Origin of the sequence: Pantoea sp. JZ29, assembly GCF_035190385.1 — a bacterium.
In the GTDB taxonomy this organism is placed as follows: Bacteria; Pseudomonadota; Gammaproteobacteria; order Enterobacterales; family Enterobacteriaceae; genus Pantoea; species Pantoea stewartii.
This window is the reverse complement of sequence record NZ_CP045241.1, coordinates 3743666-3801336: the sequence shown is the minus strand read 5'-3', so window position 1 is coordinate 3801336 and position 57671 is coordinate 3743666. Positions and strand designations below refer to the sequence as shown.

General features: G+C 54.7%; 51 protein-coding genes, 3 tRNA genes and 2 pseudogenes (2 of these 56 running past the window's edge). 32 read left to right on the top strand and 24 right to left on the bottom strand.

The window, feature by feature from the left end; genetic code table 11:
- The 11 genes in view from GC090_RS17635 to acpT are tightly spaced (at most 44 nt apart) and all read left to right on the top strand, a layout consistent with a single transcriptional unit that may run on beyond the window.
- On the top strand, window positions 1-239 hold the 3' portion of the coding sequence (locus GC090_RS17635; RefSeq protein WP_058708670.1) for an ApeI family dehydratase. Its footprint begins 115 nt before the window's first position; 239 of the gene's 354 nt are visible here — the last part of the coding sequence; the start codon falls outside the window, past its left edge; it ends in the stop codon at window positions 237-239.
- On the top strand, window positions 230-1921 hold the full coding sequence (locus GC090_RS17630; RefSeq protein ID WP_324020571.1) for a glycosyltransferase family 2 protein: 1692 nt from the start codon (window positions 230-232) through the stop codon (window positions 1919-1921). Before GC090_RS17635 ends, GC090_RS17630 begins: the two co-directional genes overlap by 10 nt.
- Window positions 1922-1924: 3 nt before the next feature.
- A complete protein-coding gene (locus GC090_RS17625) occupies window positions 1925-2347 on the top strand; it encodes an acyl-CoA thioesterase (protein WP_039338828.1) in 423 nt (140 codons plus the stop codon).
- Window positions 2344-2949 (top strand): LolA family protein, encoded by a 606-nt coding sequence (locus GC090_RS17620; RefSeq protein ID WP_058708672.1) that lies wholly within the window; start codon window positions 2344-2346, stop codon window positions 2947-2949. The genes GC090_RS17625 and GC090_RS17620 overlap by 4 nt, the downstream gene beginning before the upstream one ends.
- Complete coding sequence (locus tag GC090_RS17615; RefSeq protein WP_324020570.1) at window positions 2918-5236, top strand: ApeM family transporter; 2319 nt, start codon at window positions 2918-2920, stop codon at window positions 5234-5236. The genes GC090_RS17620 and GC090_RS17615 overlap by 32 nt, the downstream gene beginning before the upstream one ends.
- A 44-nt stretch (window positions 5237-5280) precedes the next feature.
- On the top strand, window positions 5281-5886 hold the full coding sequence (locus tag GC090_RS17610; protein ID WP_324021619.1) for an ApeN family LolB-like membrane protein: 606 nt from the start codon (window positions 5281-5283) through the stop codon (window positions 5884-5886).
- 1 nt (window position 5887) lies between these two features.
- Window positions 5888-7057, top strand: coding sequence for a beta-ketoacyl-[acyl-carrier-protein] synthase family protein (locus tag GC090_RS17605; protein ID WP_324020569.1), 1170 nt, complete (start codon window positions 5888-5890; stop codon window positions 7055-7057).
- Window positions 7054-7530 carry a hotdog family protein gene (locus GC090_RS17600; protein WP_324020568.1) on the top strand — a complete coding sequence of 159 codons (477 nt, stop codon included), beginning with the start codon at window positions 7054-7056 and terminating at the stop codon, window positions 7528-7530. The genes GC090_RS17605 and GC090_RS17600 overlap by 4 nt, the downstream gene beginning before the upstream one ends.
- Window positions 7527-8258: a 3-ketoacyl-ACP reductase FabG2 gene (locus GC090_RS17595; protein ID WP_058702122.1), complete on the top strand. Its 732-nt coding sequence runs from the start codon at window positions 7527-7529 to the stop codon at window positions 8256-8258. The genes GC090_RS17600 and GC090_RS17595 overlap by 4 nt, the downstream gene beginning before the upstream one ends.
- The gene (locus GC090_RS17590) at window positions 8255-9484 is read left to right on the top strand and encodes a beta-ketoacyl-ACP synthase (RefSeq protein ID WP_205957240.1); all 1230 of its coding nucleotides are present in this window, start codon (window positions 8255-8257) and stop codon (window positions 9482-9484) included. The genes GC090_RS17595 and GC090_RS17590 overlap by 4 nt, the downstream gene beginning before the upstream one ends.
- Before the next feature lies 1 nt (window position 9485).
- Window positions 9486-10070, top strand: a complete 585-nt coding sequence (gene acpT / locus GC090_RS17585; protein WP_039338821.1) for a 4'-phosphopantetheinyl transferase AcpT — start codon at window positions 9486-9488, stop codon at window positions 10068-10070.
- A gap of 151 nt (window positions 10071-10221) precedes the next feature.
- Here the strand turns inward: acpT and GC090_RS17580 are convergent, their stop codons facing one another.
- Window positions 10222-10434, bottom strand: a complete 213-nt coding sequence (locus GC090_RS17580; RefSeq protein WP_033740144.1) for a hypothetical protein — start codon at window positions 10432-10434, stop codon at window positions 10222-10224.
- Window positions 10435-10619: 185 nt separating this feature from the next.
- The gene (locus GC090_RS17575) at window positions 10620-11048 is read right to left on the bottom strand and encodes a GNAT family N-acetyltransferase (RefSeq protein ID WP_054634563.1); all 429 of its coding nucleotides are present in this window, start codon (window positions 11046-11048) and stop codon (window positions 10620-10622) included.
- 276 nt (window positions 11049-11324) lie between these two features.
- Here GC090_RS17575 and GC090_RS17570 point away from each other — a divergent pair, with 276 nt between their 5' ends.
- Together GC090_RS17570 and GC090_RS17565 are read left to right on the top strand one after the other, a co-directional pair.
- The gene (locus GC090_RS17570) at window positions 11325-12467 is read left to right on the top strand and encodes an alpha/beta hydrolase-fold protein (RefSeq protein ID WP_054634693.1); all 1143 of its coding nucleotides are present in this window, start codon (window positions 11325-11327) and stop codon (window positions 12465-12467) included.
- Window positions 12468-13083: 616 nt separating this feature from the next.
- Window positions 13084-13764: an EAL domain-containing protein gene (locus GC090_RS17565; protein ID WP_033740146.1), complete on the top strand. Its 681-nt coding sequence runs from the start codon at window positions 13084-13086 to the stop codon at window positions 13762-13764.
- 83 nt (window positions 13765-13847) lie between these two features.
- On the opposite strand, the gene GC090_RS17560 is transcribed toward GC090_RS17565, so the two are convergent.
- Window positions 13848-14915, bottom strand: coding sequence for an AraC-like transcriptional regulator QhpR (locus GC090_RS17560; RefSeq protein WP_033740338.1), 1068 nt, complete (start codon window positions 14913-14915; stop codon window positions 13848-13850).
- 138 nt (window positions 14916-15053) lie between these two features.
- Window positions 15054-16058: a phosphotransferase enzyme family protein gene (locus GC090_RS17555; RefSeq protein WP_058708680.1), complete on the bottom strand. Its 1005-nt coding sequence runs from the start codon at window positions 16056-16058 to the stop codon at window positions 15054-15056.
- Window positions 16059-16302: 244 nt separating this feature from the next.
- Here GC090_RS17555 and eat point away from each other — a divergent pair, with 244 nt between their 5' ends.
- Window positions 16303-17667 carry an ethanolamine permease gene (gene eat, locus GC090_RS17550; protein ID WP_033740149.1) on the top strand — a complete coding sequence of 455 codons (1365 nt, stop codon included), beginning with the start codon at window positions 16303-16305 and terminating at the stop codon, window positions 17665-17667.
- Between the two features lie 63 nt (window positions 17668-17730).
- A complete protein-coding gene (locus tag GC090_RS17545) occupies window positions 17731-19071 on the top strand; it encodes an aspartate aminotransferase family protein (RefSeq protein ID WP_039338818.1) in 1341 nt (446 codons plus the stop codon).
- A gap of 163 nt (window positions 19072-19234) precedes the next feature.
- Here the strand turns inward: GC090_RS17545 and GC090_RS17540 are convergent, their stop codons facing one another.
- From GC090_RS17540 to GC090_RS17505, 8 genes and pseudogenes are all read right to left on the bottom strand, one after another.
- Window positions 19235-21742 carry a hypothetical protein gene (locus GC090_RS17540; protein WP_324020567.1) on the bottom strand — a complete coding sequence of 836 codons (2508 nt, stop codon included), beginning with the start codon at window positions 21740-21742 and terminating at the stop codon, window positions 19235-19237.
- A gap of 30 nt (window positions 21743-21772) precedes the next feature.
- A complete protein-coding gene (locus GC090_RS17535; RefSeq protein WP_324020566.1) occupies window positions 21773-22852 on the bottom strand; it encodes a beta-galactosidase BglB in 1080 nt (359 codons plus the stop codon).
- Between the two features lie 343 nt (window positions 22853-23195).
- Window positions 23196-23957: a 2-dehydro-3-deoxy-D-gluconate 5-dehydrogenase KduD gene (gene kduD / locus GC090_RS17530; protein WP_039338815.1), complete on the bottom strand. Its 762-nt coding sequence runs from the start codon at window positions 23955-23957 to the stop codon at window positions 23196-23198.
- A gap of 54 nt (window positions 23958-24011) precedes the next feature.
- Window positions 24012-24848, bottom strand: a complete 837-nt coding sequence (gene kduI / locus GC090_RS17525) for a 5-dehydro-4-deoxy-D-glucuronate isomerase (RefSeq protein WP_324020565.1) — start codon at window positions 24846-24848, stop codon at window positions 24012-24014.
- Window positions 24849-25328: 480 nt separating this feature from the next.
- Entirely contained in the window at window positions 25329-25871 is a 543-nt protein-coding gene (locus GC090_RS17520; protein ID WP_058708695.1) for a hypothetical protein, read from the bottom strand.
- A gap of 69 nt (window positions 25872-25940) precedes the next feature.
- Window positions 25941-26321 (bottom strand): annotated as a pseudogene (locus GC090_RS17515) (hypothetical protein); the annotation flags it as partial.
- A 67-nt stretch (window positions 26322-26388) separates the two neighbouring features.
- The gene (locus tag GC090_RS17510) at window positions 26389-26985 is read right to left on the bottom strand and encodes a hypothetical protein (protein ID WP_110267892.1); all 597 of its coding nucleotides are present in this window, start codon (window positions 26983-26985) and stop codon (window positions 26389-26391) included.
- Between the two features lie 9 nt (window positions 26986-26994).
- A pseudogene (locus tag GC090_RS17505) lies at window positions 26995-27953 on the bottom strand (hypothetical protein).
- 501 nt (window positions 27954-28454) lie between these two features.
- On the opposite strand from GC090_RS17505, the gene GC090_RS17500 reads away from it, so the two are divergent.
- Both GC090_RS17500 and GC090_RS17495 read left to right on the top strand, forming a co-directional pair.
- Window positions 28455-30191 (top strand): ABC transporter permease, encoded by a 1737-nt coding sequence (locus GC090_RS17500; RefSeq protein ID WP_324020564.1) that lies wholly within the window; start codon window positions 28455-28457, stop codon window positions 30189-30191.
- 10 nt (window positions 30192-30201) lie between these two features.
- Window positions 30202-31539: an ABC transporter ATP-binding protein gene (locus GC090_RS17495; protein ID WP_033740160.1), complete on the top strand. Its 1338-nt coding sequence runs from the start codon at window positions 30202-30204 to the stop codon at window positions 31537-31539.
- A 135-nt stretch (window positions 31540-31674) separates the two neighbouring features.
- Here GC090_RS17495 and GC090_RS17490 read toward each other — a convergent pair whose 3' ends face one another.
- Window positions 31675-32928: an enolase C-terminal domain-like protein gene (locus GC090_RS17490; RefSeq protein WP_033740161.1), complete on the bottom strand. Its 1254-nt coding sequence runs from the start codon at window positions 32926-32928 to the stop codon at window positions 31675-31677.
- Window positions 32929-33253: 325 nt separating this feature from the next.
- On the opposite strand from GC090_RS17490, the gene GC090_RS17485 reads away from it, so the two are divergent.
- The 4 genes from GC090_RS17485 (at window position 33254) to GC090_RS17470 (ending at window position 37474) form a co-directional block, all read left to right on the top strand.
- Window positions 33254-34021 (top strand): SDR family oxidoreductase, encoded by a 768-nt coding sequence (locus tag GC090_RS17485; protein ID WP_039338810.1) that lies wholly within the window; start codon window positions 33254-33256, stop codon window positions 34019-34021.
- Between the two features lie 42 nt (window positions 34022-34063).
- The gene (idnD, locus tag GC090_RS17480; protein ID WP_205957259.1) at window positions 34064-35092 is read left to right on the top strand and encodes an L-idonate 5-dehydrogenase; all 1029 of its coding nucleotides are present in this window, start codon (window positions 34064-34066) and stop codon (window positions 35090-35092) included.
- A 141-nt stretch (window positions 35093-35233) separates the two neighbouring features.
- Window positions 35234-36631: an MFS transporter gene (locus tag GC090_RS17475; protein WP_033740166.1), complete on the top strand. Its 1398-nt coding sequence runs from the start codon at window positions 35234-35236 to the stop codon at window positions 36629-36631.
- Between the two features lie 102 nt (window positions 36632-36733).
- Window positions 36734-37474: a FadR/GntR family transcriptional regulator gene (locus GC090_RS17470; protein WP_033740167.1), complete on the top strand. Its 741-nt coding sequence runs from the start codon at window positions 36734-36736 to the stop codon at window positions 37472-37474.
- Window positions 37475-37524: 50 nt separating this feature from the next.
- On the opposite strand, the gene GC090_RS17465 is transcribed toward GC090_RS17470, so the two are convergent.
- Entirely contained in the window at window positions 37525-38193 is a 669-nt protein-coding gene (locus tag GC090_RS17465) for a YecA/YgfB family protein (RefSeq protein ID WP_039338808.1), read from the bottom strand.
- 382 nt (window positions 38194-38575) lie between these two features.
- Between GC090_RS17465 and GC090_RS17460 the strand changes: the two genes are divergently transcribed.
- The 3 genes from GC090_RS17460 to GC090_RS17450 all read left to right on the top strand — a co-directional run bounded on the left by GC090_RS17460 (window position 38576) and on the right by GC090_RS17450 (window position 41258).
- Window positions 38576-39742: a serine hydrolase domain-containing protein gene (locus GC090_RS17460; RefSeq protein WP_054688186.1), complete on the top strand. Its 1167-nt coding sequence runs from the start codon at window positions 38576-38578 to the stop codon at window positions 39740-39742.
- 131 nt (window positions 39743-39873) lie between these two features.
- Window positions 39874-40398 carry an RcnB family protein gene (locus GC090_RS17455; RefSeq protein ID WP_033740172.1) on the top strand — a complete coding sequence of 175 codons (525 nt, stop codon included), beginning with the start codon at window positions 39874-39876 and terminating at the stop codon, window positions 40396-40398.
- 152 nt (window positions 40399-40550) lie between these two features.
- Window positions 40551-41258 (top strand): GNAT family N-acetyltransferase, encoded by a 708-nt coding sequence (locus GC090_RS17450; RefSeq protein ID WP_039338805.1) that lies wholly within the window; start codon window positions 40551-40553, stop codon window positions 41256-41258.
- Window positions 41259-41279: 21 nt separating this feature from the next.
- Here the strand turns inward: GC090_RS17450 and GC090_RS17445 are convergent, their stop codons facing one another.
- The 3 genes from GC090_RS17445 to GC090_RS17435 all read right to left on the bottom strand — a co-directional run bounded on the left by GC090_RS17445 (window position 41280) and on the right by GC090_RS17435 (window position 45863).
- Window positions 41280-42143, bottom strand: coding sequence for a CCDC90 family protein (locus tag GC090_RS17445; protein WP_324020562.1), 864 nt, complete (start codon window positions 42141-42143; stop codon window positions 41280-41282).
- Between the two features lie 234 nt (window positions 42144-42377).
- Window positions 42378-44669 (bottom strand): phosphatidylglycerol--membrane-oligosaccharide glycerophosphotransferase, encoded by a 2292-nt coding sequence (gene opgB, locus GC090_RS17440; protein ID WP_324020560.1) that lies wholly within the window; start codon window positions 44667-44669, stop codon window positions 42378-42380.
- A gap of 180 nt (window positions 44670-44849) precedes the next feature.
- Window positions 44850-45863 carry a glycosyltransferase family 32 protein gene (locus GC090_RS17435; protein ID WP_058709271.1) on the bottom strand — a complete coding sequence of 338 codons (1014 nt, stop codon included), beginning with the start codon at window positions 45861-45863 and terminating at the stop codon, window positions 44850-44852.
- Between the two features lie 502 nt (window positions 45864-46365).
- Between GC090_RS17435 and GC090_RS17430 the strand changes: the two genes are divergently transcribed.
- Window positions 46366-47316, top strand: coding sequence for a YncE family protein (locus GC090_RS17430; RefSeq protein ID WP_033740176.1), 951 nt, complete (start codon window positions 46366-46368; stop codon window positions 47314-47316).
- Here GC090_RS17430 and GC090_RS17425 read toward each other — a convergent pair.
- Entirely contained in the window at window positions 47313-47867 is a 555-nt protein-coding gene (locus GC090_RS17425; protein WP_033740177.1) for a histidine phosphatase family protein, read from the bottom strand. The two genes, GC090_RS17430 and GC090_RS17425, sit on opposite strands and share 4 nt — an antisense overlap.
- Window positions 47868-48452: 585 nt before the next feature.
- Between GC090_RS17425 and GC090_RS17420 the strand changes: the two genes are divergently transcribed.
- The 4 genes from GC090_RS17420 (at window position 48453) to GC090_RS17405 (ending at window position 53335) form a co-directional block, all read left to right on the top strand.
- A complete protein-coding gene (locus GC090_RS17420; RefSeq protein WP_006121824.1) occupies window positions 48453-49847 on the top strand; it encodes an MFS transporter in 1395 nt (464 codons plus the stop codon).
- 45 nt (window positions 49848-49892) lie between these two features.
- Window positions 49893-50918 (top strand): LacI family DNA-binding transcriptional regulator, encoded by a 1026-nt coding sequence (locus GC090_RS17415; protein WP_033740178.1) that lies wholly within the window; start codon window positions 49893-49895, stop codon window positions 50916-50918.
- Window positions 50919-50927: 9 nt separating this feature from the next.
- Entirely contained in the window at window positions 50928-51914 is a 987-nt protein-coding gene (locus GC090_RS17410; RefSeq protein ID WP_110267883.1) for a nucleoside hydrolase, read from the top strand.
- Between the two features lie 200 nt (window positions 51915-52114).
- Window positions 52115-53335: an MFS transporter gene (locus GC090_RS17405; RefSeq protein WP_033740181.1), complete on the top strand. Its 1221-nt coding sequence runs from the start codon at window positions 52115-52117 to the stop codon at window positions 53333-53335.
- On the opposite strand, the gene GC090_RS17400 is transcribed toward GC090_RS17405, so the two are convergent.
- A complete protein-coding gene (locus GC090_RS17400; RefSeq protein ID WP_324020556.1) occupies window positions 53332-53796 on the bottom strand; it encodes a YbaK/EbsC family protein in 465 nt (154 codons plus the stop codon). The genes GC090_RS17405 and GC090_RS17400 overlap by 4 nt on opposite strands.
- A gap of 192 nt (window positions 53797-53988) precedes the next feature.
- A complete protein-coding gene (locus tag GC090_RS17395; protein ID WP_039338799.1) occupies window positions 53989-55083 on the bottom strand; it encodes a GGDEF domain-containing protein in 1095 nt (364 codons plus the stop codon).
- Between the two features lie 257 nt (window positions 55084-55340).
- Between GC090_RS17395 and GC090_RS17390 the strand changes: the two genes are divergently transcribed.
- The gene (locus GC090_RS17390; RefSeq protein ID WP_006121831.1) at window positions 55341-55574 is read left to right on the top strand and encodes a DUF1435 family protein; all 234 of its coding nucleotides are present in this window, start codon (window positions 55341-55343) and stop codon (window positions 55572-55574) included.
- 45 nt (window positions 55575-55619) lie between these two features.
- Here GC090_RS17390 and GC090_RS17385 read toward each other — a convergent pair.
- From GC090_RS17385 to rsmC, 4 genes are all read right to left on the bottom strand, one after another.
- A tRNA-Leu gene (locus GC090_RS17385) sits at window positions 55620-55706 on the bottom strand.
- 28 nt (window positions 55707-55734) lie between these two features.
- Window positions 55735-55821 (bottom strand) — tRNA-Leu (locus tag GC090_RS17380).
- Window positions 55822-55851: 30 nt separating this feature from the next.
- Window positions 55852-55938, bottom strand: a tRNA-Leu gene (locus tag GC090_RS17375).
- Between the two features lie 159 nt (window positions 55939-56097).
- Complete coding sequence (gene rsmC, locus GC090_RS17370) at window positions 56098-57129, bottom strand: 16S rRNA (guanine(1207)-N(2))-methyltransferase RsmC (RefSeq protein WP_054634539.1); 1032 nt, start codon at window positions 57127-57129, stop codon at window positions 56098-56100.
- A 105-nt stretch (window positions 57130-57234) separates the two neighbouring features.
- Here rsmC and GC090_RS17365 point away from each other — a divergent pair, with 105 nt between their 5' ends.
- Entirely contained in the window at window positions 57235-57645 is a 411-nt protein-coding gene (locus GC090_RS17365) for a DNA polymerase III subunit psi (RefSeq protein ID WP_006121833.1), read from the top strand.
- Window positions 57617-57671 carry the start of a ribosomal protein S18-alanine N-acetyltransferase gene (rimI, locus tag GC090_RS17360; protein WP_006121834.1) on the top strand. The gene runs 386 nt beyond the window's last position, so only the first 55 of its 441 coding nucleotides appear in the window; it begins with the start codon at window positions 57617-57619; its stop codon lies off the right edge, out of view. Before GC090_RS17365 ends, rimI begins: the two co-directional genes overlap by 29 nt.

The following is a 57671-nucleotide window of genomic DNA, read 5'->3' as shown; positions in this document are numbered from 1 at the left end:
TGCCCGGCGTGGCACAGATGGACTGGGTCATGCATTACGCCACCACGCTGCTGGTGCCCGGCTGGCGTTTTCACAGCATTCAGAACGTGAAGTTTCAGTCGCCGCTGCTGCCGGACAGCACCGTGACGCTCGCGCTTAGCTGGCAGGACGCGCGCCAGATGCTGAGTTTCAGCTATCAGCGTCACGCCGGTGACGCGCGCCATACCGCCAGCAGCGGTAAGATCCGGTTATGTCGCTGACCTTTTCCCCCTGCATCCTGATTCCCTGCTATAACCACGGTGCGATGATCGCCACGGTGCTGACGCGCCTGGCACCGTTCGGCCTGCCGTGCATCCTGGTCGACGACGGCAGCGATGCCGCAACCCAGACGGTGCTGGATCGGCTGGCGGCTGAAAACAGCACGCTGACGCTGGTGCGCCTGGCGGAAAACGCCGGTAAAGGGGCAGCGGTTATGCACGGGATGCAGGTCGCGGCGCAGGCCGGTTTTACCCATGCCGTGCAGGTGGATGCGGACGGGCAGCATGCGATTGAGGATATTCCTGCGCTGCTGGCGCTGGCGCAACAGCATCCCGAGGCGCTGATTTCCGGGCAGCCCGTCTATGATGCGTCAATTCCGCGCTCGCGCCTGTATGGTCGCTGGATTACCCACGTCTGGGTATGGATCGAAACGCTGTCCCTGCAGTTAAAAGACAGTATGTGCGGCTTTCGCGTGTATCCCATCGCGCCCACCTTACAGTTGGCACAGCATGCCACCCTCGGCAGGCGCATGGATTTCGATACCGAAGTGATGGTGCGGCTCTACTGGCAGGGCCATCCCAGCTACTTTGTGCCCACCCGCGTGACTTATCCTCAGGACGGCCTGTCGCATTTCGATGCCTTCAAAGATAACGTGCGCATTTCCCTGATGCACACGCGGCTGTTTTTCGGCATGTTGCCGCGGATTCCTTCCCTGTTGGGCCGCCGTTCTCCGCAGCACTGGGCGCGGCAGAAAGAGGTCAAAGGGCTGTGGGGGATGCGACTGATGCTGCTGGTCTGGCGCGTACTGGGCCGCAGGGCGTTTACGCTGTTGCTGTATCCGGTCGTCGGTGTGTACTGGCTGACAGCCACCACCGCGCGTCACGCCTCACAGCACTGGCTCGCGCGTGTGCGTGAGCAACTGCGCGTGCGGCAGAAACCGGTGCCCGCCAACCTGACCAGCTACCAACACTTCCTGCGTTTTGGTCAGGTGATGCTGGATAAGATTGCCAGCTGGCGCGGCGAGCTGCACGTTGGGCGCGATATTACCTTTGCCCCCGGCGCTGAAGCGTTGCTCGATCTGCGTAATCCGCAGGGCAAACTTCTGCTGGCCTCGCATCTGGGCGATGTGGAAGCCTGTCGGGCGCTGGCGCAACTGAACAGCAGTAAAGTCATTAATGCGCTGGTGTTCAGCGACAACGCAAAGCGTTTTAAGCAAATCATGGAAGAGATGGCCCCGCAGGCAGGCCTGAACCTGATGCCGGTGACCGATATCGGCCCGGATACCGCGATATTGCTGAAAGAAAAGCTGGATCGCGGCGAGTGGATCGCGATTGTGGGCGACCGCATTGCGGTCAACCCGCAGCGCGGCGGGGAATGGCGCATTTGCTGGAGCCGGTTTATGGGCCAACCCGCACCGTTCCCGCAGGGGCCATTTATTCTGGCGTCGATTCTGCGCTGTCCGGTCGATCTGATTTTCGCGCTGCGTCAGCAGGGCAAACTGCATATTCACTGCGAGCCGTTCGCCGATCCGCTGTTGCTGCCGCGCGACGACCGGCAAAATGCGCTGCAGCAGACTATCGATCGCTATGCTGAACGTCTTGAGCATTACGCACTCCAGTCGCCGCTCGACTGGTTTAACTTTTTCGATTTCTGGCAACTGCCGGATAGCAAAGACAAGGAGTGAAGGGTGCTTAACGATCCCCGTTTTACTGTCGATGTTGAGCTGACCATTCCCTTTCATGATGTCGATGTGATGGGCGTGGTCTGGCATGGCAACTATTTTCGCTATTTCGAGATTGCCCGTGAGGCGCTGCTAAATCAGTTTGACTATGGCTATCGCCAGATGAAAGCGTCCGGCTACGTCTGGCCGGTGGTGGATACGCGAGTGAAATACCGCCATGCCGTCACCTTTGAACAGCGTATTCGCGTGCGGGCGCGCATAGAGGAATTCGAAAACCGTCTGCGCATTGGTTATGAAATTTTCGATGCCGACAGCGGCAAACGCACCACGACGGGCTACACCATTCAGGTCGCGGTACACGAGCAAAGTCGTGAGATGTGCTTTGTCTGCCCGGCTATTCTGTTTGAACGTATGGGAGTTACGCCATGAGAGGGCTGTTGTTACTGGCGCTGTTGATCAGTCCGTTTGTCAGCGCCCTGACGCTTGATGATCTGCAGCAGCGCTTTACCGCGCAGCCGGTGATCCGCGCCCACTTTGATCAGGTGCGCACGATCAAAGATATGCCGCAGCCGCTGCGATCCGAGGGGACGATGTTGATCGCCCGCGACAAGGGCTTGCTGTGGGATCAAACCCGCCCGTTCCCGATGCAACTGTTGCTGGATGATAAACGTATGGTGCAGGTGATTAATGGTCAGCCGCCGCAGACTATCACCGCCGAGAACAATCCGCAGATGTTCCAGTTTAATCACCTGCTGCGCGCGCTGTTCCAGGCGGATCGTAAGGTGCTGGAGCAGAACTTCCGCGTCGCGTTTGCCGACAAAGGCGAGGGCCGCTGGACGCTGCGCCTGACGCCGATCACGACGCCGCTGGACAAGATTTTCACCCGCATCGATCTGGCCGGAAAAACCTTTCTGGAGCAGATCCAACTGAATGATAAGCAGGGCGATCGCACCGACATCACGCTTTCGCACCACCAACTGACACCCGCACAACTGACCGATGATGAACGCCAACGCTTTGCCGCCCAGTAAACGGCCCGCGCTGTTATGGGGCTTCGTCTGTCTGGTGATGGTGACGCTGCTCCTGACGCTACTGCCCAAAGCGCAACTGAACAGCAGTGTGCTGGCGATGCTGCCAAAGCAGGCGCTGGGCACGATTCCGCCTGCGTTGAACGACGGCTTTATGCAGCGTCTCGACAGGCAACTGGTCTGGCTGGTCAGCCCCGGTAAGCAGGCCGATCCCCAGGTTGCCCGCGACTGGCTGACGCTGTTGCAGCAATCCGGCATGCTGGCCGGGGTGAAAGGTCCGATGGATGCCGACAGTCAGCAGGCCTGGGGATCGTTTTTCTGGCAGCACCGTAACGGCATGATCGACAGCGAAACCCGTCAGCGGCTGCAAAACGGCGGCGAGGCACAGGCGCAGTGGATCCTCTCTCAGCTTTACTCCGCTTTTTCCGGCGTCAGCGGCAAAGAGTTACAAAACGATCCGCTGATGCTGATGCGCGGATCGCAGCTGGCGATGGCGAAAAATGGCCAACGGCTGCGCCTGATGGATGGCTGGCTGGTGACGCAGGACAGCCAGGGTAATTACTGGTATTTGCTGCATGGTGAGCTGGCTGGCTCATCATTTGATATGCAGCGCACGCATCAGCTGGTGCGTACGCTCGGCGCGCTGGAAAAAACGCTCAAGGCCGGGCATCCACAGGCTCAACTGTTATCGCGCGGCACGGTGTTTTACAGCGATTATGCCAGTCAGCAGGCGAAGCACGATGTCTCGACGCTGGGGCTGGCTACCGTGCTTGGCGTGCTGCTGCTCATCATGGCTGTGTTTCGCTCGCTACGGCCGATTCTGTTGTGCCTGCTCTCGATTGGTGTGGGCGCGCTGGCAGGCACCGTTGTCACGCTGCTGGTGTTTGGCGAACTGCATCTGATGACGCTGGTGATGAGCATGAGCATTATTGGTATCTCTGCCGATTACACGCTCTATTATCTCACCGAGCGCATGGTGCACGGAGCCGATGCCTCGCCCTGGCAGAGCCTGGCGAAAGTACGTAACGCACTGTTGCTGGCTCTGCTGACGACAGTAGCCGCCTATCTGATTATGATGCTCGCGCCGTTCCCGGGCATCCGCCAGATGGCGCTTTTTGCCGCAGCGGGCCTGAGTGCCGCCTGCCTGACGGTAGTGTTCTGGCATCCGTGGCTGTGCCGCGGGCTGCCTGTACGTCCGGTGCCCGCCATGGTGCTGATGCTGCGCTGGCTGGCGGCCTGGCGGCGCAACAAAAAGCTGTCGCTCGGCCTGCCGCTGGCGCTGGCACTCTTTTCGTTGGTGGGCGCTGCCCGGCTGCACGTAGATGATGATATTGCGCAGTTGCAGGCATTACCGGCTACGGTGCTGGCGCAGGAAAAAGCGATTACCGCGCTGACGGGCCAGAGCGTGGATCAAAAATGGTTTGTGATTTACGGCCAGAACGCCCAGCAAACGCTGACGCGGCTGGAAGCCTTTACGCCGGTGCTGGAGAAGGCGAAAGCGCAGGGGCTGCTGAAGGGTTACCGCACCGTGCCGCTGAATTCTCTGGCCCGTCAGGCACAGGACAGGGTGCTGTTAACCGAAGCTGCGCCGACGGTGCTCCGCGCGCTGAAGGCGGCCGGGATAACCACGGTCAATCCGGACCTGAATGCGATGCCGGTGACCGTCGCGGACTGGCTGGCCAGCCCGGCCAGCGAAGGCTGGCGGTTGCTGTGGCTGACGCTGCAGAACGGCGAGAGCGGCGTGCTGGTGCCGGTTGACGGCGTGAAAGACAGCGCGGCGCTGAATGCGCTCAGCCAGGGGACGCCCGGCGTGGCCTGGGTGGACCGCAAAAGCACCTTTGATGCGATGTTTGCTCTGTATCGCCATATCCTGACGGGATTACTGTTGGTGGCGCTGGCGGTCATCGCCTGCGGAGCCATCGCGCGCCTGGGTTGGCGCAAAGGGGCGATAAGCCTGGTGCCGTCCGTATTATCGTTGAGCTGTGGCCTGGCCGTGCTGGCGTTGAGCGGCCACGCGGTGAACCTGTTTTCGCTGCTGGCACTGGTGCTGGTGCTGGGTATTGGCATCAATTACACGCTGTTTTTCAGTAATCCACGCGGCACGCCACTGACCTCTATGCTGGCCATCACGCTGGCGATGATGACGACGTTGCTGACGCTTGGCATGCTGGTTTTCAGCGCCACCCAGGCCATCAGCAGTTTCGGGATCGTACTGGTCAGCGGGATTTTCACCGCCTGGCTGCTTGCGCCCCTGGCGATGCCGACAAAAAAAGAGAAGAAAAGACGATGAGAAACCTGACTGTGCGTTTACTGAAAACATGCGGGTCGCGTCTGATGCACACGACGCGGCCAGCACGGCCGCGCGGGGCGATCAGAAGCGGCCTGTTAGTGGCGGCCGCCCTGATTCTGGCCGGCTGCAGCCATGTCCACAAGCCGCAGGCATCGCGCCCGCAGGCCTGGCTGGCACCGGGCGCGCGCGTTACGCTGCCTGCGCCGGGGATTTCGCCGTCGGTCAGTTCGCAGCAGCTTCTCACCGGCAGTTTCAACGGTAAAACCCAGTCGCTGCTTGTAATGCTCAACGCAGATGATAAAAAGCTGACGCTGGCGGGGCTGTCATCAGTCGGCATTCGCCTGTTCCTGGTGACCTATGACCAGCAGGGCGTGCACACTGAGCAGTCGATCGTGGTGCCGCAGTTGCCGCCCGCCAGTCAGGTGCTGGCCGACGTCATGCTCAGCCACTGGCCTGTGAGCGCCTGGCTGCCGCAGTTACCTGAAGGCTGGACGCTGGTGGATAAGGGCGATAAGCGCGAACTGCGCGATGCCAGCGGCAAGTTGGTGACGGAGATTACCTATCTGAACCGGCACGGCAGGCGCGAGCCGATCAGCATCCAGCAGCATGTTTTTCACTACCACATCACCATTCAATACCTGGATGACTGACATGATCTTCATTTCGGCCGTCGGCATGATTAACGCGCTGGGCAACGATAACGACACGATCGCGGCGAACCTGACACGCGGCGTGGCGCCCGGTATGCGGGCGCGTACCGGCTGGCTGCATGACCATCCGCAGGCAGTGCTGGCGGGAGTGGAGGGCGAACTGCCCGCCATCCCGGCGGCCTTCAGCGCACACCGATCGCGCAATAATCAGCTGCTGCTGGCTGCACTGGCGCAGATTCAGCCGCAGGTGGATGACGCGATAGCCCGCTATGGCCGCGACCGGGTGGCGGTGGTGCTGGGTACCAGCACCTCCGGCCTGGATGAAGGGGACACGCACGTCAGCCGGCGGCTTAACCAGCAGCCGAGCACGGCCTGGCACTATCCACAGCAGGAACTGGGCGATCCATCGCGCTTTCTCAGCCACTGGCTGGCGCTGGATGGTCCGGCCTTTACGCTCTCGACCGCCTGCTCCTCCAGCGCCCGGGCAATGATTAGCGGGCGTCGCCTGATTGACGCGGGGCTGGCCGATGTGGCCATTGTCGGCGGCGCGGACACGCTCAGCCGGATGCCGGTTAACGGCTTTCATAGCCTGGAATCGCTGTCGCCTACGCTGTGTCAGCCCTTTGGCCGTGATCGCAGTGGCATCACGATTGGCGAAGGCGCGGCGCTGATGCTGTTAACCCGTGAACCTCAGCCGATTGCGCTGCTGGGCGTGGGCGAATCCAGCGATGCCTACCATATTTCTGCGCCGCATCCGCAGGGCGAAGGCGCTATTCGCGCCATCATGCAGGCGCTGAACGAAGCCGGTCTCACGCCAGAGCAGGTGGGCTATATCAACCTGCACGGTACCGCCACGACGCTTAACGATCAGATTGAGTCCGGCGTTGTGAATGCCTTGTTCGGCACGGCGGTACCGTGCAGTTCAACCAAACATCTGACCGGGCACACCTTAGGCGCGGCGGGCATTACGGAAGCGGCGCTCAGCATGCTGATTCTGCAGCGCGATCTGCCGCTGCCGGCCCAGGATTTCAGCCAGTCGCCGCACGATCCTGATCTGCCACTGTGCGGCATTCTCTCCCGGCCTCAGCCGCTGGAACGCCCGGTAATCCTGTCTAATTCGTTTGCTTTCGGCGGTAATAACGCCAGTATCCTGCTTGGGAAGATTTCATGAGCCATTACTTATCCCCCGCTGAGTATTTGCCACACGATGCGCCGATGCTGTTACTTGAAACGGTCAGCAGCGTGACGGCTGACAGCGCGACCTGTTGCGTCACGGTGTCGCCCCGGAGCGTACTGGCACCGTTTCTGGATGCGAACGGCCATCTGCCCGGCTGGTATGCGCTGGAGTTAATGGCCCAGACGGTGGGCGTCTGGTCGGGCTGGCATCGCCATCAGCAGGGGCAGAGCAGCATCGCCCTGGGAATGGTGCTGGGCGCACGGGAGTTAGTCTGCGCTACAGGCCGGTTGCCCGCCGATGCAGCACTGCACGTGCAGGTCAGACTGTTAATGCAGGATGCGCGCTTTGGCAGTTTCGAATGCACGATTACGGCGGATGAAGTGGTCCTGGCCACGGGCCGCGTGAACACCTTTCAACCCACCGCCGACGAACTTCATTCTTTATTTCAACAAGGAGCGTCCACATGAGTCGTTCAGTATTGGTTACCGGTGCCAGCAAAGGTATTGGTCGTGCCATCGCCTGCCAGCTGGCGGCGGACGGCTTTGTGATTGGCGTCCACTATCATCATGATGCCAGCGGCGCGCAGCAGACACTGGATGCCATTCTCGCGGCCGGTGGCGCAGGCCGTCTGCTGCAGTTTGATGTCGCGCAGCGTCAACAGTGCCGCGACGTGCTGGAGCAGGATATTGAGGCACATGGCGCCTGGTATGGCGTGGTCAGCAATGCCGGTATTGCCCGCGATGCCGCCTTCCCGGCCTTAAGCGACGATGACTGGGACAGCGTGATTCACACCAACCTGGACAGTTTTTACAACGTGATCCAGCCATGCATCATGCCGATGATCAGCGCCCGGCAGGGCGGACGCATTATTACGCTCTCCTCGGTGTCGGGCCTGATGGGCAACCGCGGTCAGGTGAACTACAGCGCCGCGAAAGCGGGCATAATTGGGGCCACTAAAGCCCTGGCGATTGAGCTGGCAAAACGCAAAATCACCGTTAACTGCATCGCGCCGGGGCTGATCGATACCGGCATGCTCGACATGGAAGAGACCGCACTGAAAGAAGCCATGTCCCTGATCCCAATGAAACGCATGGGGCAGGCGGAGGAAGTGGCCGGTCTTGCCCGCTACCTGATGTCCGATATTGCGGGCTATGTAACGCGGCAGGTGATTTCCATCAACGGAGGGATGTTATGACACGGCGTGTCGTGATTACAGGTATGGGCGGGGTCACCGCCTTTGGTGAAAACTGGCAGGACGTGTCCGCCAGGCTGCTGGCATACGAAAACGCCGTGCGCAGGATGCCGGAATGGCAGGTCTATGACGGGCTGCATACGTTGCTGGGCGCGCCCATCGACGACTTCCGGTTGCCCGAGCACTACACGCGCAAACGCATCCGCTCCATGGGCCGCGTGTCTCTGATGTCCACCCGCGCCAGCGAGCTGGCGCTGGAAGATGCAGGCCTGATCGGCGATCCCGTGCTGACCAACGGTGAAACCGGCATTGCTTATGGCTCCTCAACCGGCAGCACCGGCCCGGTGAGTGAATTCGCCACCATGCTGACGGAAAAGCACACCAACAACATTACCGGTACCACCTACGTCCAGATGATGCCGCATACCACCGCCGTGAATACCGGGCTGTTTTTCGGTTTGCGCGGTCGCGTTATCCCGACATCCAGCGCCTGTACTTCCGGCAGCCAGGCCATCGGCTATGCCTGGGAAGCGATTCGTCATGGTTACCAGACGGTGATGGTGGCCGGTGGCGCAGAAGAGCTGTGCCCTTCGGAAGCGGCGGTGTTTGATACGCTTTTTGCCACCAGTCAGCGCAACGATGCGCCGACCACCACGCCATCGCCTTTCGATGAAAAACGTGACGGCCTGGTGATTGGCGAGGGTGCGGGTACGCTGATTCTGGAAGAGCTGGAACATGCGAAAGCGCGCGGCGCGACAATCTATGGCGAGATTGTCAGCTTCACCACTAACTGTGATGCAGCCCATATAACCCAGCCGCAGCGCGAGACGATGCAAATCTGCATGGAAAAAGCGCTCGCCATGGCAGGCTTAAGTCCGCAGAACATCGGCTATATTTCCGCACACGGCACCGCCACCGATCGCGGCGATCTGGCTGAAAGTCAGGCCACCGCCGCGATTTATGGCAATCAGGTCCCGATCTCATCACTGAAAAGCTATTTCGGTCACACGCTGGGTGCCTGTGGCGCGCTGGAAGCCTGGATGAGCCTGCAAATGATGCGCGAGGGCTGGTTTGCGCCTACGCTGAATCTGACCAAACCGGACGCGAACTGCGGCGAACTGGATTATATCATGGGGCAATCCCGCAAAATTGACTGCGAGTTTTTCCAGAGCAATAACTTTGCGTTTGGTGGGATCAATACGTCCCTCATCATCAAGCGCGTTGCCTGATATGTACCAAATCTTTCTGGGCAAGATTTCTCAACTCAGTGTGGCACCGCTTGCACCCGAGCTGACCGATCAGGCACCCACAGGCGCGCGCCGTGCCAGCTGGCTTGCCGGGCGCGCGCTGCTCTCTGCGGCAATAACGCCGGTTCCCGCGATGCGGTATGGGGTGAATGGCAAACCCGCATTTGCCCCAGAGGTACAACGGGGATTCAGCCTGAGTCACAGCGGGGATGCGATTGCTCTGCTGTTCAGTGATGAAGGGGAGGTGGGCTGTGATATTGAAGTCATACGACCGCGACCTCACTGGCCGCGCCTGGCTGAAAATCTCTTCAGTCCGGGTGAGCGGGCGCAGATTGCGGCCAAACCGGTATCCCAGCAGTTAGCGGCCTTCTGGCGCATCTGGACGATCAAAGAGGCTATCATCAAGCAGCGCGGCGGGAGTGCCTGGCAGATGGCCAGCATCGACAGCACCGCACCGTCAGCGCTGTCGGTCAGCGCGCTGCAGACAGGCGAGCTGAGTCTGGCGGTCTGCACGCCAACGCCGTTTGAGTTGACGCCTGAGACAATTAAGGTGACAGGAACATTGTGACGCCTGCGTGATGCACATCGAAAAGGTCAACAGGCTTTATGCAGTTCTTTTCCCTGACAGGGAAAACGGTGCCCCGGCGCGATAAGCATGGCTGTAAGAGGGAGATACTGTTGTGAATCACAGGGCTGCTCCGTCAGCCCTGTCGCCGCTTTTAATGGCTCTGCTTACTCTCTTCGTCTTTATGCTTCTTCGCCAGGTAATGTCCTGCCGCGCAGCCCGCCACGGCACCGGCAACCGCATGGTGTTTAAGGTGCCCGGCTACGCCGCCGACCAGCGCGCCTTTCAGGCAGCCTTCTGCCTGTGCCTGAGAGGCAACCGACATTAACAGGCCAAGCGTGACCACAAAAAGGGGAAGTTTACGCATCGTTTCTTAATCCTTATCGGGAGTGCTGTGTTTACGCTGCGACAATAACCGTAATGAAGCATGAGTGGGCAAAAAAGTGCAGGGCTGTTGTACGACGGTTGTAAAAAAAGTGGATAGACCCGATGGCAAAGGTCTGGCACAACGTGTGCCTGCGATAACTGGGGTTTGCGCAGGCAACACCGGGTTCAGGGCTTGCGCATAATCCGTTGGCCATATTCATCAGTCCCCGCCGCGCGCCAGCCGTGTTTTTCATAAAAACGTTCAGCAGGGGAACCTGTGTCGGTGGTCAACATCATCGACCGGGCCTGTTGTTGTCTGAACCAGTCGGTGATGTTTTCAAGCAGTTGGCTACCTATCCCGAGCCGCTGAAACGCGGGCTTGATAAACAGGCCACCGATTAACGGATCGGGCGCATAAATACCCAGCCCGTAACCGACGTACTCGTCATCGACGTTGGCGATCCAGCCACCGCCCTGGCGGATATCGTCAAGCGCCTGCTCACGCTGCAGATAGCGGATCTGGTGAGCATGCAGCCGGTTTTCCGTCACCGAGAAGCGGATTTCATACATCTCTTTCAGATGCCGATCGGCCAGTTTTTCGTAGGTAATATGCATAGTGCCTCGCAAATCATCATTGAACCGTTGATGTCATGACCTTACCGGTTTACGCCTGAACAGCATCTCAACGCGCCGGGGCGATCGCGTACCGGTGAGGCTGACGGCAGGTTAACGCCATTCTTTGACGTTCGTCACAGCCTGCGCTTTTTGCGACGCTATCACCTCGCTTCCCGGAGAAAAAATGTAATAAATACCGCGTGATCAATTCAATTATCGGGACGCAAAATGAAGAAAAAATTAACCTGTTTATCCCTGGTGGCCGGAAGCCTGCTGATGGGATATGGATCCGCACTGCTTGCCGCACCGTTACCGCAAACCCCGGATACTCACATCCCCGTGAGCCGCTATATCACCGCGCTGAATCCCGATCACTCCATTACCTTTCGCCTGTTTGCGCCCGCCGCGAAGCAGGTTGCTGTGGTCACGGGGGCCACGCCGCTGAGTCAGCAATCCCATGATATGAAAAAGGACAGTGCCGGCATCTGGTCGTGGACCAGCGAGCCGCTGAAGCCCGATTTATATGAGTACTATTTTGATGTGGATGGTTTCCGCACGCCGGATACCGGCAGCCGCTTTACCAAACCGCAGCGCCAGGTGAACACCAGTATGATTCTGGTGCCGGGCAGCATTCTGGATGAGCGTAACGTGGCGCACGGCGATGTGCTGACGCTGACGTATCATTCCACCGCACTGAAATCCGAACGTCAGGTCTTTGTCTGGGCACCGCCGGGCTATAAGGCAGACGGTAAACCGTTACCGGTGCTCTACTTCTATCACGGTTTTGGCGATACCGGGCTGTCCGCCATCTCGCAGCTCCGCCTGCCGCAGATTATGGACAACCTGCTGGCCGAAGGCAAAATCACGCCGATGCTGGTTGTGGTGCCCGATACCGAAACGGACATCGTGCAGGCCATTCCTGAAAACTTTCCCCCAGCCGACCGTCGCAAAGACTTTTATCCCCTCAATGCCGCCGCCGCCGATAAGGAACTGATGCAGGACATTATCCCGCTGGTGGAAAAGCGCTTTACCGTCAGTCGCAAACCGGCAGACCGGGCGATAGCCGGACTGTCTCAGGGCGGCTATCAGGCGCTGGTGTCAGGCATGACGCACCTGAACGACTTTGGCTGGCTGGCCAGCTTTAGCGGCGTGACCACCAGTACGGTGCCGAATGAGGCTGTGACACGCCAGCTGAGTCAGGCGCAGGCGGTGAATAAGCAGCTGAAAAACATTACGCTGGCGGTGGGCGATAAAGACATCGTGACCGGCAAAGACATTGCCGGACTCAAAGCCGAGCTGGAAAAGCAGGGCGTAAAATTCCATTACACTCAATATCCGGGGTTGGGGCATGAGATGGATGTCTGGCGACCTGCGTATATCGAATTTGTGCAGCAGGTGTTTAAACCGCAGCAGCCATAGTCAGGCCCGATCCCTTCCTGTGACGGTGATTCAGGGCAGCATTTACGGAATCACCGTTATTCACAGCATTCTTCCCCGGCGACGCTAAACAACGTCGCTGAAATACCCTGCACATTCTTTAAAAAGCGTTTTTATTTATTTCTTCAGCTTGCCGTGTCAGGTAAGTAAAAAATCACTGCCCATGTCGATAGTAAATGCTGCAAACGCCGTATGGGAAAAATCTGCGTCAGCCATTTTTCAAAATGATCGGTATTGATGTATTTAAGTTACCCGTTAACCGGATGCGGCAATATTATCCTTTTTATTTTTTCTCACTGTCTCCATTTTTCACTGGTCTGCAATGCTTAATTCTTAGCACGCGAAGGATACAGGCGCGTTGAGCTGCGGGCAGGAAATGGGGTCAATACCTTGTGCAGCAGGCGTTGTAAAAGGCTTCGCAATCCGGGCCAGCATAAAATAAAGATTTTAATTCCTGAAACCTTATTAAATAACAAGGGATTAACGATCAATCTTTTAATTTTGATAGGTTAAATCATAGCTTAACCCGATAAATAACATTTGATTGATAGTCTGTAGCGATCAATAATCACGCTACTTCATCGCGTTGAATCAGAGCATGGGAATGGAAATCCACAATCTCGATAATAACAACCGTGCCTGGTGGTTCATTGCTGAACCTGTCGTTAACAACGCGTCGACATTAATTGCCGTAGAAGTTCTGACGCGATTCGCCGCACCGGGAACCCCCTGTTTTCATATTGCGAAATTAAATAAACAACAGAAAATAAAGCTGTTACGAGAACAACTTTCCTTAATCGATAAGAAGCGTCATTTTTTTGAAGAAAACCAGTTGCTGTGTTCTGTAAATGTCGATCTGGAAATGGCTTTTGCGCTGCTGGAAGAACGGGATATTGTTGAGCTCGCCACAGCGCACTCTTTTCTTCGCATTGAAGTCGCGGAACACTTTCCCGATCTTGCGCAGGGATTAAATAATCCCTTACTCCGGGAATTACATAATAAATACACGTTATGGCTGGATGATTTTGGCAGTGCGGCTTCCCACTTTCCCTGTTTACAGCGTGGAATGTATGAAGCCGTGAAAATGGATAAGCATTTTTTCTGGCGGCATCAAAACAGCCCCGTCTGGCAAGCCACGCTGGCGGAAATTAAACACTATTGTGAATTTATTATTGTAGAAGGCGTCGAAACGGCGCAACACTTCGAATTCGCCAGACCGCACGCTGCGGCATTTCAGGGCTATTTGTTTGAGGCGTTTTTATTCGATACGCTCGCGTAACCGCTCAGCGATAATTCATACCGGGTTTTCTTTCTTTAATAAGAAAGGCCCGCATAATGCGTTGGCCAGACAGCCTGATGCTGTCAAAGAAAAACCGTGCCCTGCGATTTACGGCAGTCGCGTGGGCTACAACCGAACCAGCGGCGAAAGGCGCGTGAGAAGGCGCTGACTTCAGAATAGCCTAACAGCAAGGCCATTTCAGAGACCGACAGATGGTGTTGTTTCAGGTAATGCGTCGCCATCTCTTTACGGACGCTGTCGACCAGGGCGGAAAAACTGGTTTGCTCATCGCGCAGTCGCCGCTGTAACGACCAGGCAGACAGTCCCTGTTTTTCGGCGATAATGTCCAGTGAGGGTTCGCCATTGAGTAGCTGAAGGTGAATGTCGGTGCGGGTTTGATTAACGGTATCCTGAATGATGACGGGCGGGCTGAGCCGACGGATCGCATCCTGCATCACCAGCAGCAGCATGGGATCGTGATCCGGCATTTTGCGGCCCAGATCCGTTTTGGCGATGATCATCGAGTTAAAGGGCTGATCGAAATAGACCGGCGCATCAAAGACTTTACAGTGTTCGTGCCAGTGCTCAGGGCGCGGATGCTCGAAATGCACTTCACGCGGTGCCCAGTGGCGTCCTGCCGCGTGGCGAATCAGGTTAAGAAACATGCCTAACGTCAGTTCCGCATCCTGACGGCGCTGCAGAATCGCGCCGTGACGCACCTGATAATCCAGCTGCCAGCAGTCGCTGCGCTCCGTCAGACGAATACAGGTGTTGTGTTGATGGTAGGGAAAGGCATTGACCACGTTTTGCAGCGCCTGTTCCAGCGTGGCCGAGCACAGACCAATATAGCCAATCAGACCCAGAGACTGTGGCCGGAACTGATGACCATACTGTAAACCGAAGTTGTCCACGCCCGCCTGGCTGGCCGCTTCTTCCAGCACCCGACAGTAATTGACCAGGTCCAGGCTCAGCGTCGGGCAGGCGAGCGTATCCGGATCGATCCCGCTGATGCCGAAAATACGATCCACATCGCCACCCTGGGCGTTAATGAAATCACCCAGTCCCGTCGCGGCGGCCGACAGGACGCCACGGTGACTGCTACCCGCGCTGGACATGGCCGTTATGGCGGCCTCTGGAAATCTGCTGGTCATGATGTTTTCCGCCTGCAACTGAACATTGTTAGCTTCTGCAAGAAACATACCAGCCGTCAGGCACCAGTTAACAGGCACTTAGCATCGCCCCCGTGAAGATTGCACCGCGATCTGTCATTCAGGCACCGCCAGAGTGCGCTAGACGCCAATCGGCAATCGGGCCCCTTCGAGATAGCGGTGGCACAGGCGTACCGTGTCGTTCGCCCAACCGTCGCCCAGGCTGCGCGCCATTTCTGTTTCGCGATGGGAAGCGACCCAGGCGGTCAGCTGAATGCGGCGCTGAATCAGCATAGACGGGATCATCGCCAGCTCCTCATCGCTGACGTGCGCCACCTGTTCGTAGCCGTTTAGCCAGTTTTCCACCCACTGTGGGGCGCTGGGATGATGTTCGACAAAGCTGATCGCGGCGGCAAGATCGTGCAGATACCAGCCCATTCCGCAGTCATCAAAATCAATGACCCGCGTTTCGCCTTTGTGTACCAGCAGATTGGTCAGGCGCAGGTCGGCGTGAATCAGACCATAGCGGTCGGGCGACTGGCCAAACGCTGCCATCTCACGGCCGACATGCGACAGCGTTTCTTCGATCACGCCATGTTGTGATGGCGCTAAACCGGCCACATCGCGCCAGTCACCCCAGTGACCTGTGGGGGAAACCATCGTGTGATGATCCCAGACGATACGGCGAAAGGTTTGTGGCTTTTGCCAGCGCCGACTGTGGTGGTGGAGCTGCGCGGTGATGCGGCCTAACTGGCGAAAGGCGGCCGGATCGACCGCATCGGTGAGCATCTCGCCCTCGATCCAGTGAAACAGCACAGCATAGCGTTCACTGCCGTCCGGCAGCGGCAGCGTCTGAATGCGGTTATCGTGCCCGTCGCGCACCGCCACCGGCACGCAGATGTCTGCGGCCTGAAGCGCATCCAGCCAGTGCAGCTCGCTTTCAATATCCTGCTTAGCGTGGTAATCGCCGCGGTGAATACGTAACGCGTACCGGCCCTGCGGCGTGCTGACAGACAGGGTGGCGTTCTCGGAACGGCACAGAAGTTTGACCTCTGCGTGCAAACAGGCCGGATACGCCTGCAACGCCTGGTGGGCAAGCTGAAGAATGCTGTCGTTCGTTAAGGTGTCATATTGCTTAATGCTCATGTCTGTCTCCCTTTCTCTGCGTGTGGAGGCAGCATGGCGCTGAACCGGCCCGGCGCGCTTGACCTGAGAGCAGGCAAAAATTGACTTCGGCAGAGGCGTCACAACCCGACCCGGGTCAACTTGACCCCAGCCGACGTGTTTCTGTTTTCTGCGGTCAAGTTTTTCTGTTGCGGCTGTGTCCATCATCTACTCGTCAGCTTTTTAGGCATCGCCTTTTCACTTTACACAGACGGGGAACGCAGTGATGAAAGAGAAACTGAAACCCACCCTTGGTACCCTGCAACTCTGGGGCATCGCTGTGGGACTGGTTATATCGGGAGAATATTTCGGCTGGAGCTATGGCTGGGGAGCCGCGGGTACGCTGGGTTTTCTGGTCACGACGTTTTTTGTCGCCGCCATGTACACCTGTTTTATCTTCAGCTTTACCGAACTGACGACCGCCATTCCGCAGGCCGGAGGACCGTTTGCCTACAGTCGCCGTGCTTTCGGTGATACCGGCGGGCTGATTGCGGGCATTGCCACCTTAATCGAGTTTGTGTTTGCGCCCCCGGCCATTGCTATGGCGATAGGCGCCTACCTCAATGTGCAGTTTCCGGAAGTGAATCCTAAGCTCATTGCGGTCTGTGCCTACCTGATCTTTATGGGACTGAACATCATCGGCGTCAGCATTGCGGCAACCTTTGAGCTGCTGGTGACGCTGCTGGCGGTGATTGAACTGCTGGTGTTTATGGGCGTGGTCGCGCCGGGCTTCAGCCTGACGAATTTTGTCGCCCATGGCTGGGCAGGGCAGGATACGTTCTCTCTGGCCTCGGTATCCGGGATGTTTGCCGCCATTCCTTTTGCCATCTGGTTTTTCCTTGCCATTGAAGGCGTTGCCATGGCAGCCGAAGAGGCAAAAGACCCACGCCGGACCATTCCCCGCGCCTACATCAGCGGTATTTTAACGCTGGTGGTGCTGGCGATGGGTGTCATGGTGTTTGCCGGAGGGGCTGGTGACTGGCGTACGCTGTCAGGCATTAACGATCCGCTGCCGCAGGCCATGAAAATGCTGGTCGGTAACGATTCACGCTGGATGCACATGCTGGTGTGGATTGGCCTGTTCGGCCTGATTGCCAGTTTCCACGGCATTATCATGGGCTATTCGCGTCAGTTCTTTGCGCTGGCGCGGGAAGGTTATCTGCCGCCTTCACTGGCAAAACTGTCGCGCTTTAATACGCCGCACCGGGCGATCCTGGCGGGCGGTGTGGTCGGCATTGTTGCCATTTTCTCTGACGGCATCAGCTTTCAGGGAATGAGTCTGACCGCCGCGATGATCACCATGTCGGTGTTTGGGGCGATCGTCATGTACATCATGAGTATGCTGAGCCTGTTTAAACTGCGTCGCACGGATCCGACACTGGCACGTAGCTACCGTGCACCGGGTTATCCGGTGATCCCCGCCATCGCCCTGTGTGGCTCGGTGATCTGCCTGATCGCGATGCTGTGGTTTAACCCGCAGATCGGCGCGCTGTTCGTGGGCTTTATGGTGGCGGGCTATCTCTACTTCCTGACCACGCACTCCCGCCGCGGTGCTGTCGCGCAGCGCTCTGTTGCCGCAGAAACCGATTAACGTTTATACCCGCCTGGCGGTGCGTAACGCGCCGCCGGGCAGCACAAAGACCAAGGAGTCACGATGACGGTACGTTCAACCATAATGGATACCAACAGCTTTCGTGCTGAAAACGCGGAAACGCTGGCACCGGACATTCGACAGCTGACCGATAAGCGCAGTCAGGTACTGGGCGAGTCCTATCGGCTGTTTTACCGCAATCCGGTGCATCTGGTGCGCGGAAAGGGCCAGTATCTGTGGGATAAGGCGGGCAATCAGTATCTGGATATGTATAACAACGTTGCCAGTATTGGTCACTGTCATCCGGCGGTCGTGGATGCCGTACATAAACAGATGATGCAGTTAAACACCCATACGCGCTATTTGCATGAGTCGATCCTTGCGTACAGCGATCGCATTCTGGCCACGATGCCGGCCGAGATCGATCGGGCCATGTATATGTGTACCGGATCCGAGGCAAACGATCTGGCGATCCGCATTGCCCAGTGCTGGAGCGGTGGTACGGGCATCATCGTGTCCAAAGAAGCCTATCACGGCACCAGTGCGCTTACCTCCGGCGTTTCGCCCGCGCTGGGCAGCGGTCAGCCGTTATCACCGCATACACGGCTGGTGGCCCCGCCTGACTTTTATCGCATTCAGACGGCGGATCAGGGTGCCTGGTTTGCGCAGGAAATTCAGAAGCAAATCGATGATATGGCTGCGCACGGCATTAAATTTGCGGGGTTCCTGGCCGACTCGATTTTCTCGTCAGACGGCGTTTTACCCGGTCAGCCCGGCTTTTTAAAACCGGCGATTGATGTGGTGCATCAGAATGGCGGCATTTTTATTGCCGATGAAGTGCAGCCTGGCTTTGCCCGCACCGGCGAGGCGTTCTGGGGCTTTGCCCGACACGGCGTGGTTCCGGATGTCGTGACTACCGGCAAACCGATGGGGAACGGCATTCCGGTCTCGGGGCTGATGGCGAAAGCGCCGGTCATGGCGGCGTTTAGCGATGCGCTACCTTACTTTAATACCTTTGGTGGTAACCCGGTCTCCATGGCGGCGGCGCACGCGGTGATGGATGTCATTGAACAGGAAGCACTTCAGGCGCACAGCCTGAAAACCGGCGCTGCACTGCTGGCGGCGCTGCAATCCCTGCAGGCAACGTATCCGTGCATCGGTGAAGTCCGTGGGGCAGGGCTGTTTATCGGCTTTGAGCTGGTGAAGGACAGAGAAAGCAAAGCGCCTGACAAACGTCTGGCACTCGATCTGGTGGAGGCGTTACGTGAGGCCTTTGTGCTGACCTCCGTTGCCGGACCATACGGTAACGTGCTGAAAATCCGCCCACCGCTCTGTTTCCAGACGCACGATATCGACTGGGTGGTCAGTGCCATGGATCGCTGCCTGAGGAAATTACAGAGCTGAACGCCATCCCAAAAAACAGGGACCACGCAGACGGAACGCAACCTGTCTGCGGCATACAGGCCCATCCGTTTGCAGCGCCAGAGAAAAATCTTCTGGCGCTGAGCTTCCTGTCCTTTACGTGGCCGCGCAGGCCTGGCAGCCGCCGGGCCTGCGCATTCTCAGCTTAAGCGTGGGCGCCCGAAGGCAACTCCAGTTCATGGCTTTCCCCCGCAAGGGTCCAGCTGTCAGGATCCAGCAACCGGCCCTGGCCAAAGACACAACCATTCGGCTGGAAGAACACGTCGCCGTAAAGGGGATCGTTCACGCAAATCGTGCCGTCCTCACGCTGTTCGACACTAATCTGGGCGAAGCGCGAGTCAAATTCTTCCAACGTGCTGAGTTGCGGATCGTCATTCAGACGAATCAGCCAGAAGGTCTCTTTTCCCGCTAAGCGGGCTTCACAGTGCTGCGCGGGACCGCGGGTTGTCAGCCGGAAAGGCTGGTTGCCCGAGATTTGCACCATGCCGTTACCGCTGCGGAGCAAAATGCGTTGCTCACAGACGCGCATCTCATCGAAATAGCGCTGCGGCAGCCAGGCATGGGTAAAATCGGGCTGATCGTCATGAACGTTGAACATCACGATGGCCAGGCCACGATATTGCTGAACGCGCGGCAATGTGCCACATCCTCCCCAGTACGAAGGGCGACCAAAACCGCCGTGCAGCTTTTCGCCCGGATGATTGATCCAGATTTGCGCCTCAGGCACGTCGCCAATCCTTAAATGAATCGGGGTTTCCTGATAACCCCACTCGCCCCAGCGGTAACCGGCAAGCGAACCCATAGCCGCGTGGCGGGTTTTATAGTGATAAAGGCGGGCAATGCGGTTTTTCCCCTGAGCAAAATACCATTCCTGCGCGGTGTCACCCTGCCAGCAGGCGACCTTTGCCTGGCCGGGCGGAAGGGGTAATTTTTTCTGCTGCAACAGCAGGGCCAGCTGCGGCAGGGCATGGAAGCGGCAGCCGTAGTAACCTTTTCCCCACAGCAGGCGAGAGATCGCCGACAGCTCCAGCGAGCGGCCTGCGCACAGCGTGTGCTCATAGGAACGTCCCTGCGAGGCGGTCAGCATGCCCTGATGTGATGAGCGGGCGAGCTGCTCCAGCAGGCGCAATATGGCCCGCTGGCTGCGCGTCACGATGTCCGCATCTTCTGCCAGGGCGGCAAGGGCGCTCAGACCTTTCAGGTCTATCGGGAAGTACGGTGCCGAATTCCACTCGGCCATCTCGCACTGCTCGAAATGATCGAGCCAGGCCCGCACGCGCGCCAGACCGGCTGCGGCCTGCTCACGGCCCGTTCGCCCAGATCGGATAAACGTCGCGTCAGGAAAGGCGCTGCCTGCCAGGTATGCGGCGGTATGAAACAGCAGGGCATGATTTTCTGAGAAGTACCACTGCACGTCATTACCCGGTTCATCCATCCAGTAGCGGAAGCCTAAAATGGCCCGATCGATTTTTTCCCGTGTGGCGCTGGCCAGGCGATCGGCCCACTGGATCCGACACCAGAGCAGCGGCACCAGGGTAAAGTCGGCGCAGTCGTGACAGGCTTCAACGGAAGGCAGAACGCCTTCCAGCATCGACTGGGTTTCCGCGTCATCCATCCCGCAGGCTAAGCGTGCCAGCGCTTTTACACTGCTGTACTCGCCGTGCAGCGCAACGTGCCTCAGGGCTTCTTCTGCCCTGGCTGCCAAAGTGTCAGGCACCTGCGCCTGGCGTTCAGCGTGGCAGATTTCGACGCCCAGCGTGCGGGTGATGTGGAAAGCGCCTTTTTTCAGGCTGACAGCAAAACGGCGAAAATCGGCGGGCAATGTGTCGCTCTCGGCGAGCGTGACGGCCCCTTCGCCTTTCTCCAGAACGGTACGAAGCCGCACCGGCTCATCCAGCGAAATAAAATCGCCGGAAACCAAAACGTTCAGATCGAAAGTGTCTGGCGCAGGGGACGGGAAACACAGGCGAACCGGCCCCTGCGTATAAGTCGGTTGTTCAAATGCCATCCCTTCCAGCATCGACTCCATATGCCGCACCTGTTCTGCCTCCGCCGGCACCGCCAGCGCAACCTGCAGCGGATCCCCCTCGACGTAATCCAGCTGGAAAAAGAAGCGGACATCGCGTTCGGCCAGATCGTCAAACCAGATGCGAAGCGTATTTAACCCGGCCTGAAGGTTAAGCGTAAATTCAACCTGGCTTTCCAGGTTGCGCTGATAATCGGCCAGCCAGGCAACCTCCTCGCCGTTCAGGGTGACCAGTGCTGCGCCACAGGTGGTCAGGCGAAAACGACGGCTGCCGGGCGCGGCTGCGACCAGAGCGGTTTCGGCCTGTGCGCCAATGCGGGTGGCGCGAAACCAAAACCCCGACAAATCGACCCGATCGGACCCAAAAGGAAACCACCAGTTTGTCAGCGTGCGGTCGCCAAACGGACAGGGTTTTTTGCCGGCGAACTGTTTTTGAAATTCAGTACGGCAGGGATAGGTATGCGGAATAAAGTTTTTATGTTTGCTCAGAAAGAAAAAAGGATCCATCTCGCCCGACATGGGAACATCATCCACGTCATAGGGTTGTGAAGCCACTGCCGAGAGCTGCCAGTAGCGCACAGCATCTCGTTGTTGCAGCGGAAAGTGACAATAGGTTGTCTGCGTCATAATTCGATTCTCCTGGTGTCAGCGTTATTATTATTTTTGGATGTGCCTTAACCCTTCGGTCAGGCATAAGATGGCCAGCGCCTGACCGTAGCCGGTCGGCTGAAGCGGAATGTCTTTATAAAATTGCAGGGTTCTTCCCATGCGGGTGCCATAAGACACATTGTGCACGGTGCCCTCGTCATCAATATTTCGCTGCACGGCTTCCAGCGCGCGCAACCCTGCCTGTAACCAACGGTCATCGCCATAGCCCAGACGCGCGCCTTTTAACAGCCCATAGCCAAACCCGGCCGTGGCCGAGATTTCTTCGTAGCTGTCGGGATGATCGAGTAGGGTGTGCCACGCGCCCTGCGGGGATTGCAGATCGATGAGGGTATTCACCTGCGTTTTCAGGCACGCCAGCAGATAGTCACGTACGCCACCGCGAAGCGCGGTCAGTTCCAGAAATTCAATAATGCCAACGGTGATCCAGGCATTGCCGCGCGCCCAGCGGGCGTGAGCAAAATTATTCTTCTCGGCGAAGCTCCAGCCGTGAAACCATAAACCGGTTTGCGGATCGTTAAGATAGCGGGCATGCAGTAAAAACTGACGCACGGCTTCATCCACCAGTTCCTGCCGCCCGGCGACCATGCCGTAGTGGCCAAGAAACAGCACCACCATAAACAGCGTATCATCCCAGATTTCCATGGGATTAATGCCGTCGGATACGACGTGCTGAAACCCGTCCTCCGGCGTACGCGGCAGCGCGGTCATTACCCTGTTGGCCCAGTGATCCAGCACCGCTTGATACTGAGGATCACGATTGTGAGCCCACAGCAGCGACAGCGGCAGCATCGGTGCCGTGGTATTAATATTTAAGGGCGGCAGGCCTTTCTGAATATTATTCTGGAACCAGGTCTCAATAAGCTGGTAAATATCTTTGCGTTGCGTGAGTTCCCATAACCGGACGAGGCCAAATAATCCCACGCCCTGCGGCCATTCCCAGTTGGCGAAGGAAATATAATCTCCCGCGGTGCCATCAATATTGGGTTCGTTAAATCGTCCTTCGTCTTTTAGCTGAGTAAAACCCGTCAGTAACAGATTGAGTTGATGCTCAATAGATTGCGTAGTCATTGTTATTCCTGTGTTTTATCATTATTCCATGGTGATTATTTTTCATGCCTGGCCCTCGCGGTTTACGCGATAATCGTCAGCTTCAAATGGCTGTGTTTAATGCTGTCCGCCCAAAAGGCGTAAACGTTTCATGTAAAAAACAGCGTCCTCTTTTATTGATGCCATTATTACGTGGTGCGAACCTTACCCGTTTTTACGCGCGACGATTTAACACCGATATAAACTGTGTTGTTTAATCCTTGACATTTAAATACGCGTAACAAGGGCCCGAATATAATTTCCGCGCTGAGTATCAGTGATGCGTAATAACACCGCCACACAGATGGCGATGAGCGTATGCTGGTTAACGTGCCAGCCAGCCGCCATCCACGGCCAGGGTATAACCATTGATATAGTCGGATGCTGGCGAGGCGAGAAACACCACTGGCCCCATGACATCGTCCGGCTGTCCCCAGCGCCCGGCCGGAATGCGATTCAGAATGTCAGCATTACGCTGCGCATCGGCCCGGAGTTGCTGCGTGTTATCGGTAGCCATATAGCCCGGTGCGATAGCATTCACGTTAATCCGGTATTTGGCCCACTCGTTTGCCAGTAACCGCGTGATGCCCATGACGCCGCTCTTTGATGCTGTATAGGACGGAACACGGATCCCACCCTGAAACGACAGCATTGAGGCAATATTGATGATTTTGCCGCCGCTGCCCTGTGCGATAAAGTGTCGGGCCACGGCCTGAGACATAAAGAACAGACTCTTAATATTCAGGTCCATCACATCATCCCAGTCTTGTTCACTGAAGTTGATGGCATCCTCACGGCGAATCAGTCCGGCGTTGTTGACCAGGATATCGATACGACCAAAGTGGGCAACCGCGCTGTCCAGCAAGGCAGGGATCGCGTCAATCTTGCGCAGGTCGGCTTTCAGGCTCAGGAAACGTCGCCCCAGTGCGGTAACACGCGCCTGGGTTTCATCGGGCTCAACCTGGTTAATGCCTACGATGTCGCAGCCTGCCTCCGCCAGACCTATCGCCATTCCCTGGCCCAGGCCGGTGTTGCAACCCGTGACCACCGCGACGTTACCGTGTAGAGAAAATGTGTTCAGTATCATAATGATTCCTTTCAGGCGTATCGCCTTGTGCTTACTGCATCATGCCGCCATGGGTTAGCGCAGATCGTTGACTGCGACGTGGTCCATGTCATCAAACACCTGATTTTCACCAACGGTGCCCCAGATAAAGCTGTAAGCACGCGTCCCCACACCTGAGTGAACAGACCAGTTGGGTGAGATCACCGCCTGTTCGTTATGGATCACGATATGACGCGTTTCCTGGGGTTCTCCCATCATATGGAACACGCAGGCGTCATCGGCTATAGCAAAGTAGAGGTAGACTTCCATGCGGCGCGCGTGGGTATGACAGGGCATAGTGTTCCAGAGATTGCCGGGTTCGAGCTGGGTCAGCCCCATGCTGAGCTGGCAGGTTTCCACTACCTCGGGGACAAGGTACTTGTGGATAGTTCGGCGATTGCTGGACAGCGGATCGCCCAGCGTGACCGAGGCCGCATCCGCTGCCGTGACTTTACGAATGGGTAAGGTTTTATGGGCTGGCGCGCAGTTAAAATAAAACTTTGCAGGCTGGTGTGGATCCAGACTGGCGTACACGACCGTTTTGCTGCCTTTGCCGATATACAGCGCCTCGCGATGACCAATCTCATAGTCGTCGCCATCCACGGTAACTTTACCGGGACCGCCAATATTAATCATGCCCAGTTCACGGCGTTCCAGGAAGTCACTGACGCCCAGTTGCTTCGCCACCTCATTGTTAATCGAGACAGCCCGTGTGACAGGCATAATCCCGCCGACAATAATGCGATCGATATGACTGTAAGTCAGGGTGTAATCGTCCGGGACAAAGATTGTCTCGATTAAGAACTCATCGCGAAGGCCTTGTGTATCCAGCGTGTTGGCGTGCGCGCTGTGAATGCTTTGTCTGATATCCACGTTTATCTCCCGTTAAATAGAATAGTAAATGCAATACGTAATAAATGGCTTATTGATTCCAGTTGCACGCATCCTATTCGGCACACCAATGACTTTCAATTAAAAATGAAACGTTGTTTTGATTTTTTATTTTAAAGGGTGAGGTATGTCTGATTTTTATGCGTGTCCGGGCTTGTATGAGCAACATTAATTACGAGTTCTGTTACAAAAAAAACGGGCCTGTTGCGATGAGTTGTATAAAACAGGCTTGAGAATTTCTGTCTGATGTAAAATGGGCATTATCGTTAAAAGCGTGTGCGAAAGGATTTAGTGGCTCAATTAAATAAAATAAATAACTTTCTTTATCTTCTACAAGGAAACGTCATTCAAACGATGTGGATGTGACAGTTTTGTCAGAACCGTCTGGATAATCGCTGTGGGAAATTCTGTAAGATGATAAAACCCATGGTTACCACGGGTTTTTATTGAGGTTTTAAAAGACTATTTTGAATGCGTTTTATTTCTGAGCTTGAGTTGCTTTCGCCAGACGCGGTTGTGCAAATAAAACGCATTACTTTTGAAAAAAAGATGACTGTTAAGGCACGATAACGCAACAAGAACAAATACCATGCCGATACAGGATGAAATTAAAGTAAAGGTTGTAACAGAACCGCCGAATAGCGCGGAAATTAGCGTTTTTAAGAAATAGATTGCCACTACCGCTAATGTGAAATATATGAGGTTAATGTATGTTTTTAGGGCGGTATGGTTTCCACGAGCGATTAATGTTAATGAGGGGAACATGACTAAGCAATAGATAAAACCAGTAACAATGACGCCTCCTGACAACGCTTTATCAGGCCATGCCATAAGAGAAAAAACAGTTTCCCATATAGAGGTTTGAGGGACAGTAAAAGCCAGAAGAGAGAGAACAAAACTGATCAGCAATGGGATGCCCATAGTATGCCATCCTATAGGCGAGACCATCAAATCCTTCATGTTATCTTTGAGCTGTTCGAGTTCATCGGCGTCATCCGTAGACATTTTTTCATTAACCATTTTACTAAGTTCAAGCGTTCTTTTAAGTTGCATTAGCATGATTTAATTAACTAATTAATTTACTGAAAAAGACTGAACGACGCCAGTCAAATACTTCCCGGACTGCGGGATAGTGTGAGGGTTCCTTATTGTACCTGTAAGCGCACTCCCCATAAACGCAGAGCTGTTAACAAACGCTGTGGCCAACTCCCGCTGAAGTGATTTTTGCAAGGCATCAGAAGGATATCGTTTAGGATAAATCCCTGCTTTTATAGCCGCTTTAATACCGCTGTTTGAGATGCCAGGATTTTGTTGCCGTATTGTTTCCTCAGTAATACGTCTGCGTTCAGCTCTACTTAGTGTTTTAAGCCAGTTAATCAGGTTTTCAGAAGACGTCGTTGCCTTCAGAACCTTATGCGTTTTATCAACGCTTTTTAAACCCGCTCCTGAACCAGATGATATCAAGTGCGGCGATTGTAGTGGTGCACCGACCTTATGAGCCGAACCAGGCCACTTTTTTAGTCTATTTAAAAGAGGTTGTTTTCCTTTTTAGTTCCAGTTGCTTTCGCCAGGCCCGATTATGAAGCATAAAAGCGCAGGACTTATAAAACATTTGACTGTTAAGGTACTTGAGAGCGGTCAGACTTAACGCAGTGCTTAATAATGCACCTGCAAAAGATAGCGAATAATTATTATTGCCACTCATTGATGAAACCATGGTGAGAAAGAGAAACACTAAAGCAGTCATTAATACCAAAAACAGGATGGAAATATAAGCTCTTAGTGCCAAATATATTCCGCGTGAAACCAGCATCATTGTTGTAAACAAGACCAGGGCATAGATAAATGCTGCGGCAATTATACCGATAAAGACAGCGTGTTTTTGCCACCCCATCAGGTCATAGATGAATAACCATAATGAAAACTGAGGCAGGGAGAAGCTGATCAACGTCAGCACCATACTGATGACTAAGGGGGCGCCAAAAGTATGTAATCCGATTGGCATACCCATTTTTTCTTTCATGTCATCTTTAATATGCTCCAGCTCATCAACGCCACTAATATTTATTTCTTTGTTCGTTTTTTCGCTGAGCTTGATTGTTTTATTAATGTATTTCATTTTGACAACTTATGTAGAGGGAAGTGACTGAATGACGCCGATGATATACTTCCCGGACTGGACAATGTTTTGTGGATTTTTTAACGTGCCTGTCAATGCGCTACCAGCAAACGCCGATGAATTCACCAGTGCAGACGTTAATTCACGCTGAAGAGATTTTTGTATAGCCTCGGCCGGATAACGTTTAGGGTACACACCTGCTTTCATGGCTGCCCTGATACCGCCATTTGAAATACCGGGGTTTTGCGCGCGGATGATTTCCTCTGTAATTCTTTTTCGCTCAGCGCGACTTAACGTTTTAAGCCAGTTGATGGCCTTTGCAGAAGAGGACGCTTTTATCACCTTATACGTTTCGATCGCGCTTTTTAGACCGGCACCCGCTCCGGCAAGCGATATAACATCCAGCGCGGTCGTTGTTGCAACATACCATGACTGTGAATCAATCCACGCGACATAGTCTTCCTGACCTTCGTAGATAGCATATAATCGTGCGCTACCGATGGCGCACTGCATACCTGTCGCTAAACCCCCTGCGATAATCATGCCTGCTACAATACCCGATGCTCCTGCTGTCAAAGGTACGGCAACGGCATAACCTATCGCAAGAAATCCCGTAATAATTAAGCACCACATGAAAATATTGTCGATATCATCTCGCCAGCCAGCGAAGGCTTACTAAGTGTTTCCGTCAGCGCCTTAATGGCAACCTGAGGATTTATAGCATTGACCTTCGTTATTACTACATGGCTAACACGACTTTTGCTGGCTTGAGCGTCATAACGCGAAGGCCGGACCAGCCATTGCTGTGGGCCGTCAGAATAGATGATACCGACCTGGCTAAAGTCCCGCAGGCAATCCAGACGATTCGCCAGTGCGTTAAAATCAATGTCATCAGCTGACACCAGCCCCATCCGTCGGCCCACGCCGTAATCCGGAAGAGAATTTGAATACGGTTGTGGTAAGGCCATTCGATCACTCCCTGATAATGAAAGGCAGGTTAGTGCCGTTAAAGAGTAAAGCGCAGCGAAAGGTGAGAGATTAAGAACAGTCTTAATAATCGATTCGTTAAGTAAATGGATTATCAAGACAGAGATGGCTTGCTGCCAGAACCTGTCGCATGCGCCTGTACAAAAAATATTAAAAAGGTTTATATTTTAAACCCTCAGTCTCAGCAACCACTGGCATCAAAAAACAGAGCAAACTGTGATTATGTCGTGGGTTTTACGCGCCGAGGATGCCTTTGTCGCGTAAGGCATGGGCGTAAATTGTTGGGGCCTTTGCCACATCATTCAGTCTGTTTGTATTAAGAAAAGGACAGCATTGCGCGTGCCAGCAAAAACCGGGACTGGGCTTTCATAAAAAATTAATAAAAACCCCGCTATCAGGTGAGCATACGTTTAATAATCCTGACTGATAATCCCTCACCTGAAATACTTCAGTCGCTCCGTGATGAAAAGAAGAGAGGGCTCATGAACTTCCGATTCACCATGCTGGCGGCTAACAGACGGTTGCTGCCAAACGTCTGGGATGCCGTGGCATTTCCCCTGATTATTTGCCTGATTGCAATGGTGGCGGTGGGCTTTCATCAAACGCTGATGCCGATTGACAGCCTGAAAACCCAGGCCATCTCCCTTGATCCGACTAATCTGCCGGAATATGCCATGCGCACCACGCTGCGGATGTTGGTGGCGATGCTGGCTTCACTGGTGTTCAGCCTGATCTACGGCACGCTGGCGGCCAAAAGTCGCCGGGCAGAAAAGGTGTTAGTGCCCATTCTGGATATCCTGCAGTCCGTGCCGGTGCTGGGTTATATCTCTTTTACCGTGACCTTTTTTATTGCCCTGTTTCCCGGGCAGGTGCTGGGTGTAGAACTGGCGGCGATATTTGCCCTGTTTACCAGTCAGGCCTGGAACATGACCTTTAGCTTTTACCAGTCGCTACGTACCGTACCGGCCGATTTGGTGGAAGTCTCACGTGGCTTTCATCTGACCGGCTGGCAACGTTTCTGGAAGCTGGATGCGCCTTTCGCCGTGCCGGGACTGGTGTGGAATATGATGATGTCGATGTCGGGGGGCTGGTTCTTTATTGTCGCCTCAGAGGCGATCACGGTGGGTAACAACACCTTTACCTTACCGGGCGTGGGCGGCTATCTGGCACAGGCGATTCTGCATAAAGATATCCATGCGGTGGGCTGGGTACTGCTTACGATGGTGATCGTGATTCTGGCTTACGATCAACTGTTGTTCAGGCCGCTGGTGGCCTGGGCGGATAAGTTCCGCATGGAAAACACACGTTCGGGGAGTGCGCCGACCTCATGGGTGCGTGATCTGATGCGCCGTACGCACCTGATTCACCAGATCTTTACGCCGCTGCGCCTGCTGCTGTCTGCGCTGGCGCGTATCTCGTGGCGCTGGCCTGCCTCCAGGTCGGTCCGGGCCGAAAGCAGCACGGAATCCCGCTCGCGTCTGGGTGACTTTATCTGGGGCGCCTTCGTCATTTTACTGACCCTGTATGTGGTCTGGCGGGTTATTACCTATGTGCAAATCGGTGTCACGCTGGCGGACGTGAAACACGTCTTCGGCCTGGGGCTGATTACGCTTCTGCGCGTCACCGTGTTGATTCTAATTTCATCGCTGATTTGGGTGCCGCTGGGCGTGATGATTGGCCTGCGTCCTGCACTGGCCGGAAAAATTCAGCCGGTTGCCCAGTTCCTGGCGGCGTTCCCGGCCAACCTGATGTTTCCGGTGTTCGTCATTATGATTGTGCACTTCAGGCTGAATCCGGATATCTGGCTGTCTCCGCTTATTGTGCTTGGTACGCAGTGGTACATCCTGTTTAACGTCGTGGCGGGCACCACCGCCTTTCCCAATGATTACAAAGAGGCTGCCGCAAACTTTCATATTCGCGGCTGGCAGTGGTGGCGTCAGGTGATGCTGCCCGGCATTTTCCCCTACTACATTACCGGTGCCATTACCGCTTCCGGCGGAGCCTGGAACGCCAGCATCGTGTCCGAATTTGTACAATGGGGAAATACGCAGGTCACCGCCCACGGCCTGGGGGCGTATATCGCGCAAACCACGGCCGCTGGGGACTTCCCGAGGATTATTCTTGGTATCGCCGTGATGTCGTTGTTTGTCACCTTGTTCAACCGTCTGCTGTGGCGGCCGCTGTACGTCTACGCTGAATCAAAATTCCGTGCTAATTAAGGGACCCGAGATGTTAAACAATCAACCCACACACCATGCAGACGTGTCGACCAAAAAAACGGACGGTCGCCAGGCGGTCCTGACGGTAAAAGACATTAAGCACGGTTACGATAAAGCGCACGGTGAAGTGCTGATTCTGGATGACGTCAATCTGACTCTGCAGGAAGGCGAGATAGTGGGGCTGCTGGGCCGTTCTGGTTCGGGAAAATCGACACTGCTGCGCATTATTTCTGGTCTGATTACGCCCGGCTCGGGTTCCGTTGACTACCTGGGCGCACCGCTGAACGGCCCCGCCAAAGGCGTGGCGATGGTGTTCCAGACCTTTGCGCTGTTTCCCTGGTTAACGGTGCTACAGAACGTAGAAGCCGGGCTTGAAGCGCTGGGCGTGGAAAAAGCGGAACGCAGAAAGCGTGCGCTGGCGGCCATTGACCTTATCGGCCTGGACGGTTTCGAAAACGCCTATCCGCGTGAATTATCGGGCGGCATGCGTCAGCGTGTGGGCTTTGCACGCGCTCTGGTCGTCGATCCCACCTTATTGTTAATGGATGAGCCGTTTTCCGCGCTGGATGTGTTAACCGCCGAAACGCTGCGTACCGATTTACTCGATCTGTGGAATGAGGGACAGATGCCGATGAAATCGGTGCTTATCGTCACCCACAATATCGAAGAAGCCGTCTTTATGTGTGACCGCATTCTGGTGCTGTCCTCTAACCCCGGGCGCGTAGTGGCAGAAATCAAAGTGCCCTTTGGCCATCCGCGTAACCGGTTGGATCCGGCTTTTCGTCGGCTGGTCGATGATGTTTATACCCAAATGACCGCACGGCCTACCAGCGATAATGTGAAAAAGAGCCTCAGACTGGGAACGCGGCTGCCGCATGTGTCAACCAACCTGATGGCCGGGTTGATCGAAACCCTGGCAGCAGCACCGTACCACGGCCGCGCCGACATGCCAGAGGTGGCCCGTTCGCTACATCTGGAAGTCGATGAACTGTTCCCGATAGCCGAAGTGCTTCAGTCGCTGGGCTTTGCGGACGTGCGGGAAGGGGACATCTTCCTGACGCCGCCCGCCCGGGTGTTTGCCGAGTCAGACACGCAGCAGCGTAAGGTGATGTTTGCCGATCATCTGCTGCGTTACGTGCCGCTGGCCGCCCTGATCAAAACGGTACTGGATGAGCGTCCGGGACATCGTGCACCGCGCGTGCGTTTTGAACAGGAACTGGAAGATTCGCTTTCCGACAGTGCGGCTAAAGAGACGCTGGATAGTGTGATTAACTGGGGCCGTTATGCGGAGATCTTCTCTTATAACGACCAGACCGAGTACTTTAGCCTGGAAGACGTCGAATTCTGATTGGGGTGGATGAACCGGGAGCGACTCGGGGGCACTGACCCGGCCCCTGGTCAGAACGCGAGCTCGTTTCGTTTACAGGACCGGGAAGAATAAAGCAAAGGCACCCTGTTGCGCCTTTGCTTCCCGTTAACGGATTCAGGGACGCCAGACCGTGCCATCGGGCGTACGGGCCATCGTCCAGGTGGGGTTACCGCCTTCGCAGGGGAATTTCGCCGCCAGCGTTTCATTAATGTCGATACCCAATCCCGGCCTGTCATTAACGTACGCATAGCCTTGCTCGACGTCCGGGCAGCCGGGAAACACTTCACGCAGAGCATCGTTCATCGGCGTGTATTCCTGAACGCCAAAATTTGGTGAGCTCAGGTCCAGATGCATATTCGCACACACGCCGACCGGTGAAATATCGCCGGGGCTGTGCCAGGCCGTGCGGACACCGTTTAATTCACTGTAAACAGCAATTTTCTTCGCCGGCGTAATTCCGCCAATGGAACTGATATGGCAGCGAATATAGTCAATCAGCTTATTGTCGATCAGCGGCTTCCATTCGTTCACATTCACGAACAGCTCGCCCATTGAGATCGGCGTAGAGGACTGCTGGCGCAGCATCTTCAGCCACTCCGTGTTCTCTGGCGCAACCGGATCTTCCAGGAAAAACAGCTGGTACGGCTCCAGGGCTTTAGCCATATGAATGGCGTTAATCGGCGTAATGCGCTCATGCGCATCGTGCAGAAGCTCAACGCCAAAACCCAGCTTGTTGCGCAGATGATCAAACAGGCGTGGAATGCTTTTCGCATAGGCTTCCGGATCAAAGTACATGCCCGCTGTTTTGCTGCGCGGTGAACGCTTAGGCTGGATATTTTTCGCTTTGACCATGCGGTTTGCGATGAGCCTGAGATCGTCAGTACCGGCACCGCCATACATGCCCATCTGGCAGCGGATATACTGATAACCTTCCTCCATTTTTGCCCGGGCACTGTCTTCCACTTCGACTTCGTCTGCGCCATCGGTGTGCACATAGAGTGCAATGCCATCGCGACACTTGCCGCCCAGCAGTTCATAAACCGGCAATCCGGCCAGTTTGCCTTTAATGTCCCACAGCGCCATATCGACACCGGACAGGGCGTTATTCATGACCGGACCATTGCGCCAGTAGCCACTGACGGCGGCAGACTGCCAGATATCTTCGATTCTTGCCGGATCCTTGCCCGTCAGAAATGGCGCCAGGTAATCATCAATGGCGCTTTGTACCGCATAGATGCGTTGGGTAAAGGTGGCGCAGCCAAGGCCATACAGGCCCGGCTCGTTGGTTTCGATTTTAACCACGACCAGATCGATGCCGCCGGGCGCAGTCAGAATGGTTTTAACATTCGTGATGGACAGATTACTCACAATCGCTCCTCTTTTATCAGGCCACTTACCGCCACCGTCGTGCTCGTTGCTGCTCATGGCTAACAGGTATGTTGTCATACAACATGACTGTTTTATCACAAAGCCGGGTCGTTGCCCTTATTAGCTTTCGATTCTGTGATGGGGATCTAATGACTGAACTTTATGCACGTGGTTAAGATTTATTTTCTTAAAATACAGCATCCTAATCAATTTCAGAGTGAGGGCTTTGTGATAGACGCCTCATAACGCATCATTATGTATTGATTTAATCTGCGCGTAAATTCACCTTAATAAGATAGTTGTCATACATATTTAAGGGTGGAATATGACTGCACTGTTCGATCTGACCGGGAAAACGGCGTTAATCACCGGTTCATCTCGTGGGCTGGGTTATGCCTATGCTGAAGCCCTGGCGGCGGCCGGGGCACAGGTGATTTTGAACGGCACGCGTAAAGCGGGGCTGGATGAGGCGGTTGAACAACTCGTGGCGAAAGGCTATCACGCCACGGGGCGGGTATTCGATGTGACAGATGAAGGCGAAATTGAACAGGCATTTGCCGCGCTGGATGAGCAGGCGATTGCGGTGGATATCCTTATCAATAATGCCGGTATTCAGTACCGTAAACCGATGCTGGAACTGGCGCTTGAACAGTGGCAAAAAGTCATTGATACCAACCTGACCAGCGCCTTCCTGGTTTCACGCGCGGCGGCAAAGCGCATGATCGCCCGTCACCAGGGCGGGAAAATCATCAATGTCGGTTCGTTAACCAGTCAGGCCGCGCGCCCGACGGTTGCCCCTTATACGGCGGCCAAGGGCGGAATCAAGATGTTGACCTGCTCAATGGCGGCCGAATGGGCGCAGTTTAATATCCAGACCAACGCGATTGGGCCGGGTTATATCTTAACCGACATGAACCGTGCGCTGGTGGACGACGCCCGGTTTGATAGCTGGGTGAAAAGCAGCAATCCCTCTCAACGTTGGGGCCGGCCAGACGAAGTGGCCGGTACCGCCGTTTTCCTCGCTTCGCGCGCGTCAGATTATATCAACGGGCAGATGATTTACGTTGATGGCGGCTGGCTGGCCGTGTTGTGAGCCTTATTGACCTGCAAAGGGGAACCCATCGTGCATAGCTTAATGACCCAGGCCTGTGTGGCAAAGGGTAAAAAAGACATTGTGGTAGAAGAGCGCGAGCTGCATTACGCAGAAGATGACGTCGTGATAAAAGTGGAGTGCGGCGGCATTTGCGGATCCGATATTCATTATTATCACGAAGGGCGGGCCGGGTTATCCGTCATTCAGCATCCTTTTATTATCGGACATGAATTTGTGGGGCGGATTTATCATGCGCCGGAATCTTCTGCCCTCAAACCCGGACAGAAAGTGGCGGTTAACCCGTCGCAGCCCTGCGGGCGATGTGAATATTGTCAGGCCGGGAAACAAAATGCCTGCCCAACCATGCGCTTCATGGGCAGTGCGCAGTTCACGCCGCATGTGGAAGGCGGGTTTGCACAGTATGTCGTGGTGTCCGCGCAGCAGTGTGTGCCTTACGACGAGCAGGTTCCGGCCAGCGTGATGGCGGTTGCCGAACCCACCGCAGTCGTCATTCATGCGCTTAATGTGGCAGGCAGTATCGTGGGCAAAAAGGTGCTGGTAATGGGCGTAGGCCCCATAGGCGCGTTAGCCATTGCCGCAGCAAAAGCATCGGGCGCAGCGGAAATTGTGGCCTGTGATCTCAGCGAGCGGTGTCGTCGTATTGCGTGTGAAATGGGTGCCGATGTCGCCGTGGACGCGGCCGATACGGCGGCCATGGCCCGCTATTGTGAACACCGGGGCTACTTTGACGTCACACTGGAGGCCAGCGGGGCAGAGGCAGCCATCAGCACCAGTATCCTGGCGACGCGGCCAGGTGGCACGGTGGTTCAAATTGGCATGGGAAAAAGCCCGCTTCATTTTCCTGTCGCGCAGATGCTGGTAAAAGAAATTAGCTGGAAAGGTTCCTTTCGTTTTATTGATGAATTTGCGGTTGCAGTGAAATGGCTGGAAAAAGGCATTATCGATCCGCGACCGATTCTGTCCGGTCAGTATGCGCATCAGGATATTGAAGTGGCTTTGCAGGCCGCCAGTGATAAAACGCAGCATTCAAAAGTGTTAGTCGTCTTTTAAGTTCATTCACAACAACGCTGTTATTCAGCGTGCAAATAACTTTAATGATCAGGGCGAGTGAAATGCTCTCACGTCTCGCGTGGACTGCGCTCGCCTGTCTTTTATTCACCTGTCAACGCCGGGTTGGCCTCGGGGTAAAACATGAGTCATTCACATACGCGTACAAAAGAACGTAATACGTCTGATCTTGTCAGGGCCTCTGTTTCAGGATGGTTGGGTACCACGCTGGAGTTTATGGATTTCCAGTTATATTCCCTCGGTGCGGCTCTGGTTTTTCATGAAGTCTTTTTTCCCGGGCAATCAGGCGCAATGGCGTTAATTCTGGCCATGGGCACCTACGGCGCAGGTTATATCGCGCGTATTGTGGGCGCCGTCTTTTTTGGCAAAATGGGCGACCGCGTGGGCCGAAAAAAAGTGCTGTTTATGACCATCGCATTAATGGGCATATGCACCACATTAATTGGTGTGTTACCGACCTATCAGCAGGTCGGTATTCTGGCGCCTTTATTGCTGGTCGCGTTGCGCGTAATACAGGGATTAGGGGCAGGGGCAGAAATCGCCGGGGCCAGTACGATGCTGGCGGAATATGCGCCCAAAGGGAAAAAAGGCCTTATCGCTTCCCTGGTTGCCATGGGCACTAACTGCGGCACCTTGAGTGCCACCGCTATCTGGGCCGTCATGTTCTTGTTTTTCACTAACGAAGAGGTCGTCGCCTGGGCATGGCGTATTCCTTTTCTGGCCAGTTTTGTTGTGATGGGGTTTGCGCTCTGGCTGCGCTTTAATTTGAAAGAAAGCCCGGTGTTTGAAAATGTGGCAGCATCCGCAACCGTTACGCTCCGGTCGAAGGAAAGTCAGTCCATTTTTCAGTTAATTCAGGGGAAAGCGTTCTGGATAGCAACCGGCCTGCGGTTTGGCCAGGCCGGAAATTCGGGGATTATTCAGACCTTCCTCGCAGGCTATATGGTGCAAACGCTGTTATTTAATAAAGCGATTCCCACCGATGCCATCATGGTCAGTTCCGTGATTGGTTTTCTGACGATTCCCCTGCTCGGCTGGCTCTCAGACAGGGTCGGGCGGCGCATTCCTTATCGCATACTGACCGTCGGCTCGATCCTCCTGGCCTACCCGATGATTTCACTGATCGTCGACAAGTCCCAGGCTGTCAGCACCATTATGGTGTGCCTGATCGTGATTCATAACATCGCGGTGCTGGGCCAGGCCGCTATTGAAGGGATCACCATGGCAGAGATGTTTGGTTCGCAAAACCGCTTCGCACAAATGGCGATTTCAAAAGAAATTGGCGGGTTGTTTGCCACCGGATTAGGTCCCCTGCTGGCGGGGATATTTTGCCAACTTACCGGCTCCTGGCACCCGATTGCGGTGATGTTAATCTGTTATTCCTGCATCGGTCTGCTGGCGTCACTGATCATGCCTGAGGTGGCCGATCGCGATCTGACCGCAGAAGCCGATGCGGTGGAGGCACAGTCTGCCATCAGTCAGCACAGGGTGTCCGCGCTCAGCCCGCGTCGCGGCGAATAATGACCTGTTTTCGAACGGCGTGCTTTACGGTGTCAACACAGGACTTTGTCTGAAAGGATGAGATAGAATGGCATCATGTAGGACATCATATGAGAAGGTGTTGTGAGCATAAAATCCATTCAGAAACAGAACGTTGTTAACGAAGTGTTCGAGCAAATCAAGGCCCGGCTACTGGACGGTAGCTGGCCCGCTGGCGCTCGCTTGCCTTCTGAAGCGGAGCTGACACACTCTTTCAATGTCAGCCGGGTGAGTGTGCGCAGTGCGGTGCAGCGGTTGCGTGATCTTGGCATTATCATCACCCGTCAGGGCAGCGGCAGCTATGTGTGCGAAGATTTCACGCCGCAGATGCTGAACAGCAGTGCCAGACCGCTGATGCACCTGAGTCGGGAAGCGTTTAATGACATGATGGTGTTTCGTCAGACCGTCGAGTTTAAATGTGTCGAGCTGGCAGTTGAACACGCGACGGAAGACGACATTACCCTGCTTGAGCAGGCCCTGAATAACATGCTCATCAACAAAGGGGATTACAAGAAATACTCGGAGGCCGATTATGAATTTCATCTGGCGATTATCCGGGCTTCCCATAACAGCGTGTTTTACAACGTGATGAAGTCAATTAAGGACATTTACTACTATTACCTGGAAGAGCTGAATCGCTCGCTGGGTATCACCCTTGAGAGCGTGGAAGCGCATATTAAGGTGTTTATGGCGATTAAAAACCGCGATGCGTCTTCGGCAGTGCAGGTGCTGAATGACGCGATGAAGCACAACGTGGTGGCTATCGACAGGATTAAGAACGGCGAAGGTCTGTCACCTGCGCAGCCCGTTCCCGCGCCGCGTTAATGTCATGTACCTGTAACAGTGAATAGGGCCGGTTACCGGCCCCGAGTGGCTTAGTGCAGACAGCACTGCTTGTATTTTTTACCGCTGCCACACGGGCAGGGATCGTTGCGACCAGGCTGCTTTGCTGCCGTGACAGGCTGTTGAACCTGAGGAATCGCCTCAGGCTGCGCAATCCAGTAATCGTGCAGCGCAAGAGCGGCAGGACGTATGGCATCCATGCTGCTTTCCATCTCTTCCGGCGTTAACGCATCGACTTTTTCGAGGTTTTCTTCCTTGCCATGCAGCGCGATGACGTCCAGTGATTCGTGCAGTTCGGCAGGCAGCGCAGACCAGTCCGTCAGCGCTACGCCGCGCATATAGCCATAGCACCACTCTTCCACCACGGTGAATTCCAGACCTTCCATTTCACGCACGCCAAACAGCGGCTCAAATTGCTCCGGAAACTCGGACAGGCGGTCAGCGATATCATTCATATGCTGAAAGCAGAGCTCCATAAAGCGCGTCATTTCGCGCTCATTGCTCCATTTAGGGATATGCTTTTCGCCGCCCCAGAGCGCAACCAGCCAGCGGCTGGGTTCAACCGTTGTCGGGCCTGACAGTACGGCGGTGAGCAGGCCATCCAGTTCGGACACATCAAGAATAGATGCTTCGCTACCGTATTTTTCCAGCATATCATCAAGCCACTGCAGCTCTTTCTCGCTTAATGGACCTTCTTTCATGGTTCTCTCCGGGCGTTTCTGGTTCAGCAGAAAATTGACTGCGTGTAAAAGCGCGCAGTGTACACGCTTATGCATCTGATGGCAGCGCCATCAGATGCACAACGCAATAAGGAACACGACAGAGGCATTCTCTCTGTCGCTATGTTACTCTCCCGGCCCCGCAAGGCCTGATGCCAGAGGGAACGACAGGCGGAACGCCGCCTGGCAACCGGATAAAGATTTAGCTGACTGTGCCGATATAAGCACAGCGGTATCATCTTGCAGGATCGCGATGAAGCTTTTCGTCAGCGCCCTGATACGACAATAAGACGGGCGCGAGGACGTGACCAGAAAAAAGACGCTCATCCGGACGTTATCCGGCCTGCTGACCGGATGCTGCGGTATGTTGACACGGTTCGGCATAGTGACGATCGGTGCGGTAGGGTTAACCGCCTGCGGCACACTGTCGCAAACGTCCGCCCCCACGGGCGACAGGCTTTATCTGACTCACAGCGCCTTCCACGATAATCTGGATGACCTGGTGCGCCATTACATGCAGCGCAAACAGGTCTCCGGCATCAGCATTGCCATTATCCACAAAAACGCGCCCACGTTGTTCTACAGCGCCGGCGTGACGGACGATGTCCATCGTTATCCAATTACGCCTGATACCTTGTTTGCGCTGGGCTCCTTGAGTAAAGGCGTAACCGCAGAGGTGATCACGCAACAAGTCGATGAGGGGCAACTGCGCTGGGAAGATACGCTGGCAACCCTGCTACCCGCAACAGTGGCATTGAGCCCGGATGCCCGTCGTATCACGCTGTTACAACTGGTGACGCACACGTCAGGATTGCCGCGCCAGGACATGGACCTGGCGATGTTTATGCAGTTCATGACTTATCTTCGCACGGGGCAGAATTTTTACGGCAATCTCGACGATGACCGGGTGCTCAGCTATCTGGCCGACTTTAGGGCACCCCGTCACCGCGTTCCTCAGTATTCAAATCTGGGTTATGCGCTGTTGGGCTATATCTTACGCACCCGATGCCACAGTGATATTGACAGCCTGGCCCGTCAGCGAATTTTTCGTCCACTGGGAATGACGCAAACGAGTTTTGTGCCTGAGCGCCTTAGCGGTTTCCCCATGCGGGCGCTGGGCCATGCTGGCGATCAGCCAAAGTTTATTCCGCGCGGCGATATTACGCCGGACTGGCGCTTCAGACGTAATATGATGGCTGCAGGCAGTCTGTACAGCAATGCCCGCGATCTCAGCGTCTATCTGCGGGCACATTTGACGCCCGGTCCGTATCCTGAAATCAATCGCGCGTTCGCCGGGGTGAATAAACGCGTATACCAACAGGGCAACCAGACGCAGAATATCGCCTGGGTAACGGACCGGCTGGAAGGGCGAAACATCACTTATCAGGTAGGCTATATTGGTGGTTATTCGGCATTTATCGGTTTTGACAGAGAGGCTGGCAATGCGATTGTGGTGCTGCAAAACGCGTTTAACTGGAGTAACTACCTGGGTATCACATTGCTGCTTAACCTGGCAGAAAAAGACAGGTAAGGTGTAAGCAGGAGCCTGAATACGTTGCGATTCCTTACACTTACCTTTATGAGTGATGGAACGGTAATCCTGTTCAGATTGTCTTCAGAGTGGTCTACTGTTATTAAAATCAATTCAATGTGGAAATTATTATGCGCAGGACTCAAATTGCTTTAATTTCAGCGGGTTTACTGTTCGGCTCGCTGAGCCTTATCCCTGCTGTTCAGGCCGCAGGCGAAACCACCGACAACGTGCCGCCGCCGCCGCAGGTTCAACCTGCTGCGCCTGCCAGCCCGTCTGGCGAGTCGAATGTACAGCCAGGCAGTAATGCGGCTCAACCCGAAACGGCACCCGTTCAGTCCCAGGCACCTGCGAGTTCTGACTCAAACGACGGTATTACGCCAACCACGCCATCGCATGCGGAGGGTAATCCCGGTAAGCCGAACTACGATCTCAGCACCATCATCATCGATTACAAAGAGCATAAAATCGGTGATACCGTGCCAGATAAATACCGCAGCAAGACCTATACCATCACGGAGTGGCAGAAACGTAACCTGCCTGCGCCTCAGCCCGGTACGCACTGGGCTTATATCAATGCCAATTACATCCTGATCACCGATGACACCGGTAAGATCGTCATGGGTAAATCAGGCGATATCTTCTTCCGCGGATAACCCCGTCGCCGGACGTCGGCACAACGCAACCGGAGAATGTGAAATAACGGCCTCGTCACGGGGCCGTTTTTTTTCGTTTTATCAGAGTAAGACTTCTCAACCTCTGCGTAACGTGGCAACGTGTTTTGATTAACCGAAACGCAGGAGGCACGATGGCACAGCACCTCAATCAGTATGGTCAACCGGTAGGGCAATCAATGCCCGACTGGCAGTCACGCCCTTTACCACAACGCGAGATTTTTCAGGGACAGGTCTGTCGGCTTGAACCCTTTAGCGTTGCTGCGCATGGGGCGGCACTCTGGCAGGCCTGGTCACTGGCGGAAGATGGTCGTGACTGGACTTACCTTTCAGATGGCCCTTTTGATGATGAGGCCGCATGGTTAGCTCATGCCAGAACCATGGAGGCGAGTCGGGATCCGCTGCATTTCAGTGTGGTTGATCGAAAAACCGACAGGGCTGTGGGGACGCTATCGCTGATGCGTATTGACGCGGCGAATGGTGTGATGGAGGTGGGATTCGTCACCTTCTCCCGCTTACTTCGGCAGACAAGAATGGCGACAGAGGCACATTTTCTGCTAATGCGTTACGCCTTTGAACAGCTTGGCTACCGACGTTATGAATGGAAATGCGACAGCTGCAATCTGCCTTCTCGCCGGGCCGCGTTACGTCTGGGGTTCCAGTTTGAAGGGGATTTTCGCCAGGCCCGCATCTATAAAGGTCGCACGCGCGATACCAGTTGGTTTTCGATCATTGACAGCGAATGGCCGCAGGTGAAAGCGGGTTTTGAACGCTGGCTGGCAGAGACCAACTTCACCCGTGAAGGCCAGCAACGAGAAAAGCTGGAAACGCTTCGGGGCTGAGATCTGCCCCTGCCTGGTCGTTCAGACAAGCATGTATTTCATGGCCGCCATAAGCAGAGTGGTGGTCATGACCATAAGCAGACGTTTAACCCAGCACATATCGTTTTTTAACCCGCCGACATCCGTCCTGATTTCATCCACATCGGTTCTCAGCGTACTGACATCCATAGTCAGCCTGTTCACATCGGTTTTCAGGCTATTAACGTCTGTTCTCAGCACGCTGACATCACTCTTCAGGCTGTCAACGTCCGTTCTCAGTACGCTGACATCACTCTTCAGGCTGTCGACGTCCGTTCTCAGTACGCTGACATCACTCTTCAGGGTGTCGACGTCCGTTCTCAGTACGCTGACATCACTCTTCAGGCTGTCAACGTCTGTTCTCAGCACGCTGACATCACTCTTCAGGCTGTCAACGTCCGTTCTCAGCACGCTGACATCACTCTTCAGGGTGTCGACGTCCGTTCTCAGTACGCTGACATCACTCTTCAGGGTGTCGAAGTCCGTTCTCAGTATGCTGACATCACTCTTCAGGCTATCGAAGTCCGTTCTCAGTATGCTGACATCACTCTTCAGGCTATCGAAGTCCGTTCTCAGTATGCTGACATCACTCTTCAGGCTACCGAAGTCGGTTCTTAACACGCTGACATCACTCTTCAGGCTACCGAAGTCCGTTCTCAACACGCTGAGATCGGTCTCCATATTCTCAGACTGCTTACTCAGCCTGAGAATATGCTGGTTATGACGCGTAAAAGCCTGCATGACATCAGCGCGCGAGAGTGCGTTGTCCTGCTGTATCTGCGCAAAAATATCGACCATCACTTCGGCCTGACGGTCATTGATGCCTGCCCGTTGCAGACGTTTAAACGCTTTATGTGTATTCATCATTGCGGTCGCCATTCATGCCTCTTCCCGTTTCATCACACCGTGATGGCATCATGACAGGCAAGCCGAAACAGTCACAGTACAGAGGCAATATCTTGCGGATTAAATCCAAAAATATCAATTAGTTAAACAGGTAATAATCATTTTTTTGCGTGGCGCTTCGCAAAAAGATGAGCGCTTTGCTGCTGCCGACATCGCCATTTCAATGCCGGCAGCCAACGCCAGTGGCATGACCACTCAGGGAAGGGGAACGACCTTGAGCTCGACCAGACCAATACCGAGTTTACGCGGATCTTGTCCGGCGATATTGTTGAGGTTACTGAGTTGCGGCTCGGGCGGCGAGAGCGTTAACCGGTGGCTTCCTTCAGGATTGTCAAAACGTAGCGTATGGGTAGAGGGAATCTCCCCCAGCGTCAGCAACTGCTCAGTATCGCCCACCCTGACCGGTATTGGCCGGTGGATGTTCGGACCGTAGGCACGAGCGGTGATCACCAGATCAAAGTGCGCGGGCAACGGATCGACAAAATCAATCGTCACGTCGGGGGCAAGACGGGCATTCGACCAGCGTCCCCAACTTTCCTGGCGCGAAATGCCGCTAAACTGCTTCACACTGGCTGGCGCGCCGGGGATCGCAAACAGAAAGCTTTCAGCGTCATAACGAATCGCATTATCTTCGATGCGCAGCTGTGCCACAGCAAGTTGGTAGCGGGCATTGCTGAGGGTGTCTGCCGGGAACCGGGCCTGACCTTTCCACTGAGGCGTATCAACGCGTGTGACGGTGGGCTGACCCGCAGGTTGCCCCATCGCAACGCACCAGTCACCGGACAGTGACAGAGAAGGTTGCCAGATGCGGCCCATTTTGAAACAGCGATCGACCCAGATAAACTTCTCATCTGCTTTGAAATCGGCCAGCTGGAAACGCAACGGCGCGGAGTATTCCCCTTCCGGCAGCGGCTCTATATGTTTATCTGTTACGCGCAACAGAATCGGCAATTTAAAGCTGGTTCCGGAAAAGCTGAAAGTATTTTTGGCCTGATTGATAATAAAATTGTCGATTTTGCTGGGAAAATTCCAGAGCTGAATAATATCGGGCTTCCAGCTCAAAACTTTGGTTTTCATGTCCCCAAACTGACTGGATAACGACACCGCTGACAGACTGCTGCGGCCCAGGCCAATCGCATTATCCCCGCCCAGGATATCCAGCAACGTGGCGCCGTTATCCAGCGTACTGCGTTTCATATCAATCACGTCGGTCTCAGGCCGATCGCCGCGAATCACCATAAACAAATCGTGGCGGGGATGCGTTATCAGAAAAGGGTGCGCGGTATTGTTCATCGCCAGATGATCGGAGGCAACCACAATCACCGTGTCAGCGAACCACGGGGACGCTTTGATACGGGCGATCAGTCGGGCGATATGTTCCTGTGAGCAGGATACCGCGCTGAATGACTGGTTGGGTTTGCCCGCATAGCTATAGCTTTTGCGCTGGCAACCGCGAGAAATAAAACCGTCGGGATGGTGCGTGTCGACGGTGAGCGCAAACAGCGCAAACCGTTTTTGCTGGCGTGACAGCGAGGCATAAGTGTCGTAAACCTTATCCAGCACCGTGTCGTCATAATATCCCCAGTTATTGCGGTACGTGGGATCGCGCACCTGATCTTTTAGCTCCTGTGCACCGTACATATGTGCGGCATCGAAACCGTGGGAATGCAAAAAGACATCTTTGCCTGCAAAGCGTAAATCGGCCCCCTGAATAAACCAGTTCTCATAGCCCGAGTTCTTCAGGATATCGCCCAGGCAGATATTTTGTGGATAAAAGCTGGAAAGGGAAGCGGAGGCATTGCCGTCGAAAGGGGCAAAAAGGGGAATGCCGCATTGCGATGCGACCATACCGGCAATGGTGTAATCCGTGCCGGGCAGTTGTTCGGTCTGACTGAAGTCCAGGCTTTGCTCTTTCTCGCGATTCAATTCGGGGGCCAGACCCGGAAAGGCCATCTGGTCGAAATAGGTGCGCTCCAGGCTTTCAGCGTAGATATACACGACATTAAGCGCAGGCCGCTCAATGCGGTTCTTCGGCACCTTATAAACGGTGTCGAAGTCAGAGTCGTCCCGCAGTGAGTAAGAGGTGATCAGTGTGCTGACCTGATGAAAAGCCGGCGTGGTCTGCACCGCACCGGCGGCGCAGATAAATGCGACCAGGCTCCAGCCAGGGTGAAAAGGACGCTTACGGCGTCGGAGCAGCCATGATAAGGCGCAAAAGAGTAAAAACAGCACGATAAGCAGGCCAAGGCCGGGTACAACATATTTGCTCAGGCCCGCACCGGTCAGGCTGTTTGTCAGTGTATACACCACGGCATCGGTAATGCCCTCGCCCGTAAAATAATTGCTGGCAAACAGCGTGGCATTCAGCACGACAAACAGCATGAGCAACACCAGGACGAGGCAAAACCAGATTCTGTTTCGGCCTGCTTTACAGGAATAAACAGCAATCGCGGTCAGAAAAAGGAGCACTGACACGAATTCGGGCAACGTCACATCCTCTTATTATGTGAACCTGTCTCTTCTGAGGGGGACATTTTCATTAAATTGCGGCTCAATCTAGCTTGGCTGTCATCGGGCTGCAACCTGTCTGCCGCCATTTTGGCGGCAGATTCACATTGCCAACAGATAAAAACACGCCATCGCGAATGCTGAAGAACCCGTGACGGATTACGCGCGTTGCTCCTGGGGGGCCAGCAGTCTGGCGGGCGACGACAGAGTTTGATGCATGACTTCACCTATCAGGCTGGAGCGATTGTAAAAGCGCAGCTTAAGGTTGAAATCAAGATGTGTGCGTTCGCGGGCACTCAGTTTGATCACCGGAGGAGGCGTCAGAGGACGTTGCTGGAATAAAACACAGCGGACAAACGCCGTGCTGTTACCGGCATCAACCCTGTGATAATACCCGGCGCTCGCTTCGGCTTTACGCAAAAGGAAATTGACCCGACGATGTTCGTCCATCGCCAACTGGTGGGCCAGCGACGGCAGCTCACTGTCAGGATGGCTGAGGTTTTGTCTCAGCGCAGGGAAGTCACTGCGTTTCTTTAACTCCAGCAGATAGTTATGCATACCGACATATTTTACCGGTGCCAGTTGTTTGAGCCATTCCCGGATAAACGGGTTTTGGACGGGCGCGGCGAGAACGCTGGTATCAATCACCGGCCTGAGTGAATGACAGGTGGATTCCTGGCGGTAATAGCCGATCAAATCCCTGGGGCTGAGGCTGTGGGCCTGATGTATCCACGTCAGATCTTCAAACAGTAAGGTATGACAATCAATGCTGATGCCGCCATAACGGAGCAGCAGTTCCAGCCGGATGATGTCGTTTTTCAGCGCCTGCGTCAGATCTGAAGAGATGAACTGCAACTCAGGCAGCCAATGACTCAGCGTTTGCGGAGTCACCAGATGAACATCATGATCCGGATTATCGCGACGAAGTTTGCGAATTGTTAAGGCGACAGAGGCAGGTAACCGTTCGCCAGGCCAATAGAGCCAGACCGTTCTGGCAATGGCAGGCAGTGACTTAGGCACCGCGGTCAGTTCCACATCGTGTTCAAGGCCAGGATCATATTCTGGCGCACTGAGGGCACGGTGCTGTTTCATCGTCAGCAGCATACGGCTGGTGAAGGCGAGTTTTTCCCAATGGCGCCAAAGCGGAAGCAAAGAACGGCGATGCGAAGTCATATTTCACCTGTTATTTTGGTTATTGTGTTTTATGCCGGTCGTCGAAATAACGTGCTTAACTGCCAGCCTGTATCTGAACCGCTATAAAAGCAGACATCGCTGTACTGCAATGCTTATTCGTCTTGCCGGGTGATGTGACGATGGCACGTGGCAACGACGTTTTGAACAGGCGAAATCAACCACGCCAGATTATTTAATAGAACACAATGTAGTCATTCGCTATGCCTGATAAACACTTTAGGATAAAACGGAAATAACGCTCAGCCGGAAACAAAAATAAATATTTATTCACGCTAATGGTTTATTTGTTTATGACAAACTGAGTCTGTCGTCATGCTGAACATTTAACTTCAAAAAAAACCGATACACTGTGAAGCTGTCAAAGGGATACAGGCTAAATCGGGATAAAAAAATTATTTAGCATATTTTATCAATTCTCAGGTGTACGCAGCCCGATAACCCTTGTCTACGCTTTAAGCTTACCGATGATAAAGGAGATGCCATGTCGTTTGACTCTCGAGGATTACTGGCGATCGACAGACAAACCCGCCGTGCGCTGTTTCTCGATCCCGACACGTTTGCCGTCAGCCAGGCCGTGGACGTGATTCCGACGCGGCTGCATGAACTGCTGATGCTTGCGCCCTGGGGAAAAGCTTTTTTGCCCTTGTACGGCGATGCGATGCGAAGTGAACTCCCGCATCCCGGGCACAAAGTCGCCGTAATTGATCTTCGACGGCGGGAAATTACCGACTACATTGATCTGTCGCCGTCTAAAGCGCCCCACAGCGGTCAGTTAGGGCGGGATGGCAAAGTCTATTTGTGTTGCGAGAATCCAACGGCCGTCGTGGTGATCGACCCGCAGACGCATCGTGTTGAAAAGACCATTCCCATTCCGCTGGATAATACCCATCGCCTGACGCTCTCTCCGAGCGGCCGCAAATTATTTACCGACAACGAGCAGGACGCCACTATCACCGTGGTGGATCTCTGTGAGGCGGAAGGGCGCGTCATTGATACGGTGCTTATGCCGGGCCCCGTTTCGGGTCTGACAGCTTCACCCAAACATCCCTACCTGATCGCCAGCGCCGCCGATGCGCCCTTGCTGTATGTGGTGGATCGCCAGAGTCATCGTATCCGCCAGAGGCTGGCTTTGCCCGATCATCAGCATCCCTGCCAGAAAGTGCGCTTTAGTCCGGACGGGGACTACCTTATGGCAATGGGTGATCAGGAGCCGACTGTGACACTGTTTGACGAGTTGCTTAATCCGCTGGGGCGAATCACGCTGGCTGGACAACCGCTCGATGGCTGTTTCAGCCCGGACAAAAAAAAGCTGCTGATCACGCATGATGACAATAAGACGTTAAGCGTGATTGATTTGATGCGCCAGACCGTGGTGGTGACCGCAGAAGTGGGCGCGGGTTATGAAACGCTGAGCTACTTCCAAATCGATTAAATAAACGGGCGATGATAAATCGCGGAACTCCAGTGACGGCTGCTGGCATGCTTTTCGGCCTGCCAGCCACGCTTACGCAGTTCGCGGGCAATCATTTTGTTCATAATGCCGTGACCAAGCAATAAAACCGTGCCTTTCTCCGATAAGGCGATCAGCCTTTCTGCGGCGCGCGACGCCCGTGCGCGCGCATGTTGCAGTGATTCGGTCTCGCCCGCGTAACCACACAACCACATCGCACGCAGAATGGCCTGCCAGACAAAGGTGGGTAACTGAAGGCGATCGGCCCGCAGCAGCGGAATGCCGACTTCACTGAACAGCGCATCGACATGATGGGGGCGCAGCCCCAGGTGCGCCAGCGATGAGTGGGCGCGGGGTAACGGACTGCAGACGACAACCGCGGCGTTGCGCGCGATATTGATGCTGCGCTCAGGCGGCCCATCGCTGACCAGCGAAAGATCATAGGCTTCGCACCAGTCCGCCATGCCCTGCGCACTCAAACGGCGGGCAAAAGGGTGGGCGGGTTTGCCGTGTCGCATCAGGATAATGGTCATAACGTGTAAACAGCGTCCTCCAGGTCAGGTGCGGACAGGGCTCTGCGCGACTGTACGCGATACAAACGTGGTGCGTTGTCATTTTGCAGTCACACCAGTATGCGACAACAGCATCTGATGAAAGGTTCTGACGGCCAGTTTGGCTTAATGATAAAAGAAAAGTGAACCGGGTCTAGCGTTATGCTGTTTTTTTGCGCGTCAGGTTACAATTAACCCTCTGATTTTGCGTTAAAAATAGCATCTGATGCAGCTTGATACTAAAGAAAATCTAACAAATTTTCTCAAGTGCTATTGATTTATCTACGCGCGTAGATAAACTAGCTTCCAGTGATTGCTCTCGGTGCCCGATGCACGGTAGGCCGATCGAGGAACAAGTTACATTCGCCAGACTTATACGACCGCTGAAAAATACAGCGGCGAAGCTCGCGATACTGCGGATTCCAACACCAGGGAATCTTTTAACTTTCCTTTCATCATGGTTAGCCAACTGAATGTCGCCACCAGAGCGATTCTTCTGCTTACAGTCAGGGAATTGTCTCTCGGAATGGCATTTATCTATCTGCATATTTTCAAGGGACAGCGTTTATGACGGCACAGCACTCCGTTACGACACAGGCATCACTGCCTTCTACCTCCGCCGCAGATGAGCGGTTTAACACCTCAGCCGGCCGCAAAGATTTTTGGCGCGCTACGGTTTCCTGTTGGTTAGGCACGGCAATGGAGTATGCAGATTTTGCGCTCTATGGCCTGGCTGCGGGCATCATTTTTGGTGATGTCTTTTTCCCCGAACAAACGCCCGCGATGGCACTGCTTGCCAGTTTTGCCACCTGGTCCGTTGGGTTTATTGCCCGTCCGATCGGTGCCCTGTTTTTCGGCTGGCTGGGCGATCGTAAAGGCCGCAAGGTCGTCATGGTCACCACCATTATCCTGATGGGCGCCTCCACCACGTTGATTGGGCTGATTCCCAGCTATGCTTCGATTGGCATCTGGGCGCCGGCCTGCCTGGTGCTGTTACGCTTCAGTCAGGGCTTTGGGGCGGGCGCCGAACTCTCAGGCGGAACCGTTATGCTGGGTGAATATGCACCGGTCAGGCGCCGTGGCCTGGTGTCATCGGTCATTGCACTCGGCTCTAACAGCGGCACGTTGCTGGCCTCGCTGGTCTGGCTGTTGGTGGTACAAATGGACAAGCAGAGTCTGCTGGAGTGGGGATGGCGCATTCCGTTCCTGAGCAGTGCGGTGATCGCTCTGGTGGCCTTGTGGATCCGTCGTAATCTGCGTGAAACACCGGTATTCGAGCGTAAGAAAGCAGAGCTTGCCGAAACGCGCGCCCAGGTGATTGCCGCGCATCGTTCTGAAGCGGATACACGCCCATTCTTTCAGCGCACACGGGCCTTCTGGACAATGGTCGGGCTGCGCATCGGTGAAAACGGCCCCTCTTATCTGGCCCAGGGCTTTATTGTGGGCTATGTCGCCAAGGTGCTGATGGTAGATAAATCCGTGCCCACCACGGCGGTGTTTATCGCCTCATTGCTGGGGTTCCTGATTATTCCGTTTGCAGGCTGGCTGTCTGACCGTTTTGGTCGCCGTGTGGTTTATCGCATGTTCTGCCTGCTGCTGATGATCTATGCCTGGCCTGCTTTTACCCTGCTGGATACGCGTGAACCGGCCATCGTGATTCCGGTGATTGTGGTCGGCATGGCGCTGGCTTCTCTGGGCATCTTTGGCGTACAGGCGGCCTGGGGCGTGGAGATGTTTGGCGTGAATCACCGTTATACCAAGATGGCGGTCGCGAAAGAGCTGGGTTCTATTATTTCAGGCGGCACCGCCCCGTTAGTAGCGGCGGCCATGCTCTCTTATACCGGACACTGGTGGTCTATCGCCGTCTATTTTTCCGTGATGGCCACGATTGGTTTCCTGACTACGTTTGTGGCACCGGAAACACGTGGGCGCGACCTTAACCTGCCAGAGGACGCTATCTGAAACAGGCTATGCTAAAGGCAGTGCACGTTAAGTGAGGAAGGGGAAGTGGCGAAACAGGTGAAAACCGCCGTGACGCGGAGTGACGTTGCTAAAGCTGCCGGGACCTCCGTCGCTGTGGTGAGTTATGTCATCAATAATGGCCCGCGTCCGGTCGCGGACGCGACCCGGCAACGGGTACTGGCGGCAATAGAGCAGACCGGCTATCGCCCGAATGCCGCCGCGCGTGCCCTGGCGTCAGGGAATACCAAAACGTTTGGGCTGGTGGTGCCCAATATCAGTAACCCCTTCGTCGCCTCCATGGCGCATATGCTGCTTCAGGAGTCGCTCAACCACGGCCATGTGATGCTGCTGGGTGATGCCGGCGACGATCGCAAGCGTGAACTGGAGCTGATTCAGGGGCTGCTGAACCGTCAGGTCGACGGTCTGTTTTACACCAGTGTCGATCGCCATCCTTTCATCGATATCATCAAAGCCAGCGGGACACCGCTGGTCATGCTGGATCGGGTCGACCCACAACCCGGTGTCAGCATGCTGCGGGTAGATGAGCGTGACGCGGCGTTTCAGGTGACGTCGCATTTACTCAGCCATGGCTATCAGCAGGTCGGGATGATCAGCGGTCCCCGGGACATGCTGAATGCGCAGGATCGTATTCAGGGCTGGCGCGATGCGCTGCGGGCGTATGGTTTGCCAGCCGATGATGCCAATATTTTCCCCGCAACCTATACACGTGAGGGCGGCTATCAGGCTGCTTTACGTATGATTGCCAGTAAACGGGTGCCGCGCGCCCTGTTTGCCAGCAACGAAGGTCAGGCGATTGGCTGCATTCGCGCCTTCAGCCAGCATGGCCTTCGTGTGCCGGACGATGTGGCCCTGGTCTGTTTTAACGGAACCGATCAATCCGCCTACCATGTTCCGGCATTAACCACCGTGCGCCAGCCGGTTAAAGAGATGGCACGCTGTGCGATTCATATGCTGAAAGCGTGGAATGGCGAGGCACGGATTGAAGCATTCCCACACCAACTTGAGATTGGTGAATCTTGTGGCTGTCGGCCATCAGAACAAAACAAATAAAGCGACCTAATGAAAAGACTGATTATTGATTGCGATCCGGGGAACGGGATTGCCGGGGCCAATACTGATGATGGCCTGGCCCTTTCCCTGGCGTTAGCCTCACCAGGGCTCTCGCTGGAGTTAATTACGACGGTCGCCGGGAATACCCCGAGTGATGTCGGTGCACGAGTCGCTAAAGACTTAATGGCGCGGCTGGGCTGTGCGGTTCCTGTCGTACAGGGGGCAACGCGGGCGTTGTGCGAAGATCCTGCGCCCTGGCGCGCGCTGCTGGATAAGCGGGTCGAACAACTCGACCTGATGGCGTTATGGCAGGGCGTTCCTCAGCCTGCGGCATTACCGGCTGACGGAAACGATGCTGCTGAGGCGATGGGGCAGCTCATCTGTGATAATCCCGGCGAGATCACCCTGATTGCGATTGGCCCGTTGACCAATGTGGCGCTGGCCATGCAGCGTTTTCCCGCAATGGCCGAAGCGGTAGCCGAGATTGTGATTATGGGGGGTGTCTTTGCGCTGGAAGACTACATCAAAGACACGAATTTCGGTGTGGATCCCGAGGCGGCTCATCAGGTGTTGCACAGCGGTGCCGCCATTACCCTGGTGCCGATGGATGTGACAACACAAACCATGCTGACCCAGGCCGATCTCAAACGTCTTACCCGGCATGCTCATCCGCTGACCCGTTTCGTGCGGGAGACGTTGCAGCCCTGGATAGATTATTCAATGCAGACCCGGCATCTGCCAGGTTGCTGGATTCATGACGCGCTGGTTGTCGCCTGGTTGCTTAATCAGCGTGTCGCCTGGGGCACGGATTACCGGGTCGATATTGAGCTCCGTCCGGGAGCCACACGAGGGAAAAGCTGGCGTTATCGTCAACCCCTGCGGCTGGATGTCGGTATCCCACCGGACAGCGGTGCGCTGGTACATGTGCTGCACAGTGTGGATAACGCTCTTTTGCTGTCCATCATTGAGTCGGCATTTCAACATCTTCCTGAATAACGTACAGGCGATTCGTCGCCTGACCTGCTGGCAGAAAGTCAGACACGCTTTCTTACAGCCTGATCCACTGCCTCACAATTACGCAATACGCTCTCCTCCTAAACATGATGTATACATTTGATTAACAATCACATCACTCTTCGTTAGCCACCAGAAAATTTTTGGGCGGAGCGCCAGAGTGTCTCAGAGAGGAGACTTGTATGCTTGACTGGACATCGACCCAGCGCAATGTGGCTTTCGCCTGTTTTGCCAGTTGGACGCTGGACGCTTTCGACTTTTTTATTCTGGTGTTTGTCCTGAGTAATCTTGCTCAGTACTTCCATAATTCCGTCACCGACGTGTCGGTCGCTATCATGCTGACGCTGGCGGTGCGCCCGCTGGGTGCCTTACTGTTTGGCCGGATGGCGGAAAAATATGGCCGCAAGCCCATCCTGATGCTGAATATCGTCTTTTTCTCGGCGTTTGAGCTGTTGTCCGCCTGGTCACCCACCTTCACCGCATTTCTGGCCTTTCGTGTTTTCTACGGTATTGCCATGGGCGGAATCTGGGGCGTGGCATCCTCGCTGGCGATGGAGACGATACCCGATCGTTCACGCGGTCTGATGTCGGGACTGTTCCAGGCGGGTTATCCCTGTGGCTATTTGCTGGCGTCCATTGTATTCGGTCTGGTTTTCGACATGGTAGGCTGGCGCGGCATGTTTCTTATCGGCGCTGTCCCGATTCTGTTGTTGCCGTTCATCTACTTTAAAGTCCCGGAATCCCCGGTCTGGCTGGCCGCGCGTGAACGTAAAGAAAGCAGTGCCCTGATGCCCGTCCTGCGCCAGCACTGGAAAATATGTATTTACATGGTGCTGCTGATGGCCTGTTTTAACTTTTTCAGCCACGGCACGCAGGATCTGTATCCGACTTTCCTCAAAGTGCAGCATCAGTTTGATGCGCACACGGTCAGTATTATTGCTATCGCCTACAACATCGCTGCGATGCTGGGGGGCATTTTCTTCGGTACGCTGTCAGAACGCATTGGGCGCAAGCGAGCCATTATTATCGCGGCGCTGCTGACGCTGCCTGTGTTGCCGTTGTGGGCCTTTTCCAGCGGTTCCTGGACGATTGGTCTTGGTGCCTTCCTGATGCAGTTTATGGTGCAGGGCGCCTGGGGCGTGATCCCGACTTACCTGAACGAACTGGTTCCTGGAAACGCAAGAGCAGTGTTGCCCGGCTTTGTTTATCAGTTGGGGAATCTCATTGCGTCCGTCAACGCGACGCTACAGTCGCGCATTGCTGAAGCGCATGGCGGCAATTACGGTCTCGGTATGGCCATTGTAGCCGGGACGGTGGCAGTATTGATTTGCCTGTTTGTCGCCTTTGGCCGGGAAACGCGCGGCATGACAATTTCGGGAACGGTGGCAAAGCAGACGCACTAGCGCGTTTCACAGACATCTACCCATTTTGCCGCAGTGAGTTCAGCCATTTGCTGCGGCGAAATGCGGACAGCGCTGTGAATCGATCCTGCGGCAGGCAACACTTCATCAAAGCTTCTTAACGAGATATCGCAATACACGGTCACCGGGTTTTCCAGGCCAAAAGGGCAGACGCCGCCCACAGGATGCCCGGTCCAGTTAATCACTTCGTCCACACTCAGCATGCGCGCTTTCGCACCCATCACCGCTTTCAGCTTACGATTATCTAACCGTGCATCACCGCGTGTGACCACCAGGATCACCTCATTTTTCACTTTGAGTGACAGCGTTTTCGCAATTTGTCCCGGTTCAACACCGTGAACACGTGCCGCCATTTCTACCGTTGCCGTACTGTATGGCATCTCAATGATGTCTATTTCCGGCGCACGCTCGGCAAAAAACTGGCGTACAGACTCCAGGCTCATTTTTTACTCCCGACTAATCGAAGGCGTAGAAATTGCCATAAGCCCGCGGTGGTGTAAACGGCAGAGCGAAAGAATAGGTAACAGAATGCATAACGGTACGTTAACAGAGAGCTATGGCCGTCAGGCCGGGGACAGACAGCCCCCGGTGATGTACGTGCCGACGGCTGGTGGTCCTGCGACCCGGCACGGCGGTTAGCCGATCTCGCTGACGGTGTTGTGAAGTACGGGGAGATCTTCCCAGGCGAGGATGGTATTGCGCCCCTGATTTTTTGCCACGTAAAGCGCACGGTCGGCGTTCGCAACCGCCTGATCAAATTCATCATCGTAAATAGGGGCAATGCCTGCGCTGATAGTCACATGCGTAGAAACGCGCTCATTAAACATATGCGGTATTTCCAGGTTGACGACATATTGCCGAATACGTTCAGCCAGTTTCATGGCAATCGAGGCATTCACATTGGTCATCAGCACAAGAAATTCTTCGCCGCCATAACGGGTTACCACATCACGTGACCGAACGGCGTCACGAATAGCGACGGAAACGCGGGCCAGCGCCTGATCGCCCATCGCGTGGCCGTAATTATCGTTGTAGGCCTTAAAATGGTCGATATCAAGCAATAACACATAATGGCTACCCGCATGATTATCCAGAATGTTATCAAGGCGGTTCTTCAGCCCGCGGCGGTTATATAAACCGGTTAACGGATCGAGCATACTGAGATCGCTAAACGATTCTTTCTCTTCATATAATTGATACATTAAGCGCAGTGTAAAATCTTCCGAACGTCGGCGCATTAAATGTTGTAAAGAAAACCCGATCAGCGGCAGGGCAATGGTCAATAAAATCAAGGGCAAATGCTGTCCGTGATCCAGCATCAGCACGGTGAGCATTGCGGGCGTGATGTGCAAACAAAACGCCACTAAATAATCGCTTAAGGCAATCGCACTGATAAAAAAAACGCACAGCAGACTGACAATCAGAAATCCACCATCCGTCAAAGAAACAAACTGGTAGCGGTGCTGAATATGCCACGCCCATAACCCGCCTAAAATCAACGCCACAGGATTTAACAGGGGTAATTTTAGTTTTGCCTTTATTAAACACGTGGCCAGCATCGTCATACTGAAGAAAGCCACCATAATCACCGGTAAAGTAACTTGTGTTTCATTGTTTTCTGCTAAAGGGAGCAGACAAAATAGTGAAACGGCAGCGTTTAAAAACAAAAAGAGCATGAAAGAAAGGCGGTATTTGCTGTGTTTCAATTCATCATAAGATTCTATTTTCATTATTGATACTCGTGACGGCCCTGAAATAACAAAGCAAAAGCCGGCAAATGATTTCAGCCGATCGACAGATTTAATATTGCTGTTATAAATTGTGTAATCAGCCGCAATTTAGCATTTTCTTGTTTCTCTGTCATCTTCCCGCCGGGCCACAAAAAACAAGCTGCGCATTGAGAATAGTTATCATATGATAATGGGAATGGTTATCATCCATGTGATCAGGTACTGTCCTGACAGTGATGACAGATGAGGAGACAATGATGCGCGGGATAAAACTGGACAGTGCATGGGCGGGCGTACTGGCCTGTGCGGTAATACCAGCCATGACGCTATGGCAACCCAGCTTCGGGCAGTGGCGTATGATGATGTTGGTGGCGTTACTGCTGACAGTGCTGATGCTGTTTAATCAGCGGATGCGGCATTATGTGTTACTGCCTTCCTGTCTGGCGCTGGCGAGCGTGCTGGCCGCGATTAGCGTGAGATTAACCGGATAGTAACAGTAAAAAGGGAGCAGAAGAAAAAGAGAGGGAGGACAACGTTGGTGCGAAGAGAGGGACTTGAACCCTCACGTCCGTTAAGACACTAACACCTGAAGCTAGCGCGTCTACCAATTCCGCCACCTTCGCATCCTGTTGTCTTTTCATATCACCGCATTGGTGCGAAGAGAGGGACTTGAACCCTCACGTCCGTTAAGACACTAACACCTGAAGCTAGCGCGTCTACCAATTCCGCCACCTTCGCGCAGTGCTCGCGATATGAAATCTGTGATTTTGGTGCGAAGAGAGGGACTTGAACCCTCACGTCCGTTAAGACACTAACACCTGAAGCTAGCGCGTCTACCAATTCCGCCACCTTCGCATACCCGTAATACGTTACCGTATTACAACCACGGAGGCGCATTTTAGAGATTTTACTCAATGCGTCAACACATATTTCGCCAGACGGAAACGATCGCTGCAAAAAGCAACGTTTTCAGCCTGGCAACACGCAAAAAGGGCGAAAAAGGCAGAAAAAAGATTAGCGGGCTTTCGCACCGCGACCGTAAACGGCACGGTAAACTTTGAAGCGACCGGTCTGCGCCAGCACTTCATGATTGCCAAAGGTTTCGTCCAGCACCTGGGGATAAGGCAGGAAGGCATTCGCCACAATGCGCAGTTCTCCGCCGCTGTTAAGGTGCTTAACGGCACCACGAATCAGCGTTTGTGCTGCATCCAGGCTGGTCTGTGTGCCTTCATGAAACGGCGGGTTGGAGATAATCATGTCAAAGCGCCCGGTGACATCGGAAAAGACGTTACTGGCAAATACTTCGCCTTCCAGACCGTTAGCGGCCAGGGTGGCTTTGCTGGCCTCGATTGCGGCGGCATGGACATCGCATAACCACAGGCGCACTTTGGGCGAATGCGCCGGTAACGACGCCGCAATCACGCCTGCACCACAGCCGATATCCAGCACTTTGCCTTTGGTATGGGGCGTGAATGTTGAAAGCAGTAACGCGCTGCCGGCATCCAGGCCGTCGCGGCTGAAAACGCCAGGTAAGGTATGGATGGTCAGGTCATCCAGCTGATAGCGGTTGCCAAAGGCCGAAGCATCAAAGGCGGGCTGCTTCTCCAGACGTCCGTGATAAAGACCGCAGCGCCGCGCACTGTCGATTTTTTCCAGGGTCACCCACTGCTCCAGCATGCCTTCTGCGCTGCGCACGCCGCTGCGGTTCTCACCGACGACAAACACATCACAGCCGACGGGCAGTAACGACAGCAGGTTCTGCAACTGAAACTGCACTTCAGGTTTGTTTTTGGTCCAGAAGTAAACCAGCGTATCGCAACCCTGCACATCGTCGGCCTGCGCAACCAGTCCATAACGCGCCTGGTCGCCCAGGCGGCGGCTCAGGTTTTGCCAGTGATGATATTGTTGGGTATGCACACGGGAAGAGGCGGTCTCCAGCTGTGCAGGCAGGTCATCCTGCAGGTCGCCAGCAAATAAAACGTGGCGGGTGGAAAATTCATCACTGTGGCGCAGAATGACTTCACTGGCCGGGGTAAAAGCAGACATGTCGGGCTCCTGTAAGATCTGAGCGGAGATTATAGTGGTTTGTTGGCGCATGTTCGATGGGTTTGCTAGCATAGCGTCGCATTCCGCGAGCAAAGCAGGTATACCATGACGTCCAGGCGCGACTGGCTTTTACAGCAAATGGGGATAACGCAGTATCAACTGCGCCGCCCGCGCGTGCTCCAGGGCGAAATCGCCGTGCGGCTTTTGCCGGATACCCAACTGATTATCGTGGCGGAAAATCCGCCCGGTTTGCAGGAGCCTTTCCTGCGTGATGTTCTGCACACGCTCGGTCTGAAACCCACGCAGGTCATGACCGTTACGCCGGATCAGCTGCAAATGCTGCCGGAAACGTTGAACTGTGCAGGGTGGTTGCTGGGCGTTGAGAGCGAGCAATCCTTTAACGGCGTGGCGTTATCGAGCGCCTCTTTCAATGAACTCCTGAGTAGCGGTGCCGCCCGGCGCGCGCTCTGGCAACAAATGTGTGAACATGACAGCCATTTCTTTTCTCACGCCTGACGCGATTCCCCAGGCTTTCGCGATTG

Bases quoted from the DNA above. Each gene is read 5' to 3' on its own strand.
- GC090_RS17555 (WP_058708680.1), bottom strand. From the start codon at position 16,058: ATGAGCATTAAGCAATATGACACCTTAACGAACGACAGCATTCTTCAG.
- GC090_RS17620 (WP_058708672.1), top strand. From the start codon at position 2,344: ATGAGAGGGCTGTTGTTACTGGCGCTGTTGATCAGTCCGTTTGTCAGC.
- GC090_RS17580 (WP_033740144.1), bottom strand. From the start codon at position 10,434: ATGCGTAAACTTCCCCTTTTTGTGGTCACGCTTGGCCTGTTAATGTCG.
- GC090_RS17575 (WP_054634563.1), bottom strand. From the start codon at position 11,048: ATGCATATTACCTACGAAAAACTGGCCGATCGGCATCTGAAAGAGATG.
- GC090_RS17445 (WP_324020562.1), bottom strand. From the start codon at position 42,143: ATGATGAATACACATAAAGCGTTTAAACGTCTGCAACGGGCAGGCATC.
- GC090_RS17535 (WP_324020566.1), bottom strand. From the start codon at position 22,852: ATGACTACGCAATCTATTGAGCATCAACTCAATCTGTTACTGACGGGT.
- GC090_RS17365 (WP_006121833.1), top strand. From the start codon at position 57,235: ATGACGTCCAGGCGCGACTGGCTTTTACAGCAAATGGGGATAACGCAG.
- acpT (WP_039338821.1), top strand. From the start codon at position 9,486: ATGTACCAAATCTTTCTGGGCAAGATTTCTCAACTCAGTGTGGCACCG.
- kduD (WP_039338815.1), bottom strand. From the start codon at position 23,957: ATGATACTGAACACATTTTCTCTACACGGTAACGTCGCGGTGGTCACG.
- GC090_RS17425 (WP_033740177.1), bottom strand. From the start codon at position 47,867: ATGACCATTATCCTGATGCGACACGGCAAACCCGCCCACCCTTTTGCC.
- GC090_RS17475 (WP_033740166.1), top strand. From the start codon at position 35,234: ATGAGTCATTCACATACGCGTACAAAAGAACGTAATACGTCTGATCTT.
- rsmC (WP_054634539.1), bottom strand. From the start codon at position 57,129: ATGTCTGCTTTTACCCCGGCCAGTGAAGTCATTCTGCGCCACAGTGAT.
- GC090_RS17590 (WP_205957240.1), top strand. From the start codon at position 8,255: ATGACACGGCGTGTCGTGATTACAGGTATGGGCGGGGTCACCGCCTTT.
- GC090_RS17390 (WP_006121831.1), top strand. From the start codon at position 55,341: ATGCGCGGGATAAAACTGGACAGTGCATGGGCGGGCGTACTGGCCTGT.
- idnD (WP_205957259.1), top strand. From the start codon at position 34,064: ATGACCCAGGCCTGTGTGGCAAAGGGTAAAAAAGACATTGTGGTAGAA.
- GC090_RS17400 (WP_324020556.1), bottom strand. From the start codon at position 53,796: ATGAGCCTGGAGTCTGTACGCCAGTTTTTTGCCGAGCGTGCGCCGGAA.
- eat (WP_033740149.1), top strand. From the start codon at position 16,303: ATGAAAGAGAAACTGAAACCCACCCTTGGTACCCTGCAACTCTGGGGC.
- GC090_RS17610 (WP_324021619.1), top strand. From the start codon at position 5,281: ATGCACACGACGCGGCCAGCACGGCCGCGCGGGGCGATCAGAAGCGGC.
- GC090_RS17630 (WP_324020571.1), top strand. From the start codon at position 230: ATGTCGCTGACCTTTTCCCCCTGCATCCTGATTCCCTGCTATAACCAC.
- GC090_RS17485 (WP_039338810.1), top strand. From the start codon at position 33,254: ATGACTGCACTGTTCGATCTGACCGGGAAAACGGCGTTAATCACCGGT.
- GC090_RS17520 (WP_058708695.1), bottom strand. From the start codon at position 25,871: ATGTCTACGGATGACGCCGATGAACTCGAACAGCTCAAAGATAACATG.
- GC090_RS17435 (WP_058709271.1), bottom strand. From the start codon at position 45,863: ATGACTTCGCATCGCCGTTCTTTGCTTCCGCTTTGGCGCCATTGGGAA.
- GC090_RS17560 (WP_033740338.1), bottom strand. From the start codon at position 14,915: ATGACCAGCAGATTTCCAGAGGCCGCCATAACGGCCATGTCCAGCGCG.
- GC090_RS17495 (WP_033740160.1), top strand. From the start codon at position 30,202: ATGTTAAACAATCAACCCACACACCATGCAGACGTGTCGACCAAAAAA.
- GC090_RS17465 (WP_039338808.1), bottom strand. From the start codon at position 38,193: ATGAAAGAAGGTCCATTAAGCGAGAAAGAGCTGCAGTGGCTTGATGAT.
- GC090_RS17540 (WP_324020567.1), bottom strand. From the start codon at position 21,742: ATGACGCAGACAACCTATTGTCACTTTCCGCTGCAACAACGAGATGCT.
- GC090_RS17565 (WP_033740146.1), top strand. From the start codon at position 13,084: ATGGGAATGGAAATCCACAATCTCGATAATAACAACCGTGCCTGGTGG.
- GC090_RS17410 (WP_110267883.1), top strand. From the start codon at position 50,928: ATGAAAAGACTGATTATTGATTGCGATCCGGGGAACGGGATTGCCGGG.
- GC090_RS17600 (WP_324020568.1), top strand. From the start codon at position 7,054: ATGAGCCATTACTTATCCCCCGCTGAGTATTTGCCACACGATGCGCCG.
- GC090_RS17450 (WP_039338805.1), top strand. From the start codon at position 40,551: ATGGCACAGCACCTCAATCAGTATGGTCAACCGGTAGGGCAATCAATG.
- GC090_RS17615 (WP_324020570.1), top strand. From the start codon at position 2,918: ATGATGAACGCCAACGCTTTGCCGCCCAGTAAACGGCCCGCGCTGTTA.
- GC090_RS17500 (WP_324020564.1), top strand. From the start codon at position 28,455: ATGAACTTCCGATTCACCATGCTGGCGGCTAACAGACGGTTGCTGCCA.
- GC090_RS17395 (WP_039338799.1), bottom strand. From the start codon at position 55,083: ATGAAAATAGAATCTTATGATGAATTGAAACACAGCAAATACCGCCTT.
- GC090_RS17510 (WP_110267892.1), bottom strand. From the start codon at position 26,985: ATGAAATACATTAATAAAACAATCAAGCTCAGCGAAAAAACGAACAAA.
- GC090_RS17605 (WP_324020569.1), top strand. From the start codon at position 5,888: ATGATCTTCATTTCGGCCGTCGGCATGATTAACGCGCTGGGCAACGAT.
- GC090_RS17595 (WP_058702122.1), top strand. From the start codon at position 7,527: ATGAGTCGTTCAGTATTGGTTACCGGTGCCAGCAAAGGTATTGGTCGT.
- GC090_RS17570 (WP_054634693.1), top strand. From the start codon at position 11,325: ATGGGATATGGATCCGCACTGCTTGCCGCACCGTTACCGCAAACCCCG.
- GC090_RS17455 (WP_033740172.1), top strand. From the start codon at position 39,874: ATGCGCAGGACTCAAATTGCTTTAATTTCAGCGGGTTTACTGTTCGGC.
- GC090_RS17460 (WP_054688186.1), top strand. From the start codon at position 38,576: ATGTTGACACGGTTCGGCATAGTGACGATCGGTGCGGTAGGGTTAACC.
- GC090_RS17545 (WP_039338818.1), top strand. From the start codon at position 17,731: ATGACGGTACGTTCAACCATAATGGATACCAACAGCTTTCGTGCTGAA.
- GC090_RS17420 (WP_006121824.1), top strand. From the start codon at position 48,453: ATGACGGCACAGCACTCCGTTACGACACAGGCATCACTGCCTTCTACC.
- GC090_RS17430 (WP_033740176.1), top strand. From the start codon at position 46,366: ATGTCGTTTGACTCTCGAGGATTACTGGCGATCGACAGACAAACCCGC.
- GC090_RS17405 (WP_033740181.1), top strand. From the start codon at position 52,115: ATGCTTGACTGGACATCGACCCAGCGCAATGTGGCTTTCGCCTGTTTT.